The organism is Proteus alimentorum, assembly GCF_002607735.1.
In the GTDB taxonomy this organism is placed as follows: Bacteria; Pseudomonadota; Gammaproteobacteria; order Enterobacterales; family Enterobacteriaceae; genus Proteus; species Proteus alimentorum.
The window spans coordinates 1-57671 of sequence record NZ_NBVR01000036.1 but is presented as its reverse complement, the minus strand read 5'-3'; the positions used below and the strand labels follow the sequence as shown (position 1 = coordinate 57671).

At 38.7% G+C, this 57671-nt stretch carries 53 protein-coding genes (1 of these 53 running past the window's edge); 43 read left to right on the top strand and 10 right to left on the bottom strand.

The features are described 5' to 3' along the window. From miaB to lnt, 5 genes are all read left to right on the top strand, one after another. Positions 1–415 carry the 3' portion of a tRNA (N6-isopentenyl adenosine(37)-C2)-methylthiotransferase MiaB gene (miaB, locus tag B6258_RS14695; protein WP_075671599.1) on the top strand. Its footprint begins 1016 nt before the window's first position, so only the last 415 of its 1431 coding nucleotides appear in the window; its start codon lies beyond the left edge, outside the window; its stop codon occupies positions 413–415. A gap of 28 nt (positions 416–443) precedes the next feature. Beyond that, positions 444–1505, top strand: a complete 1062-nt coding sequence (locus B6258_RS14690; RefSeq protein ID WP_099075893.1) for a PhoH family protein — start codon at positions 444–446, stop codon at positions 1503–1505. Further along, positions 1498–1965 (top strand): rRNA maturation RNase YbeY, encoded by a 468-nt coding sequence (gene ybeY / locus B6258_RS14685; RefSeq protein WP_099075892.1) that lies wholly within the window; start codon positions 1498–1500, stop codon positions 1963–1965. Before B6258_RS14690 ends, ybeY begins: the two co-directional genes overlap by 8 nt. A gap of 71 nt (positions 1966–2036) precedes the next feature. Continuing rightward, positions 2037–2918 (top strand): CNNM family magnesium/cobalt transport protein CorC, encoded by an 882-nt coding sequence (gene corC, locus B6258_RS14680; protein ID WP_099075891.1) that lies wholly within the window; start codon positions 2037–2039, stop codon positions 2916–2918. A 7-nt stretch (positions 2919–2925) separates the two neighbouring features. Beyond that, entirely contained in the window at positions 2926–4452 is a 1527-nt protein-coding gene (lnt, locus tag B6258_RS14675; protein WP_099075890.1) for an apolipoprotein N-acyltransferase, read from the top strand. Between the two features lie 87 nt (positions 4453–4539). Here lnt and B6258_RS14670 read toward each other — a convergent pair whose 3' ends face one another. The 4 genes from B6258_RS14670 to B6258_RS14655 all read right to left on the bottom strand — a co-directional run bounded on the left by B6258_RS14670 (position 4540) and on the right by B6258_RS14655 (position 8287). Further along, on the bottom strand, positions 4540–5043 hold the full coding sequence (locus B6258_RS14670) for a protein disulfide oxidoreductase (protein WP_099075889.1): 504 nt from the start codon (positions 5041–5043) through the stop codon (positions 4540–4542). Continuing rightward, positions 5043–5774 (bottom strand): DsbA family protein, encoded by a 732-nt coding sequence (locus B6258_RS14665; RefSeq protein WP_099075888.1) that lies wholly within the window; start codon positions 5772–5774, stop codon positions 5043–5045. Before B6258_RS14665 ends, B6258_RS14670 begins: the two co-directional genes overlap by 1 nt. Continuing rightward, positions 5774–7813: a protein-disulfide reductase DsbD family protein gene (locus tag B6258_RS14660; RefSeq protein WP_099075887.1), complete on the bottom strand. Its 2040-nt coding sequence runs from the start codon at positions 7811–7813 to the stop codon at positions 5774–5776. The genes B6258_RS14665 and B6258_RS14660 overlap by 1 nt, the downstream gene beginning before the upstream one ends. 84 nt (positions 7814–7897) lie before the next feature. Next, complete coding sequence (locus B6258_RS14655; RefSeq protein ID WP_099075886.1) at positions 7898–8287, bottom strand: metal resistance protein; 390 nt, start codon at positions 8285–8287, stop codon at positions 7898–7900. A gap of 365 nt (positions 8288–8652) precedes the next feature. On the opposite strand from B6258_RS14655, the gene B6258_RS14650 reads away from it, so the two are divergent. The 8 genes from B6258_RS14650 (at position 8653) to nadD (ending at position 16967) form a co-directional block, all read left to right on the top strand. Next, the gene (locus B6258_RS14650) at positions 8653–9546 is read left to right on the top strand and encodes an amino acid ABC transporter substrate-binding protein (RefSeq protein WP_099075885.1); all 894 of its coding nucleotides are present in this window, start codon (positions 8653–8655) and stop codon (positions 9544–9546) included. Between the two features lie 115 nt (positions 9547–9661). Then, positions 9662–10402 (top strand): amino acid ABC transporter permease, encoded by a 741-nt coding sequence (locus B6258_RS14645; RefSeq protein WP_099075884.1) that lies wholly within the window; start codon positions 9662–9664, stop codon positions 10400–10402. Next, complete coding sequence (gene gltK / locus B6258_RS14640) at positions 10402–11076, top strand: glutamate/aspartate ABC transporter permease GltK (RefSeq protein WP_006537724.1); 675 nt, start codon at positions 10402–10404, stop codon at positions 11074–11076. Before B6258_RS14645 ends, gltK begins: the two co-directional genes overlap by 1 nt. Then, on the top strand, positions 11077–11802 hold the full coding sequence (locus B6258_RS14635; RefSeq protein ID WP_099075883.1) for an amino acid ABC transporter ATP-binding protein: 726 nt from the start codon (positions 11077–11079) through the stop codon (positions 11800–11802). It begins immediately after the preceding gene. Positions 11803–12128: 326 nt separating this feature from the next. Next, entirely contained in the window at positions 12129–14711 is a 2583-nt protein-coding gene (gene leuS / locus B6258_RS14630) for a leucine--tRNA ligase (protein ID WP_099075882.1), read from the top strand. Between the two features lie 12 nt (positions 14712–14723). Beyond that, entirely contained in the window at positions 14724–15272 is a 549-nt protein-coding gene (gene lptE / locus B6258_RS14625) for an LPS assembly lipoprotein LptE (RefSeq protein ID WP_099075881.1), read from the top strand. After that, on the top strand, positions 15269–16303 hold the full coding sequence (holA, locus tag B6258_RS14620) for a DNA polymerase III subunit delta (protein ID WP_099075880.1): 1035 nt from the start codon (positions 15269–15271) through the stop codon (positions 16301–16303). Before lptE ends, holA begins: the two co-directional genes overlap by 4 nt. Further along, positions 16296–16967, top strand: a complete 672-nt coding sequence (gene nadD / locus B6258_RS14615; protein WP_099075879.1) for a nicotinate-nucleotide adenylyltransferase — start codon at positions 16296–16298, stop codon at positions 16965–16967. Before holA ends, nadD begins: the two co-directional genes overlap by 8 nt. 10 nt (positions 16968–16977) lie before the next feature. Here nadD and B6258_RS14610 read toward each other — a convergent pair whose 3' ends face one another. Continuing rightward, positions 16978–17724: a YbgA family protein gene (locus B6258_RS14610; RefSeq protein ID WP_099075878.1), complete on the bottom strand. Its 747-nt coding sequence runs from the start codon at positions 17722–17724 to the stop codon at positions 16978–16980. Between the two features lie 515 nt (positions 17725–18239). Between B6258_RS14610 and rsfS the strand changes: the two genes are divergently transcribed. The 10 genes from rsfS (at position 18240) to crcB (ending at position 27161) form a co-directional block, all read left to right on the top strand. Continuing rightward, positions 18240–18566 (top strand): ribosome silencing factor, encoded by a 327-nt coding sequence (gene rsfS, locus B6258_RS14605; RefSeq protein WP_006537732.1) that lies wholly within the window; start codon positions 18240–18242, stop codon positions 18564–18566. 2 nt (positions 18567–18568) lie between these two features. Next, positions 18569–19039, top strand: coding sequence for a 23S rRNA (pseudouridine(1915)-N(3))-methyltransferase RlmH (rlmH, locus tag B6258_RS14600; RefSeq protein ID WP_004246050.1), 471 nt, complete (start codon positions 18569–18571; stop codon positions 19037–19039). A gap of 38 nt (positions 19040–19077) precedes the next feature. Further along, entirely contained in the window at positions 19078–20973 is a 1896-nt protein-coding gene (gene mrdA, locus B6258_RS14595) for a peptidoglycan DD-transpeptidase MrdA (RefSeq protein WP_099075877.1), read from the top strand. A 5-nt stretch (positions 20974–20978) separates the two neighbouring features. Next, the gene (gene mrdB, locus B6258_RS14590; protein ID WP_099075876.1) at positions 20979–22091 is read left to right on the top strand and encodes a peptidoglycan glycosyltransferase MrdB; all 1113 of its coding nucleotides are present in this window, start codon (positions 20979–20981) and stop codon (positions 22089–22091) included. A gap of 10 nt (positions 22092–22101) precedes the next feature. Then, positions 22102–23103: an endolytic peptidoglycan transglycosylase RlpA gene (rlpA, locus tag B6258_RS14585; protein WP_099075875.1), complete on the top strand. Its 1002-nt coding sequence runs from the start codon at positions 22102–22104 to the stop codon at positions 23101–23103. Positions 23104–23225: 122 nt separating this feature from the next. Further along, on the top strand, positions 23226–24437 hold the full coding sequence (gene dacA / locus B6258_RS14580) for a D-alanyl-D-alanine carboxypeptidase DacA (protein ID WP_099075874.1): 1212 nt from the start codon (positions 23226–23228) through the stop codon (positions 24435–24437). A 200-nt stretch (positions 24438–24637) separates the two neighbouring features. Beyond that, positions 24638–24901, top strand: coding sequence for a DUF493 family protein YbeD (gene ybeD / locus B6258_RS14575; protein ID WP_036912266.1), 264 nt, complete (start codon positions 24638–24640; stop codon positions 24899–24901). Between the two features lie 160 nt (positions 24902–25061). After that, the gene (gene lipB / locus B6258_RS14570) at positions 25062–25706 is read left to right on the top strand and encodes a lipoyl(octanoyl) transferase LipB (RefSeq protein ID WP_099075873.1); all 645 of its coding nucleotides are present in this window, start codon (positions 25062–25064) and stop codon (positions 25704–25706) included. Positions 25707–25807: 101 nt separating this feature from the next. Further along, complete coding sequence (gene lipA, locus B6258_RS14565) at positions 25808–26773, top strand: lipoyl synthase (RefSeq protein WP_099075872.1); 966 nt, start codon at positions 25808–25810, stop codon at positions 26771–26773. 13 nt (positions 26774–26786) lie between these two features. Next, on the top strand, positions 26787–27161 hold the full coding sequence (crcB, locus tag B6258_RS14560) for a fluoride efflux transporter CrcB (protein WP_023581134.1): 375 nt from the start codon (positions 26787–26789) through the stop codon (positions 27159–27161). A gap of 97 nt (positions 27162–27258) precedes the next feature. On the opposite strand, the gene cspE is transcribed toward crcB, so the two are convergent. Together cspE and B6258_RS14550 are read right to left on the bottom strand one after the other, a co-directional pair. Then, complete coding sequence (gene cspE, locus B6258_RS14555; protein WP_023581133.1) at positions 27259–27468, bottom strand: transcription antiterminator/RNA stability regulator CspE; 210 nt, start codon at positions 27466–27468, stop codon at positions 27259–27261. A 197-nt stretch (positions 27469–27665) separates the two neighbouring features. Beyond that, complete coding sequence (locus tag B6258_RS14550) at positions 27666–28139, bottom strand: methylated-DNA--[protein]-cysteine S-methyltransferase (protein ID WP_099075871.1); 474 nt, start codon at positions 28137–28139, stop codon at positions 27666–27668. A 283-nt stretch (positions 28140–28422) separates the two neighbouring features. Between B6258_RS14550 and nrdH the strand changes: the two genes are divergently transcribed. The 8 genes from nrdH to B6258_RS14510 all read left to right on the top strand — a co-directional run bounded on the left by nrdH (position 28423) and on the right by B6258_RS14510 (position 36981). Beyond that, complete coding sequence (gene nrdH / locus B6258_RS14545) at positions 28423–28647, top strand: glutaredoxin-like protein NrdH (protein ID WP_023581131.1); 225 nt, start codon at positions 28423–28425, stop codon at positions 28645–28647. An 11-nt stretch (positions 28648–28658) separates the two neighbouring features. Beyond that, the gene (nrdI, locus tag B6258_RS14540; RefSeq protein WP_099075870.1) at positions 28659–29078 is read left to right on the top strand and encodes a class Ib ribonucleoside-diphosphate reductase assembly flavoprotein NrdI; all 420 of its coding nucleotides are present in this window, start codon (positions 28659–28661) and stop codon (positions 29076–29078) included. 5 nt (positions 29079–29083) lie between these two features. Continuing rightward, complete coding sequence (gene nrdE, locus B6258_RS14535; protein ID WP_099075869.1) at positions 29084–31210, top strand: class 1b ribonucleoside-diphosphate reductase subunit alpha; 2127 nt, start codon at positions 29084–29086, stop codon at positions 31208–31210. Positions 31211–31234: 24 nt separating this feature from the next. Then, positions 31235–32203: a class 1b ribonucleoside-diphosphate reductase subunit beta gene (nrdF, locus tag B6258_RS14530; protein WP_099075868.1), complete on the top strand. Its 969-nt coding sequence runs from the start codon at positions 31235–31237 to the stop codon at positions 32201–32203. Between the two features lie 623 nt (positions 32204–32826). Beyond that, positions 32827–34026, top strand: a complete 1200-nt coding sequence (gene proV / locus B6258_RS14525; RefSeq protein WP_099075867.1) for a glycine betaine/L-proline ABC transporter ATP-binding protein ProV — start codon at positions 32827–32829, stop codon at positions 34024–34026. Then, a complete protein-coding gene (gene proW, locus B6258_RS14520) occupies positions 34019–35218 on the top strand; it encodes a glycine betaine/L-proline ABC transporter permease ProW (RefSeq protein WP_099075866.1) in 1200 nt (399 codons plus the stop codon). Before proV ends, proW begins: the two co-directional genes overlap by 8 nt. Positions 35219–35352: 134 nt before the next feature. Then, on the top strand, positions 35353–36348 hold the full coding sequence (gene proX, locus B6258_RS14515) for a glycine betaine/L-proline ABC transporter substrate-binding protein ProX (protein WP_099075865.1): 996 nt from the start codon (positions 35353–35355) through the stop codon (positions 36346–36348). 282 nt (positions 36349–36630) lie between these two features. Then, entirely contained in the window at positions 36631–36981 is a 351-nt protein-coding gene (locus tag B6258_RS14510; RefSeq protein ID WP_099075864.1) for a ribonuclease G, read from the top strand. A 93-nt stretch (positions 36982–37074) separates the two neighbouring features. On the opposite strand, the gene B6258_RS14505 is transcribed toward B6258_RS14510, so the two are convergent. Further along, positions 37075–39408: a TonB-dependent hemoglobin/transferrin/lactoferrin family receptor gene (locus tag B6258_RS14505; RefSeq protein ID WP_129586863.1), complete on the bottom strand. Its 2334-nt coding sequence runs from the start codon at positions 39406–39408 to the stop codon at positions 37075–37077. 552 nt (positions 39409–39960) lie between these two features. Here B6258_RS14505 and B6258_RS14500 point away from each other — a divergent pair. The 8 genes from B6258_RS14500 to emrB all read left to right on the top strand — a co-directional run bounded on the left by B6258_RS14500 (position 39961) and on the right by emrB (position 49513). Next, positions 39961–40596 carry a CDP-alcohol phosphatidyltransferase family protein gene (locus B6258_RS14500; protein WP_099075863.1) on the top strand — a complete coding sequence of 212 codons (636 nt, stop codon included), beginning with the start codon at positions 39961–39963 and terminating at the stop codon, positions 40594–40596. Further along, positions 40593–42362 (top strand): bifunctional alpha/beta hydrolase/class I SAM-dependent methyltransferase, encoded by a 1770-nt coding sequence (locus tag B6258_RS14495; RefSeq protein WP_099075862.1) that lies wholly within the window; start codon positions 40593–40595, stop codon positions 42360–42362. Before B6258_RS14500 ends, B6258_RS14495 begins: the two co-directional genes overlap by 4 nt. Before the next feature lie 104 nt (positions 42363–42466). Then, positions 42467–43798, top strand: coding sequence for a phosphatase PAP2/dual specificity phosphatase family protein (locus B6258_RS14490; protein WP_099075861.1), 1332 nt, complete (start codon positions 42467–42469; stop codon positions 43796–43798). 10 nt (positions 43799–43808) lie between these two features. Continuing rightward, entirely contained in the window at positions 43809–44216 is a 408-nt protein-coding gene (locus B6258_RS14485) for a hypothetical protein (protein ID WP_099075860.1), read from the top strand. A 166-nt stretch (positions 44217–44382) separates the two neighbouring features. After that, complete coding sequence (locus B6258_RS14480) at positions 44383–45591, top strand: MFS transporter (protein ID WP_099075859.1); 1209 nt, start codon at positions 44383–44385, stop codon at positions 45589–45591. 491 nt (positions 45592–46082) lie between these two features. Beyond that, complete coding sequence (mprA, locus tag B6258_RS14475; protein ID WP_099075858.1) at positions 46083–46610, top strand: transcriptional repressor MprA; 528 nt, start codon at positions 46083–46085, stop codon at positions 46608–46610. Positions 46611–46801: 191 nt separating this feature from the next. Continuing rightward, positions 46802–47980, top strand: a complete 1179-nt coding sequence (gene emrA, locus B6258_RS14470) for a multidrug efflux MFS transporter periplasmic adaptor subunit EmrA (RefSeq protein ID WP_099075857.1) — start codon at positions 46802–46804, stop codon at positions 47978–47980. Between the two features lie 15 nt (positions 47981–47995). Continuing rightward, on the top strand, positions 47996–49513 hold the full coding sequence (gene emrB / locus B6258_RS14465) for a multidrug efflux MFS transporter permease subunit EmrB (RefSeq protein ID WP_099075856.1): 1518 nt from the start codon (positions 47996–47998) through the stop codon (positions 49511–49513). 112 nt (positions 49514–49625) lie between these two features. Here the strand turns inward: emrB and B6258_RS14460 are convergent, their stop codons facing one another. Both B6258_RS14460 and B6258_RS14455 read right to left on the bottom strand, forming a co-directional pair. Next, positions 49626–50789, bottom strand: coding sequence for a tRNA/rRNA methyltransferase (locus B6258_RS14460; protein ID WP_099075855.1), 1164 nt, complete (start codon positions 50787–50789; stop codon positions 49626–49628). A 174-nt stretch (positions 50790–50963) separates the two neighbouring features. Next, complete coding sequence (locus B6258_RS14455; protein WP_240531601.1) at positions 50964–51821, bottom strand: C48 family peptidase; 858 nt, start codon at positions 51819–51821, stop codon at positions 50964–50966. A 352-nt stretch (positions 51822–52173) separates the two neighbouring features. Here B6258_RS14455 and B6258_RS14450 point away from each other — a divergent pair, with 352 nt between their 5' ends. From B6258_RS14450 to B6258_RS14435, 4 genes are all read left to right on the top strand, one after another. Further along, positions 52174–52875: a tRNA-uridine aminocarboxypropyltransferase gene (locus B6258_RS14450; RefSeq protein WP_099075938.1), complete on the top strand. Its 702-nt coding sequence runs from the start codon at positions 52174–52176 to the stop codon at positions 52873–52875. A 28-nt stretch (positions 52876–52903) separates the two neighbouring features. Then, positions 52904–55573, top strand: a complete 2670-nt coding sequence (locus B6258_RS14445; protein WP_099075854.1) for a bifunctional acetate--CoA ligase family protein/GNAT family N-acetyltransferase — start codon at positions 52904–52906, stop codon at positions 55571–55573. A gap of 178 nt (positions 55574–55751) precedes the next feature. Beyond that, positions 55752–57110: a CDP-diacylglycerol--serine O-phosphatidyltransferase gene (gene pssA / locus B6258_RS14440; RefSeq protein WP_099075853.1), complete on the top strand. Its 1359-nt coding sequence runs from the start codon at positions 55752–55754 to the stop codon at positions 57108–57110. Between the two features lie 124 nt (positions 57111–57234). Further along, positions 57235–57582, top strand: coding sequence for a YfiM family lipoprotein (locus B6258_RS14435; RefSeq protein WP_099075852.1), 348 nt, complete (start codon positions 57235–57237; stop codon positions 57580–57582). The last annotated feature ends 89 nt before the right edge of the window (positions 57583–57671 follow it).

Here is a 57671-nt window from a genome sequence, read left to right as displayed (position 1 = left end):
CTATTCAGCACGTCCGGGCACACCTGCTGCTGATTTACCTGATGATGTCAGTGAAGATGAAAAGAAACAGCGTTTATATCTGCTACAACAGCGCATCAATCAACAAGCAATGAACTTTAGCCGTGCAATGTTAAACACCGTACAGCGTATTCTAGTAGAAGGACCTTCACGTAAAAATGTGATGGAGCTTTCTGGTCGTACTGAAAATAACCGAGTGGTTAACTTTGAAGGTACACCAGATATGATTGGTAAGTTCGTTGATGTTGAGATTGTTGACGTTTATGCCAACTCACTACGTGGTAAAGTCGTTAGAACGGAAGATCAAATGGATTTACGTATTCATGAATCTCCAGAATCCGTCATTGCACGTACACGTAAAGAGGATGAATTAGGGGTGGGTGTTTACCAACCTTAATTGATCAGATTTAACAAAAGGATAATCAGTGACAGTAATAGCACATACACAGGTAGCGACCCAAGAAATCTTCTTAGAGCCAGCTGACAATGCCCGTTTAATGAGCCTATGTGGCCCATTTGACGATAATATTAAGCAACTTGAGCGCCGTTTAGGTATCGAGATTAATCATCGTGATAACCGTTTTAAACTCACGGGAAAATCATTGTGTGTCAATGCAGCTGCAGGAATTTTACGTCGCCTGTATGTGGAAACCTCGCCAATTAAAGGCGTGATCCCCGATATCGACCCTGAACAAATTCACCTTGCCATCAAAGAAAGCCGTGTGCTTGAGCAAAGTGATGAGCATGTTCCTGAATTTGGGAAATCAACCAATATTCGAACTAAACGAGGTGTGATAAAACCTCGTACACCGAATCAGGCACAATATATTGCCAACATTCAGACCCATGATATTACGTTTGGTATTGGACCTGCTGGTACAGGGAAAACTTATCTGGCTGTTGCTGCCGCTGTTGATGCGCTTGAACGCCAAGAAGTGCGTCGTATTTTATTAACGCGTCCTGCAGTTGAAGCCGGTGAAAAACTGGGTTTTTTACCCGGCGATTTAAGTCAAAAAGTCGATCCCTATTTACGACCACTTTATGATGCGTTATTTGAGATGTTAGGTTTTGAAAAAGTTGAGAAACTCATAGAGCGTAATGTCATTGAAGTCGCTCCTCTCGCCTATATGCGTGGACGCACATTAAATGACGCCTTTATCATTCTTGATGAAAGCCAAAACACCACTATCGAACAGATGAAAATGTTCTTAACGCGTATTGGCTTTAACTCTAAAGCAGTTATCACTGGGGATATTACCCAAATTGACCTGCCGAGAGGCAATAAATCAGGCTTACGTCATGCCATTGAAGTTTTATCTGATGTAAATGACTTAAGTTTTAATTTTTTCCACAGTGAAGACGTTGTTCGCCATCCGGTGGTTGCCAAAATTGTTATCGCCTATGAGGCTTGGGAAACGGAAGATCAAAAACGCCGCCAAGCTATCAAAGCAGAAAAAGAGAAGCTTCAGAGAGAAAATCATGAGTGAAGTTATCCTTGATTTACAAGTAGCAAGTGAAAATACGCAAGGGCTTCCTACTGAAGCCCAATTTATGACATGGTTAGAGGCGGTATTACCGCAATTTCAACCTGTAAGTGAAGTGACTATTCGTCTTGTTGATGAAGCAGAAAGTCACGAACTAAATCTCACTTATCGTGGAAAAGACAAGCCGACTAACGTGCTTTCTTTTCCCTTTGAGGCACCACCTGAAATTGAATTGCCATTATTAGGTGATTTGATTATTTGCCGCCAAGTGGTAGAAAAAGAGGCGGTTGAGCAGAGTAAGACTGTCGAAGAGCATTGGGCACACATGGTTATTCATGGGTGTCTCCATCTTTTAGGCTATGATCATATTGAAGATGATGAAGCCGAAGAAATGGAAAGTTTAGAGACAGAAATCTTACAAAATTTAGGTTATGCAGATCCCTATTTGATTGAAAAAGAGTAACAGTTCTCTTATTTTTATGATAAATACTATATCTAATTAACCATTCAATGAGGAAAAATAGTTAAAACGCCATGAGCGACGACCAATCTTCGAGTAACGATAACCCTGGTCCTAAGAAAGGGTTTCTCACACTGCTTAATCAGTGGTTCCACGGTGAACCTAAAAACCGTGATGATCTGATGGAGCTTATCCGCGATTCTGAACAGAAAGAATTAATTGATCCTGACACCCGCGACATGCTTGAAGGGGTAATGGATATTGCTGAACAACGCGTTCGGGACATAATGATCCCTCGCTCGCAAATTGTCACACTAAAACGCAATCAAACTCTTGATGAATGTTTAGATGTGATTATTGATTCAGCACATTCCCGTTTCCCAGTCATTAGCGAGGACAAAGATCATATTGAAGGCTTATTAATGGCAAAAGATCTACTGCCCTTTATGCGTACTGACGCAGAGCCATTTAGTATGGATAAAGTCTTACGCTCTGCTGTTGTTGTGCCTGAAAGCAAACGGGTTGATCGCCTATTAAAAGAGTTCCGCTCTCAACGCTATCATATGGCGATTGTGATCGATGAATTCGGAGGCGTATCTGGGCTCGTCACAATTGAGGATATTCTTGAACTTATCGTAGGCGAAATTGAAGATGAGTATGATGATGAGGATGATATTGATATTCGTCCGTTAAGTCTTCACGCTTACTCAGTTCGAGCTTTAACCCAGATAGAAGATTTCAATGAAGCGTTCGGTACACATTTCAGCGATGAAGAAGTTGATACTATTGGCGGTTTAGTTATGCAAGCCTTTGGTCACCTTCCTGCTCGTGGTGAAACTATTACCATTGATAATTACCAATTTAAAGTTGTTATGGCAGATAGCCGTAAAATCATTCAGGTTTATGTGCATATCCCCGACGATGCGCCCATTCCTGAACTCGGTAATGATGCATAGGATATCAATGAATAAGATCTCTTTCTTAAACCGCCAGTGGGTTCGCGCCCTTCTGGCGGTTTTTTTCGGTGCCATTGGCACATTGGCATTTTCGCCATTTGATTTTTGGCCTGCAGCGTTAATTTCACTACTTGGCTTATTACTGATAATCACTCACCGCACAACTCGTCAAGGCGCATTCCTTGGTTTTGCTTGGGGATTTGGGCTATTTGGTAGCGGTGTAAATTGGGTTTACGTCAGTATCGCTGATTTTGGTGGTATGCCGTTTGCGATAAATATCTTTTTAGTAATTTTATTAGCACTCTATTTATCACTCTACACACTGTTATTTGCAGGATTGCTGAATAAATTTTTTCCAAAACCAACCCTGTGGCGGTTTGTATTTGCAGCCCCTGCCCTATGGCAAATCACTGAATTTTTAAGAGGTTGGGTCTTATCCGGTTTTCCGTGGTTGCAGTTTGGTTATAGCCAGATTGATGGTCCATTAAAAGGTATTGCCCCTATTTTTGGTGTCACGATGATAACGCTGCTCTTAACCGTTATTAGTGGTTTAATTGCATTTACAATCTATCGTAAATCAATTTACAGCCTTGTGGTTGCACTGCTTTTATTAGTATTACCTATCAGCTTTAAGTCTTATCAATGGTATCAACCTTTACCAAATGAAACGCAAGAAATTGCATTAGTTCAAGGTAATATTGCACAATCTTTAAAATGGGAACCTGGTACATTAGAGAGCACATTAAAAACCTATCTCACCTTAAGTCGCCCGTTTATTGGTAATGCAAATCTTATTATTTGGCCTGAATCTGCAATTCCTGATGTTGAAATTCAACAACAAGGCTTTTTAGCAGAATTAGATAAGCAACTGAGAGAACAAGATACCCATTTAATGACGGGGATTATTGATGCCCGACCGACATTAGAAGGTTATCGTTTCTACAATAGTGTCATCACATTAGGTGAACACTATGCTTATCAATACCCAGCAACCGATCGCTATAACAAACATCACCTTGTTCCTTTCGGTGAATATGTGCCATTAGAATCACTATTACGCCCACTTGCGCCTTTCTTTAATTTACCGATGTCATCATTAAGCCAAGGCGAATATGTACAGCCTCAACTTACTGTCAATGATGCCAAAATAACCGCCGCTATTTGCTACGAAATTATTTTAGGTGAACAAGTCCGCGCTAATTTTAAACCTGATACACAGTTCTTATTAACGATTTCTAATGATGCGTGGTTTGGTAATTCAATTGGCCCTTGGCAACACTTCCAAATGGCGAGAATGCGTTCTCTTGAGTTAGGAAGACCATTATTACGCTCGACAAATAACGGTATTACCGCATTTATCGCTGCCAATGGTGATGTAATTTCTCAATTACCTCAGTTTGAAGAAGGTGCTTTAGCGGAAAAAATCACACCAACAACTGGGTTAACCCCTTATTACAAGTGGGGTAATACACCATTGTGGATAATCGTTGGATTATTTTTTATCATCGCCTTTATTAAACGCCGTATTGAATAAAGCAAAATAAAATAACGGAATTCAATATAATAATGAATTCCGTTATTTTTAATCTACTCAAGCTTAAAATAATCGTTGGTATACCGTTCAAAGACCAGCCCACCATAAACGTAGTTTTAATCCCCACGAAGATGACCAACCGCTCGTAAAGCCTACCATTTCTCCATTATAAACAATAACAAAAGAAGGTGTTGCACTAATTTCCCACTGCTGAGAAATATCCCCTTGGCTATCATTTATTACAGGAAACACAAGTCCTTTAGACTGAATACCGCGCTCTAACTTTGCGTTATCACCAGAACGGATTGCAACAGATGTCACGTTATAACCATCTTGCGCTAACGAATTTACTGCGGGAGTTGTTAGTTTACAAACCCCACACCAAGTTGCCCAAAAATAGATTAATAAGGGCTTTTCAGCACTCAATTCAACTAGAGAAACAATTTTATTATCAACAGTATAAAGCTCAGGTAAATTCGTAAAAGAGGGTGGCGTAGGTTGTCGCCACCAATCCATCGCAAAAGAAGCTACAACGAAAATGACAACCAGAACAATCAGTTCTTTACTCCACTTTCGTAAGCGACTACGCATTATTTTTTCACTTTAGCCAGTTGCTCTTTCACAATCACTTCTAGCTGAGCGTAATCAACGGCACCAGGAATAACCATATCGCCAACAACTGTTGCAGGCGTACCTTGGATACCTAATTTACGAGAAAGATCTAAGTTATTTTGTAACGCTTTTAAACTTTCATCCGTTAATTTCACTTTGCTTGTATTGGTTGTTTTCATTGCATCTTCAATACTTGCATTATCTAGCATTGTTTTCTTCTGCATTAAACGTTGGTGTAATGCTAAGAATGCTTTTGGATCTTCTTTCCAAACTGAAAGCACAGCTTGAGAGGCTTTTGCAGAACTTTCACCTTTAAATGGCAGTGGTTTAATCACCACGGCAACGTCAGGATAATCTTTTGTGATTTGTTCTAATAATGGGTCAAAGCGTTTGCAATAAGGGCAGTTATAATCAGTAAAAGAAACCAACACTAACTTAGCGTCTTTTGCACCAATACGAGGGCTTGCTGCATCGTTATATAATGCGTCATGCTCTGCTTTTAATGCGGTACGGAATTGAGCTTGTTGTTCATCTGCCTTTTGTGCTTGTAATGCCGTGATCGCTTCTTCCAAAATTTCTGGGTTTTTGATTAACGTATCACGAACCAGCGCGCGAACTTCTTTTTCCTGATCAGTACTTAACGCCGCAGCTTGCACATTTGCACCAAAAAGTAACGAAGAGATAACCAGTGCAGAAAGTGTTTTTTTCATTATTGGGCTCCTTTAGCCTCTGAAAGAACGGTCAATGTTGAATCTTTATTTAAAATAGGGGGTAAAACCACGCCATCTTTATGGCAAGGCCCATAAACTTGGTTAAAAGGTACTGCAACTTGACCACGTTGTTTTAAAAACTGAGTGATCTTATCAGAGGGTTTAGTCCAATCCCCTCTTAATGCGACAACATCTGGCGCTGAAAGTGCGGCTTGGATCTCTTCTCGCAATAATACATTGTATTTGTTTGCTTTGCAGGTTACACACCAATCTGCTGTTACATCAACAAATACCCGTTTATTATCGGCTAATGCTTGGTGTATTGCTTCTTCTGATAACGGCTGCCAATTTATCGTATCTTGACCTGCGAGTGTTTGGCTTGCTGGTTGCTCGACAAATAGATAGGTGCTTCCTCCTAAAAGGAAAGCTACCACTGTAGAAATCAATAATACTTTTTTGCCATAATGCTTTGCGATAGCAAACAATAACAACAGCCCAATAATAACAAAAATACCCGCAACTATTGGCATTCCCAAGTGAGGGATCAAGAGCGTTATTAGCCAAATACTAGACAACAACATCATAAAGCCTAAAACTACTCTGAGGCGATTCATCCATTTACCCGGTTTGGGTAGTGCTTTGGCGATAGATGGAAATATTGCCACTAAGATCCAAGGCAAACTCATTCCAATCCCTAAAGCAGTAAAAATAAGCCATAGTTCATTTAGAGGCGCTATAAGCGCATAAGCGACTGCGGTACCTAAAAAGGGTGCAGAACAAGGTGTCGCAAGTAAAGTTGCAAATGCACCTTCCCAAAAGTGTCGGCTATATCCTTGTCCACCTGCTGTTGCCATTTTAGTATTCATATTGCTACTTAAACGCAGCTCAAATAATCCAAATAGATTTGCAGTAAAAATAGCGGTAACTAATACCATAAAACCAATAAACCAAGGACTTTGGAATTGAATTCCCCAGCCTAGGGCTTCTTGGCTATAACGCAAGCCTGTCATAAACAGCGCTAGCGCCCAAAATGAGACTAAAATCCCTAAAACAGAAACAGAGAATTGCTTGCGAATAACCCTTTTATCACGATTTTCGAGATGTAAAATTGATCCCATTTTCATCGCAAGTACAGGTAATACACAAGGCATCAGATTCAGAATTAAGCCACCCAATAGTGCAAAAGCAAGAATACTCCAAAGCCCAATACCTGAATTAGAAGGTGGAGCAATCACCTCTTTTCCATGCCCTACTGTGTCATTGACTTGACGAGAAAAACCTTGGTCAGTAATAACAAAAGAAAGCACCTTACCTGAGATATCACCGGCAGCATCCCCCCAATCATCGGTCACATCAACCGTGACAAATAGGTTTTTATCTTGATGATTTAATTTTGGAATACCGTAAAGCATGCCTTCAGGGGGATCGAGATAAATATTAGGCTTAACCCAATCACCTTGCTCTTTCTGTAAAGAGATAGTGAGTTGGCTATTGTGATAACCCGAAGAAACTGATGATATTAATCCCGTTCCAACAGGAATTTTGGCCATTGCCTGATTGTATTGCCATTCAAAATCAGCAGGTACAGACTCGGTAAGATCTAAATCTAAAGTATAGTCAGTCAGAATACAGACATTACTGCATGTTGATAACGTTAAAACTCCTGTTAAACGATCAGCATGAACAGCGGATAATTCAATGGGGAAAACGACTTGTTTATCATAACCTTGGGTATGAATACCCGCGACATCAAAAGCTGAAGGCGAAGGCCAATGCCAAGCCATTACACTCACATCTGGCGACCAATGAATTTCAGGGGCAACGCCACCTTCTCCAGGAGAACGCCAATACGTTTTCCATCCAGACTCAAGCTGTACTTCAAGTAAAACTTTCACGTCACCTGCTGGAGACTTTTGCGCTGTCGCCCTAACTTGTGCATGAGAATTATCAGGCGTAGTTAACCAACCTGTATCTGCGGCTTGAGTAGTAGATAAAGTAAATAGCGTTAATATCAACGCTATAACAAAAGAACGAAACATAAAAACTCCCTAAAAATTCCTACAACGCTACACATAGAGCCACGCCAAAAATAGACGCACAATCTTTTAGCTAAAAGGAAATTTCTAATCCCTCAAAATACAATAATGAAGGTGAAGTCTGATTGGAGGAGGTGGATGATGGTGTTTTTTCTGATTACGCTGGCGCGACACATAAATGGCAGCCATGCTTAACAATAGTAATACAGCCCATGAATGAAAAAATGGCTCTATTGTTAATGGTGGAACAGATAATAATGATTTGGCGCTTAATTCACAGGTAGACAGTGAATAAGTGTGCTCTTTTGCGCTATTCTCATCAGTAATCGGTGTTGATAGTGGGTATTGTGTTTGAGCAACAGCCGTTGCTAAGCGCTCACTAATGATGTGGGCACCTAATGAACGCTGAACAATGCAACACAAGATCAGCAAAACTGTTATCACCACTAGCCAGCGACCTGACCGCCAATTACTCATAGATGTTCCTCATCAATATGACCCGCTATCTTAACGGTAATCCACAGACAAACAACTCCTTAAGACAAACTTTACAAATCCCTACTTATTTTATTTTTCGCATTATCTCAAATTTTTATCTTTAACCTTTATTTCCATAAGGTTTCTACTACAATAATTTTAAATATTGAAAACAACTTCCAAAAAAATAATCAACTATATTTGATTTCATTTTTTTATTGGGAGATACCTCTCGTATTTCACAAATTGCACTTCCCAACAGTATGTTATTTGTTCTATTTATTAACATTATCAAAACAAATTAAAACAAAAAAGCAACACTAAGCAAAACACCAATATCACTTATCACCACGACAGGAGTTATTATGCGCATGCGTAAACTAGCATTATCGTTAATGATCTTAGGGGCTGCAGGAGCTGTGCAGGCAGAAGAACTCACTGGAACCTTAAAGAAAATCAATGACAACGATATTATTATTGTTGGACACAGAGAATCCTCTGTTCCTTTCTCTTACTATGATAATCAACAGAAAGTCGTTGGCTATTCTCAAGACTATTCCAACCTAATTGTACAGGCTGTAAAAGATAAAATAGGCAAACCAAACTTACAAGTTCGCCTCATTCCTATTACTTCTCAGAATCGCATTCCATTATTACAAAATGGGACATTTGATTTTGAGTGTGGCTCAACAACCAACAATGAAGCTCGTCAGCAACAAGCCAACTTCTCTAATACTATTTTCATCGTAGGTACTCGTTTACTGGCGAAAAAAGACAGTGGAATTAAAGATTTTGCTGATTTGTCAGGTAAAAACGTTGTCGTAACATCTGGAACAACATCTGAAATGTTACTCAACAAATTAAATGATGAGAAAAAGATGAATATGCGCATTATCAGCGCAAAAGATCATGGAGACTCATTCCGTACACTTGAATCAGGCCGTGCTGTTGCCTTTATGATGGATGACGCATTACTGGCGGGTGAGCGCGCTAAAGCGAAAAAACCGGGTGAGTGGGAAATTGTAGGAACCCCACAATCTGAAGAAGCTTATGGTTGTATGTTGCGTAAAGATGACGCTCAATTCAAAGCGTTAATTGATGAAACTATCGCTAAAGCACAAAAATCGGGTGAAGCAGAAAAATCGTTCAATCGCTGGTTTAATGCACCAATCCCACCTAAAAATCTTAACTTAGAATTCACTATCTCTGATGAAATGAAAGCATTATTTGCATCACCAAATGATAAAGCGTTGAATTAAAAACACATAAGCAGTTGATGCAAAATAAATAATTATAAAGTATCTGTTGGACAGACAGATCAGTAAAGTTTGGGGCAGCCGTTCCCTGCCCCTCTTTTTCACCGGAGGTGAAATCATGTCGATTGATTGGGATTGGGGGATATTCTTCCAAGAGGCCCCATTCGGAAACACCACATACTTAGGATGGCTGATTTCTGGCTTTCAAGTCACCATAGCCTTATCTCTATGCGCTTGGATTATTGCCTTCCTTGTTGGTTCTTTATTTGGAATTTTACGCACAGTACCTAATCGCTGGCTTTCAAGCTTAGGCACTGTTTATGTTGAGTTATTCCGTAACGTACCACTTATTGTGCAATTCTTTACGTGGTATCTCGTCATTCCTGAACTATTGCCTCAATCTATTGGCGATTGGTTTAAAATGGACTTAGCGCCAAATGTGCAATTTTTTGTCTCATCAGCACTCTGCTTAGGTTTATTTACCGCCGCGCGTATGTGTGAACAAGTTAGAGCCGCAATAAACTCATTACCCCGTGGTCAAAAAGCCGCAGGATTAGCATTGGGCTTAACTTTACCCCAAACTTATCGTTATGTTTTATTACCCAATGCATACCGAGTCATTATTCCACCAATGACATCCGAAATGCTCAATCTCGTGAAAAACTCAGCGATTGCCTCTACTATCGGACTTATTGATATGGCAGCGCAAGCGAATAAACTCCTCGACTATTCAGCAAAAGCATATGAGTCATTCACAGCAATCACGCTGGCCTATGTATTTATCAATGTCATCATTATGCTAATAATGCATTGGCTTGAAAAACGCGTTCGCTTACCCGGCACAACAGGAGGTCAATAATGTACGAATTTGACTGGAGTTCTGTTGTTCCAAGCCTACCATTTCTCGTCGATGGAATGGCTATCACATTAAAAATCACTATCACCGCAATTGTGGTCGGTATTTTATGGGGAACGGTGCTTGCTGTTATGCGCCTATCTACCTTTAAGCCTATTAGCTGGTTTGCAGCTGCTTACGTTAATACCTTCCGTTCTATCCCATTAGTCATGGTATTACTGTGGTTTTATTTAATTGTGCCTAACATATTACAAAATGTTCTAGGACTTTCACCGAAAAGTGATATCCGTTTAATCTCAGCAATGATAGCGTTCTCTTTATTTGAAGCGGCCTATTACTCTGAAATTATAAGAGCAGGCATTCAAAGTGTTAGCAAAGGACAATTTTCAGCCTCACTCGCGCTAGGTATGACCAAATCACAAACCATGCGTTTAGTGATCCTACCTCAAGCCTTTAGAGCCATGATCCCGCTTTTACTGACTCAAGGAATTGTATTATTCCAAGATACATCCTTAGTTTACGTTTTAAGTCTTACTGACTTTTTCAGAACAGCGGCAAATATTGGAGAACGAGATGGAACACAAGTTGAGATGATCCTCTTTGCTGGTTTTGTTTATTTTGTCATTAGCTTCGCCGCTTCGATGTTAGTGAACTTTCTTAAAAAAAGGACTACCTAGATGATTTCCCTAAAAGACGTATCCAAATGGTATGGTCAGTTTCAAGTACTGACTGAATGTTCCACTGAAGTGAAAAAGGGGGAAGTTGTTGTTGTCTGTGGGCCTTCAGGATCAGGTAAATCAACACTGATCAAAACAGTGAATGGCTTAGAGCCTATACAACAAGGCGAGATCCTTGTTAATGAAATTAAAGTCAATGACAAGCATACTGATCTTGCTAAATTACGGGCAAAAGTGGGCATGGTATTCCAACATTTCGAACTCTTCCCTCATCTCTCTATTATTGAAAATCTTACACTGGCACAAGTTAAAGTGCTTAATAGAGAGAAAGGTGCCGCAAAAGAGAAAGGGTTAAAGTTATTAGAGCGAGTGGGATTAGCAAGCCATGCTAACAAATATCCAGCTCAGCTTTCTGGTGGTCAACAACAACGTGTCGCTATCGCTCGCGCATTATGCATGGATCCAATTGCAATGTTATTTGATGAACCTACATCAGCGCTTGATCCTGAAATGATTAATGAAGTCCTTGATGTCATGGTAGAGCTTGCAAATGAAGGTATGACGATGATGGTAGTGACCCATGAAATGGGTTTTGCTAAAAAAGTTGCTGACCGTATTATTTTTATGGATGAAGGTCGAATTGTAGAAGATAGACCTAAAAATGACTTTTTTGATAATCCAAAATCCGCGAGAGCAAAAGATTTCCTCGCTAAAATTCTGCATTAATCCCCACATCCCCTCTGCTGGCGTGCTTTTTTAGCACGTCAGCCCAAAATAATAATTTCGACTAACCTCGCAACTAAATATCAAATAATCTTCTTTTTTCGCAATATCACTATTGTTTTTTCAGAAAATACGCATTTATTGTCTTTTTGCTTTGACTCTTTCCAAGATATCTCTCAATTGTCTTGAAAAAGTTATGCAAACAGTGGTTTTCATTGAGATCAATAGTTGTGGCTATTAGACAAAATCAGCTATGCTATGCAAGTCTTAATTTCATAATAGCGGTTACCCTCCGGTAGCCATTAATTCACCATAGGATTATCGGTGCCATGCAAGAACAATATCGTCCCGAAGATATAGAGCAAACTATCCAGGAACACTGGGAAAAGAACAATACATTTAAAGTGACAGAAGATAATAACAAAGAAAAATATTACTGCCTGTCAATGCTACCTTATCCTTCTGGCCGACTACACATGGGACACGTCCGTAACTACACCATTGGTGACGTGATTTCCCGTTATCAACGTATGCTAGGTAAAAACGTCTTACAGCCTATTGGTTGGGACGCATTCGGCTTACCAGCAGAAGGTGCCGCAGTAAAAAATAAAACAGCCCCAGCACCATGGACTTACGCAAACATCGATTACATGAAAAACCAGTTAAAAAAACTGGGTTTTGGTTACGATTGGGATCGCGAAGTCACTACCTGTACACCAGAATATTATCGCTGGGAACAGTGGTTCTTTACTAAGTTATATGAAAAAGGCTTAGTGTATAAAAAGACCTCTGCTGTTAACTGGTGCCCACATGACTTAACCGTTTTAGCCAACGAACAAGTTATCGATGGCTGTTGTTGGCGTTGTGATACCCCTGTTGAGCGTAAAGAAATTCCACAGTGGTTTATCAAAATTACCGAGTATGCAGAAGAGCTGTTAAACGATTTAGATACGTTAGATGAGTGGCCTGAACAAGTTAAGACCATGCAACGTAACTGGATTGGTCGCTCAGAAGGTGTCGAAATTAAATTTGATGTAGCTGACAGTGACGACACAATGACCGTTTATACAACGCGTCCAGATACCTTTATGGGCGTCACTTATGTTGCAGTTGCAGCAGGTCATCCATTAGCACAAAAAGCTGCTCAAAATAATCCTGAAGTTCAACACTTCATTGATGAATGCCGTAACATGAAAATGGCAGAAGCCGATATGGCAACAATGGAGAAAAAAGGGATTGCAACAGGCCTTTATGCTATTCATCCATTAACTAAAGAGAAAGTTGCTATTTGGGTTGCTAACTTTGTATTAATGGAATACGGCACGGGTGCTGTAATGGCGGTTCCAGGTCATGATGAACGTGACTGGGAATTTGCAACTAAATACAATTTACCCATTAAAGCGGTTATTGCAGATGCTGAAGGTAATCAACCTGACTTATCTGAAGGTGCATTTACCGAGAAAAATAGCCTGATTAACTCTGGTGAATTCTCTGGTTTAGACAACCAAGCTGGCTTTAATGCAATTGCAGATAAACTGGCACAAATGGGTATTGGTGAGCGCAAAGTTAACTACCGTTTACGTGACTGGGGTGTTTCTCGTCAACGTTACTGGGGTGCGCCAATTCCAATGGCTACCTTAGAAGATGGTACTGTTGTTCCTATTCCTGAAGATCAACTGCCCGTTATTCTGCCAGAAGATGTAAAAATGGATGGGATCACCAGCCCAATCAAAGCAGATCCTGAGTGGGCAAAAACCACAATCAATGGTCAGCCAGCGCTGCGTGAAACGGATACTTTTGACACCTTTATGGAATCTTCTTGGTATTACGCTCGTTATACCTGCCCTGATTACGATAAAGGCATGTTAGATCCGAAAGCAGCTAACTATTGGTTACCTGTTGACTGGTATATTGGTGGTATTGAACACGCCATCATGCACTTAATGTATTTCCGCTTCTTCCATAAACTGATGCGTGATGCTGGTTTAGTGAACTCTGATGAGCCTGCAAAACGCTTACTGTGCCAAGGCATGGTATTAGCTGATGCGTTCTATCACACTGGTGAAGATGGTGCTCGTCATTGGGTATCTCCTGCTGAAGCTATTGTTGAACGTGATGAGAAAAACCGCATCATAAAAGCGACTGACAGTGAAGGTCATGAACTGACTTATGCTGGCATGAGCAAAATGTCTAAATCTAAAAATAATGGTATCGACCCGCAAACTATGGTTGAACGTTATGGTGCAGATACCGTTCGTTTATTTATGATGTTTGCTGCTCCACCAGAATTAACACTGGAATGGCAGGAATCTAGCGTTGAGGGTGCAAACCGTTTCTTACGTCGTTTATGGCGTTTAGTTCATGAGCACACTCAAAAAGGAGCGACACAATCTCTTGATCTTTCTGCACTGACAGAAGAACAAAAAGATTTACGTCGTGACTTACATAAAACGATTGCGAAAGTATCTGATGACGTAGGTCGCCGTTTAGCTTTTAATACCGCAATTGCTGCCATTATGGAGTTAATGAACAAATTAACTCGTGCAACACAAGAAACAGAACAAGATCGTGCTTTAATGCAAGAAGCCTTAGAAGCCATTGTTCGTATGCTTTCTCCAATCATTCCTCATGCTTGTTTTGTTATGTGGCAGGCATTAGGTGGAAAAGAGGACGTTGATGTTGCACCATGGCCTGTTGCTGATGAAGAAGCTATGGTTGATGACACCAAGCTGATCATCGTTCAAGTGAATGGTAAAGTGCGTGGTCGAGTCACTGTTCCGGCTAATTCAGAAAAAGAATATGTTCAGGAAATGGCGACAAAAGAGTACAGTGTTGCTAAATACTTGGAAGATGTGACTGTTCGTAAAGTCATCTATGTCCCAGGAAAATTACTGAACATCGTTGTTGGCTGATAAGGAGGCCTAGTGCGATATCTACTTTCGCTATTTTTCGGTTTAGCGGTGTTAATCACCGCTGGCTGTGGTTTTCACCTTCAAGGTAAAACTCAGGTTCCAGCAGAATTAAAAACGCTTTATCTTAGCTCTAGTGACCCTTATGGCCCATTATCTCGTATAATGCGTCAACAACTTAGACTTAGTGGTGTTCAGCTTGTTGAAAATCCAACAGCAAATATCCCTATTCTTAAAATTGTCGGTTCATCAGAAAGTAAAGAGACCGTTTCTGTGTATCAAGACGGTAAATCTGCAGAGCGTCAGTTAACATTTGTGCTTGATGCACAAGTGATTATGCCAGATGGTACGATTTACCCAATTTCATCACAGGTTTCACGTCCATTCTTCGATAATCCATTAGAAGCATTAGCGAAAGATGCTGAAAATGACATTATCAAGCAAGAGATGCGTGAACAAGCGACAGCAATATTAGTGCGTAAATTATTGGTTGTTCACAACGCTGAACGCCAAAAAGCTGCACAAGCTGAGCAGGCAAAACAGATAATCTCACCAGCCAAATGATCCGCTTATATCCAGAACAACTGAATGCGCAGCTCCAAGAGGGGCTGCGCCAAAGTTACCTACTCTGGGGTAATGAACCTCTGTTACTCCAAGAATCTCAAGATGCTATTCAATCCGCCGCTAAATCCCAAGGATTTATCGAACATTATCAATTTACCCTTGATAATAATACGGACTGGAATGAAATTTACTCACTTTGTCAATCACTAAGCCTTTTTTCTCAAAGACAATCTCTTTTACTGCATTTACCTGAAAATGGCCCCAATGCAGCAATGTCTGAGAAACTCACTCGCCTATCTCAAGAATTACATCAAGATTTATTGCTGATTTTACGTGGTAATAAACTCACAAAAGCACAAGAAAACAGTGAATGGTTTAAAACATTAAGCCAACATGGAACCTATGTTTCTTGTCTGACACCTGAGCTTGATAAATTACCTAATTGGGTTGCGCGTCGAGCAAAACAAAAAGGATTAGTGTTAGATGAACAAGGTAATCAATTACTTTGCTACTGTTATGAAGGGAATTTACTGGCACTAGCACAAGCCATCGAGCGCCTTTCTCTGTTGTATCCTGACGGTAAGCTAACGCTTCCAAGAGTAGAAGCAGCAGTCAATGACGCTTCACATTTTACTCCTTATCACTGGGTTGATGCATTACTTGCTGGAAAAACACAACGTGCATGGCATATCTTGCAACAACTCAAAAGAGAAGACACTGAACCTGTTATTTTGCTCAGAACCTTACAACGTGAGTTAATGCAGTTAATTACGCTACATCGCGAATCTAAAACAGCTTCATTAAAAACAATTTTTGATAAACATCGAATTTGGCAAAACCGACGTCCAATATTCACCGCAGCACTACAACGTTTGTCTGAACATCAATTGCTGACAGCAATACAATTACTTGCAACAATCGAAATTACTATTAAACAAGATTACGGCCAGACGGTTTGGCCCTCACTTAGTGCGCTGGGCTTATTACTTTGTGGAAAAGCATTACCAGAAGGATTTGTAAGTCATGCCTAAAACTAATCACTCAACACCTTTAATTAACCAAGCCATCGCTTTATATGGTGGTACATTTGATCCTATTCATTATGGGCATTTACGTCCTGTTGAAGCACTTTCAGGATTAATTGGTTTAAAAGAAGTGATTTGGTTACCCAACAATATTCCGCCTCATCGCCCTCAGCCAGAAGCATCTTCTCAACAACGTCTTGAGATGGTGCGTCTTGCACTCGAACCGTATTCTTCCTTTAAAGTCGATACTCGAGAACTTGAGAAGCCAACACCTTCTTATACGATTGAGACATTAAACGATTTCAGAAAAGAAATTGGTGATAAGCAACCTTTAGCTTTTATTATTGGCCAAGATTCATTGCTTTCAATAAATACGTGGCACAAATGGGAAAATTTATTAGACGTATGCCATTTATTAGTTTGCGCTCGTCCTGGCTATCAAACTCATTTTGAATCAGCACAAATGCAAGCATGGCTGAAAAAAAATCAAACCTATCAGCAAGAAGATATTCACTGTTTACCTGCAGGTAAAATATTTCTCGCTGACACCCCACTTTATAATATTTCAGCGACAGACATTCGTGCTCGCCACAAAGCGGGTTTAGATTGTCACGATTTGCTACCCAACTCTGTTGAAAACTATATTCGCCGACAACAACTTTATAAATAACGTATTCTTTTTAAAGTTGTTCTCTTAAATAATTAAAAGCAGATGGATAAGGCGAAAAATAGCGTTGGTTAATCAAATAGTCATCTGGATAAATGGTTAACCAATATTGGAGTAAATCATAAGGTTTAGAGAAAGGCACTACACCTTGACGATATAGCAAAATTATCTGTGACATTGCTTGTTTCTGTTGTGAACTCAGATCTCGCTTAAAGTACCCCGCCATATGCATTAATGCATTAGTTTGTCCTTCTCGACTTGGTGCAACACTTAATGCCTTCATTAGCTTTTGTTGATATTTAGATGCAATTTCATCAAGAGAAATTTTGTTAGAAAGATCAGCAATATAACGCCCTAATTCACGATAAGCCACTTGTGAATAAGCCATAATTAAATATTTATATCGACTATGAAATTTAATCAAAGCCCCTTTACTTAATGATTGATTAACCTGTTGTTGATAATCACATAGTGCAAAGAATTGAGTCAGAAAGTGATCGAGAACAATAGGCTGTAAAAGTTGTTCAATACTTAATTGAGGTAAAATAAAATTTGGTGGCGAAACAAGTCTGTCACCTTCTTTTCCGATATAACCATAAATCGGCAACAGATGATCTCTGTTTTGGCGATCTATCTGCATAATACCTATTTTTTCATCTTTAACGACATGACAAAGTAACGCTAACTTTTCTTGTAATTGGCGATCACTGTTACTCACAATTTCTGAAGATAGCCCGAGATAATTTTCTTTTCTTTCCATTCTTTTTCTCTCTAACTAAAAAGTATGAGTATTAGTCTGTATAATCTAAACATAGCAAAGTCAAAACACGCTAATTAGGTATTTAATCAGCATTGACAGACGAGGTTTAGCTGTTATTCTCACCCTCTGTTCCCTTAAGGGAACTGTAAGGTAAAACTGTCGTCTAAACGGAAAAGTTCTTATCTGCCTTCTTTTTGTTATTTATTATGACGCAGTTAATGGGCATATATGAATTTTTCTAAATCAAACGTCGAAAAACAAGAAAATGAGGTTTATGTTCTTGTTATTGCTAACTGGAATTAATCATTCAGTAAAATAGATTTATTGGTATAAATTCCTTTAAAATAGCCTTCATATTCTAAATAATTTGAGGCGCAGTTAGACAACAAGTGGAGTAAGCCACTAGGAACATACCAAAGTACGTGACTAGTGCGAATAAATGTCGTCAACAACGCTGCAACTTGAAGTATCACGAGTATGTTATTTTTCGATTGAATTAACTTATTAGATTAAAGGTGATCCTTTTGCAAGGTTCTGAATTACAGCAATTTATTATTGATAAACTTGAAGATTCTAAAGCTCAAGACATTATTGCATTAGATGTCCGCGGAAAATCCAGTGTAACTGATTACATGATTATTTGTACTGGCACATCAAGCAGACACCTTATGTCTGTTGCCGATAATCTCGTTGATGATTGCCGCGAAGCGGGATTACAACCTTTAGGTGTTGAAGGACAAGGTGTTTCTGACTGGATTGTCGTTGATCTTGGTGAAGCCATGGTACACGTCATGCAAGAAGATAGCCGCCGTATGTACGAACTTGAAAAACTCTGGAGCTGAGTTTGAAATTACAGCTCATTGCCGTTGGTACAAAAATGCCGGACTGGATACAGACCGGCTTTATGGATTATCTTAATCGATTCCCCAAAGACATGCCTTTAGAACTTATCGAGATCCCCGCAGGCAAGCGTGGGAAGAATGCGGATATTAAACGTATTCTCGAAAAAGAAGGTGAGCAAATGTTAGCCGCAGTAGGTAAGGGAAATCGTATCGTTACTCTCGATATTCCTGGCGCTCGCTGGGATACGCCAAAACTTGCAGAACAACTTGATCGATGGAAGCTTGATGGTAGAAATGTCAGCTTACTCATTGGTGGCCCTGAAGGATTAGCACCCGCTTGTAAAGCTGCGGCTGAACAAAGCTGGTCTTTATCTCCTTTAACAATGCCACATCCCCTTGTTCGTGTCGTGGTTGCAGAAAGTCTTTACCGAGCATGGAGCATTACCACAAACCATCCTTATCATCGTGAATAATCAATAAATTGGCGGGTTAGTAAGTGAAGTCAAATGGGATGAAAAGAAAAAAACGTACCCCGTTTCGAGATTATACTGCGGAATCAAAGCTATTTATCCGTCGTGTGATTGTCGCATTTTCAGTAATTATTATATTGAGTGGTGTTTTGGTTTTTAACCTCAATCACTTACAGATCGCTCGCCATGATGATTATCAAACACGTTCAAATGATAACCGAATTAAATTAGTACCAATTGCTCCCAGCAGAGGCATTATTTACGACCGCAAAGGTATCCCTCTTGCGCTCAATCGTACTATCTATCAATTAGAAATTGTGCCTGAAAAGGTAGCAAACTTACAAGAAACGCTTGAAAGTTTAAGGGATGTTGTTGACTTAACTGACGAAGATATTGCTGCCTTTGAAAAAGAGCGTAAGCGTTCACGTCGATTTAGCTCTATTGCCTTAAAAACAACATTAAGCCAAGTACAAGTCGCACGTTTCGCTATCAACCAATACCGCTATCCCGGCTTAGAAATTAAAGGTTATCAACGTCGTTATTATCCTTATGGTTCAGCACTCACGCATGTGATCGGTTATGTCGCAAAAATTAACGATAAAGATGTTGAACGCCTTGATAAAGAAGGTTTATCACCTAACTATGCCGCGACTCATGATATCGGTAAGTTAGGTATTGAACGTTATTATGAGTCTGTTTTACACGGTACAACCGGCTATGAAGAGGTTGAAGTTAATAGTCGTGGCCGTGTTATTCGCCAGTTACACGAACAACCTCCACAGGCAGGTAAAGATATCTATCTTACCATCGACCTTGAACTGCAAACCTATATTGAAACATTACTCACCACAAGCCGAGCTGCGGTTGTCGTCACCGATCCTCGCAATGGTGAAATTTTAGCGCTTGTCTCAAACCCGAGTTATGACCCTAATTTATTTGTCGGTGGGATTTCGAACACCGAATATCAAGGGTTACTAAACAACCCAGATAGACCGTTGATCAACCGTACAACCCAAGGTCTTTATCCACCTGCATCAACCGTAAAGCCGTTTATGTCTGTTGCTGCATTAAGTGAAGGTGTGATCACAGCCAATACAACAATTCATGATCCCGGCTGGTGGCAACTTCCTGGCTCTGAAAAACGTTATCGAGATTGGAAACGTTGGGGACATGGAAAACTTAATGTGACAAAATCTATCGTAGAATCTGCGGATACTTTCTTCTACCAAGTTGCTTATGATATGGGAATTGATCGTATATCAACTTGGATGGGACGCTTTGGTTATGGCGAATATACAGGTATTGATCTCTCCGAAGAGCGCAATGGCATCATGCCAACACGTGAATGGAAACAGCAACGTTATAAAAAACCTTGGTATCAAGGTGACACGATCCCCGTAGGGATTGGACAAGGTTATTGGACCGCAACACCTATTCAAATGGCGAAAGCTTTAATGACATTAATTAACGACGGCCAAGTTAAAACCCCTCACCTACTTTATGGTACAAAACTTGGCAATGAAATGTTGCCTTATGTTGATACCGAAACACGCCAAATTGGTGATATCAACTCAGGTTATTGGGAATTAGCAAAACACGGTATGTATGGTGTAGCTAACTTCCCTAATGGTACTGGTCGCCGAAGTTTTGCTGATGCGCCTTATAAAGCAGCAGCAAAATCGGGAACTGCACAGGTATTTAGTTACGAAACCTACAATGCGAACCAATTGGCTGAACATCTTCGTGACCACAAATTGATGATTGCCTTTGCGCCTTATGATAAGCCAACCGTAGCTATCTCTATTATCCTAGAAAACGGTGGAGCAGGCCCTTCTGTCGGCGATATTACAAGACAAATTCTTGACCACATTCTCCTTGGTGATAACAACACGGTATTGCCAGCTTCTCCACCAGCACCGCGTGGTTCAGAGGAATAATATTCATGACTGAAAATAATAAGAAAAAATCCTTCTGGACACGGATCCATATCGACCCTCTATTCTTACTTTGTATTATTGCTTTATTAGGATACAGCGCATTTATTATGTGGAGTGCCAGCGGGCAAGATCCAGAAATGATGCAACGTAAGTTAGGACAAATTGCAATGGGTTTTATGATCATGATAGTCATGGCGCAAATCCCACCGAGAGTCTATGAAAGCTGGGCTCCTCATCTCTATTTCTTCTGTGTTATTTTACTTATTCTTGTTGATGTCTTTGGTCAAATCAGTAAAGGGGCACAGCGTTGGCTGGATTTAGGTATTGTGCGTTTTCAGCCTTCAGAAATCGCTAAAATCGCAGTGCCTTTAATGGTGGCTCGATTTATGAATCGCGATGTGTGCCCACCTACTTTGCGTAATACGGCTATTGCTCTGGTACTTATTTTTGTGCCAACGTTGTTAGTCGCAGCACAGCCTGATTTAGGAACATCAATTCTTGTTGCTGCCTCCGGCTTATTCGTCCTTTTTCTGGCAGGCATGAGTTGGCGCCTTATCACTGTGGCGATTATTCTTGTTGCCGCTTTTATCCCCATACTTTGGTTTTTCCTCATGCATGATTACCAGCAAGCACGGGTAATGATGCTTCTTGATCCTGAATCAGACCCGCTTGGTGCAGGATATCATATCATCCAATCTAAAATTGCCATTGGTTCTGGTGGATTACATGGAAAAGGATGGTTACAAGGCACTCAATCTCAATTAGAATTCTTACCAGAGCGCCACACAGACTTTATTTTTGCTGTATTGGCTGAAGAACTCGGATTAATTGGTGTTTTGATACTACTGACTCTTTATATACTCTTAATCGCGCGGGGCCTTTACCTTGCAACGAAAGCACAAAATACATTTGGTAGAGTAATGATTGGCGGATTAATGCTAATTTTCTTTGTCTATGTCTTTGTCAATATAGGAATGGTGAGTGGCATCCTTCCTGTTGTGGGTGTTCCGTTACCGCTGATGAGTTATGGAGGCTCGGCCCTTATTGTGTTAATGGCAGGGTTTGGTATCGTGATGTCGATTCATACACACCGAAAACTACTATCGAAAAGTTTATAATGAGGTTTTTATGCGTCTGCAATGGGTTTTGATTGGTATCAGTGCATTGCTACTGTCAGGGTGTGTTATTGATAAGCCGAATACCAATAAACAGCCAGCACCATTACCCAATATGCCAGCTCAACGTGTTCTCGGTGCAGAGCCACGTTATGAGCCTTATCATCCTACGGCAAATCAAGATTACCGAAAGAATGGGGTGGTTTACCGTATTGTGACTGATCCTGCAAACTTCAGTGAGCGAGGAGAAGCGGTTGTCTATGATAGTTTAGCGATGAGTCGTTTAACTACCATTGGTGAGCGTGTTAACCCTTATGAGTTTGCCGTCGCGCATCCCACATTACCGATCCCAAGCTATGCGAAAATCACCAACTTGCTCAACGGGCGCACAATGGTTGTACGTATTAACGACCGTGGCCCTTATGTCAATGGAAAACAGGTCCAAGTCACGCCAGCGGTTTCTGATAGCTTACGTTTAATGCCGACAACCCCATTGCTTATTGAAGGAATTGTTGTTGACCCCAATGGCCATATGAGTGGTATTGGTACACATGGCGCGCAGATAGAGAAAAAAACAACGGCATTACCTGAGCGTCCTAATTTTAATGCTCAACCAGTAACGCCTGTGCCATTAACGACATCAACGCCGACCAACAACAATATGCCGGTTGAGCCACCGGCTCCAACTCCAGTGCCAGCAAAAACGCCAACTCCGGCGCCAGTTTCAATGCCTGCGCCAACTGAGATGGAAACAACAGCATCAAAACCCATCTTATCCTCACATTCCATAGCACAAGGCTTTTATGTTCAAGTCGGTGCTCTCAGTAATGAAAATAACGCACAACGTTGGCTAAATGATTTAGCATCATCAGTTAGCACCCAAGGTGTGATCAATAAAACAGATGGATTATATAAAGTGCAACTCGGCCCTTATTCATCTAAAGATCAAGCCGAAACGATAAAAAACAAGCTAAAACAAGTTAAAGATATCACTGGGTTTATTATTACCCAATAAAGAATAATTTTACGTAAAATCCTTTTTATGTCAGCAAATTCAAGCGTAGAATCGTCTGGATTTGCTGATATTTTATTTATCAGTCCCTATTTTTCCCTGAATTTTCGGATTAAACAAACAGAATGAAACAAATACTCCCAGCGAAATTACTAAGAACAAGCCTATTAAGCGCCTCTTTTGCTTTACTCACAGTAAGCCATCAAAGTATTGCGGAAGATTCCCTAAAAACAATGATACCTGCTGTTCCTAGTATCGAAGCCGAATCTTATATTCTTATTGATTATAATTCTGGGAAAGTACTAGCTGAAATGAATGCTGACGTTCGCCGTGATCCTGCAAGTTTAACCAAGATGATGACCAGCTATGTTATCGGTCAGTCTATTCGTGCTGGTAAAATCTCTAATAGCGATATCGTCCCTATTGGTGAAGAAGCATGGGCAACGGGTAATCCTGTTTTTCGTGGCTCTTCTTTAATGTTCTTAAAACCGGGTGATCAAGTTACAGTTGCACAGTTAACGCGTGGTATTAACTTACAATCAGGTAATGATGCTTGTGTCGCAATGGCCTCTTACGTTGCAGGAAGCCAAGATACATTTGTGACCATGATGAACGATTACGTTAAACGTCTAGGTTTACAAAATACACAATTCCAAACCGTTCATGGTCTTGATGCCCCGGGACAATACAGCTCAGCTCGCGATATGGCGTTAATTGGTGCTGCATTAATTCGTGATGTACCAGATGAATATGCCATCTATAAAGAAAAAGAGTACACCTACAACAATATCCGCCAAACTAACCGAAACGGTTTGTTGTGGGATACCAGTTTAAACGTTGATGGCATTAAAACAGGCCATACTGCATCTGCTGGCTATAACCTTGTCGCTTCTGCAACTGAAGGCGATATGCGTTTAATTTCTGCGGTTATGGGGGGTCACTCATCTAAAGGTCGTGATGCCGAAAGTAAAAAACTACTTACTTGGGGTTTTCGTTTCTTTGAAACCGTGAAACCATTGCAAGTGGGTAAAGAATTCGCGGCTGAGCCTATCTGGTATGGTGAAACAGATAAAGTACAATTAGGGGTAGATAAAGATGTTTATTTAACAATCCCTCGTGGTCGTTTAAAAGATTTAAAAGCAAGCTATATTCTTGATAATGTAGAATTACATGCACCAGTAGCTAAAAACCAAGTTGTGGGAACAATTAATTTCCAACTTGATGGTCAAGTAATTGAACAGCGCCCGCTTGTTGTGATGAATGAAGTAAAAGAAGGTGGTTTCTTTAGCCGTATTATCGACTATATCAAATTATTATTCTCACATTGGTTTGGCTAAGACTTGAAAAAAGTAAATGTGACCACATATAACTTTTATACAGATATTGGCAGAAACACATTTACTATCCCCATATTTACCCTAATAGTTAGTATCGCATTCCTTATTATGTAAGGAATGCGCTTTTTATTTGCTAAGATTAGGTGTAGAAATAAATTATTAAAACAACCGCACCTGTTGTCTTAAGGAATTACATTATGATGAAAACAAAATTAAACGAACTGTTAGAATTCCCATGTTCTTTCACTTATAAAGTGATGGGTCATGCAAAACCAGAATTAGTGGATCAAGTCGTTGAAGTCATTCAGCGCCATGCACCTGGCGATTACACGCCTTCAGTGAAACCAAGTAGCAAAGGTAATTACCACTCGGTTTCTATTACCATCAACGCAACTCATATCGATCAAGTAGAAACCTTATATAAAGAATTAGGTGAACTTGAACTGGTACGTATGGTTCTGTAATCTCTTCTTTTAATCGATAACTTTTTAAAAGCGCCTTTCATTAAGGCGCTTTTTCTTATTCTGCATTTCCTCATTTTTCGCCCTATCTCGGAAAAAAAACATCTCAATCTGGTAGTTCATTTACTGGAGCGTTATACTGCTCTTCACAATTACGCTACAAATGAAGATTTTCACGGTGCAAGACAAAACAATCATTATTCGCCAATTAGGTGTGGAACCCTATTTACCGGTTTCTGATTCTATGCATCAGTTTACGGAAAAACGGGAAAGTCACACACCTGATGAAATATGGCTCGTTCAACATGAACAGGTTTTTACCCAAGGCCAAGCAGGTAAAGCTGAACACTTATTAAATACGGGCACTATCCCCGTTATTCAATCAGATCGTGGTGGTCAAGTGACTTATCATGGCCCAGGTCAACAAGTGATGTATGTTTTAATTGATTTAAAACGCAATCATATAGGTGTTCGTCAATTAGTCACTGCGCTTGAAAACACGGTTATTGATACGCTGGCAGAGTTTAATGTAGAAGCTTATGCTCGCGCTGATGCACCCGGCGTTTACGTAAAGGGCGATAAAATTTGCTCTTTGGGATTACGCATTCGTAAAGGTTGCTCCTTTCATGGGCTAGCGCTCAATATCGATATGGATTTATCCCCTTTTGCACGAATAAATCCTTGTGGTTATTCTGATCTAAAAATGACACAGTTAATTGATTTTGCACCGAATACGACAACGACACAGGTAGCACCGTTATTAGTTAAGCATTTTTGTACACAACTAGGATTTCAACCACAGCAATAAAAATGCTATAATTTTTTTAACATTTGTCATATTTTTTTAAAACCCTGATTACCTCAGTCACATCGTGTTAATCACTCTAGATAACTGGAACTGGCACAATTATGAGTAAACCTATTCAGATGGAACGCGGAGTTAAATATCGCGACGCCGATAAAATGGCACTTATTCCTGTTAAAACAGTCGCTACAGAACGTGAACAACTGCTACGCAAACCTGATTGGATGAAAATAAAGCTACCCGCTGACTCAAGTAAAATTCAGGGTATCAAAGCAGCAATGCGTAAAAATGGTCTTCATTCCGTCTGTGAAGAAGCCTCTTGTCCTAACCTTGCTGAGTGCTTTAACCACGGAACAGCAACCTTTATGATCTTGGGCGCAATCTGTACACGCCGTTGCCCATTCTGCGATGTTGCTCATGGCCGCCCAAATGCTCCCGATCCACAAGAGCCAGAAAAACTCGCTCAAACGATTAAAGATATGGGGCTACGTTACGTCGTAATTACTTCTGTAGACCGCGATGATTTACGTGATGGCGGTGCTCAACATTTTGCTGATTGTATTGCTGCCATTCGTGAAAAAAATCCAACGATCCGTATTGAAACATTAGTTCCTGATTTCCGTGGTCGTATGGATAAAGCACTTGAGATCCTCACGGACACACCACCTGATGTCTTTAACCATAACTTAGAGAACGTTCCTCGTGTTTATCGTCAAGTACGTCCAGGTGCTAACTATCAATGGTCATTGACATTATTAGAGCGTTTTAAACAAGCTCACCCAAACATTCCTACTAAGTCGGGATTAATGGTCGGCCTTGGGGAAACTAACGAAGAAATTATTGACGTTATGCGTGATCTGCGTAAACATGGGGTAACGATGCTGACATTAGGCCAGTATTTACAGCCAAGTCGTCACCATCTTCCTGTTCAACGCTACGTCAGTCCTGACGAGTTTGAGTATATGAAAGAGCAAGCACTTGCAATGGGCTTTACCCATGCAGCTTGTGGGCCGTTTGTTCGCTCGTCTTATCATGCTGATCTTCAAGCTCAAGGGATTGAGGTTAAATAACAATTAATCTCTCATGCTTAATATTGCAATTGCTGTATTTATAGGTGGTGGTTTAGGTAGCGTATTACGCTGGCTGATTAGCTACCGCCTAAACTCTATCTTTCCTCATTTTGCTACTGGCACCTTTATTGCTAACTGTATTGGTGCTTTTATTATTGCCTTTGGTATTGCTTGGTTTAGCAAAGCGCCACATATTGATCCTATTTGGAAAATTATGCTAACTACGGGCTTTTGTGGCGGTCTGACAACATTTTCAACCTTCTCTGTTGAAGTTGTCGCACTCTTGACTGAGGGGAAGATAGGATGGGCATTAAGTACGATGGGCGCTAACTTGGCGGGTTCATTTTTAATGACCGCATTTGCGTTTTGGTTACTACGAGAAATGTAATGCTCGGAATGTAAAAACCCGTTAAAAACAGTTTTTGCTCTAGATACATAAAAACCCGTTAAAAAACGGGTTTTTACTGTCTCAAAGAAGTCGTTAATTAGATAGCGACAACGTTTGCAGCAGATGGCCCTTTCGCGCCGTCAGTAACTTCAAACTCTACTTTTTGACCTTCAGCAAGGGTTTTAAAGCCTTCTGATGTAATAGCGGAAAAGTGTACAAATACATCTTTGCTGCCATCTTCTGGAGTGATAAAACCAAAACCTTTAGTTTCGTTAAACCACTTAACGTTACCTTTTAATTTAGACATCAAGTTTACCTTTAAAATAGAAAATAAACGCAAGCGTTTTGCGTTGGCTATAGTAAAACAAAAATGATGATTCCCTGTCCACAGTCTAGATCACGAAACTCACATTTTTTTTCTGCCAAATGATTAATATTCAGACAAATCCCATGCCTTAACGCATAGTTCACTTAAGAAACAATACTTAATACTTACAATCTGAACTATTCATCAATTTCTACTTTTTCATAGTGAAGTAGCCAACGCTTAATATCTAATCCACCAGTATAGCCGACTAACTTACCGTTATGACCAATAACTCGGTGGCAAGGAATAATTAAAGAAATTGGATTGCGTGAATTTGCCATTCCTACCGCTCTGCAATAATTGATCGAACCTAATGTAAGCGCCAATTTTTTATAACTCCAAATTTCACCATAAGGGATTGTCTGTAATGTCTTCCAAACACGGCTTTGAAATTCAGTTCCTTTCGGCGCTAACGGTACTGAAAACGTCGTGCGTTTACCCACAAAATACTCTTTTAACTGTTGTATACATTGGTTAATCACGGGGCTTGAACTTACAGCAACCTCTTTGTCATTCACAAAATAGAGACTAGTGATCCCTTTTTCATTTGCAGTGATAGAGATATAGGGTTTTGGAAAGCCTTTAGGTGTATCCAGATAGTCTTGGTACATAATGTTTTCTCTGCTGATTTGTCTTTAGCAACAAGATTAAATCATGCTTGATTGATAAAGCAATCATCTAATTACTCGTATATCTAATAAAAATTGATCAATCGAGCGATCTAAAAATAAAATTAATGCACTAACTGTTTAATTTTAATGATAATCATTATCAAAAATAAAAATCACCATATATTGTGTGGTTGAAAATAAATAACTCTATATATAGTATTTAGGCACTTCTCATTATGGATGTGAAAACAGACGCATCCATATTTTTATAAGGGTTATTTTTATGTCTGTTATCCTCTATACCAAACCGAATTGCGTTCAATGCAGCGCCACAGAACGCGCCTTAAAACAGAAAAACATTCCGTTTGTTGCAGTTGATCTCACCAAAGATACGCAAGCCCTCGCACACATTGTTTCTATGGGATATCGCCAAGTACCTGTTGTGGTTCACGGTGAACAACATTGGTCGGGTTTTTGCCCTGATAAAATCAGACAGATCACGCTCTAAAGGAGCATCTCATGCAAACTGCACCTTTGATCTATTTTTCAAGCCGCTCTGAAAACTGCCATCGTTTTGTACAAAAGCTCAATTTAAAGGCAACCAGAATTTTTGAAGATGAAACATTGCTTGCAACGCAACCTTTTGTGTTGCTTTGCCCTACTTATGGCGGAGGTGGTGCTAAAGGTGCAGTGCCTAAAGCGGTTATTCAGTTTTTAAATATGCCTGAAAATCGTCAATTAATACGTGGGGTCATTGCTTCTGGAAATACTAACTTTGGCACAGCTTACGGATTAGCGGGCGATATTATCGCACAAAAATGCCAAATCCCTTTTTTATATCGATTTGAATTGTTAGGCACGCCAGAAGATGTCCATCGCGTAAAAACAGGTTTAAACACGTTTTGGTCAAGCCTTACAGATCAATGCGTCACGAGATAATTAACATGACACAATCAACAGAACAACGAGATTATCATGCATTGAATGCCATGCTAAATCTCTATGATGAGCAAGGTAATATTCAGTTTGATAAAGACAAATTAGCAACACATCATTTTTTTCGTCAGCATGTAAATCAAAATACGGTATTTTTTCATGATCTAAGAGAAAAATTAGAGTTCTTAGTCCAACAACACTATTACGAAGCCCAAGTGTTAGAACAGTATGAATTTGCCTTTATCAAACAGCTATTCAAACATGCTTATAGCAAAAAGTTTCGTTTTCAATCTTTCCTTGGCGCTTTTAAGTATTATACCAGTTACACCTTAAAAACGTTTGATGGAGAACGCTATCTTGAGCGCTACGAAGATCGCGTTTGTATGGTGGCGCTCACACTTGCACAAGGCGATACTGATCTTGCCATTCATCTTGTCGATGAAATCATTAGTGGTCGTTTTCAACCCGCAACACCGACTTTTTTAAACTGTGGAAAACAGCAACGCGGTGAATTGGTTTCCTGCTTTCTACTGCGTATAGAAGATAATATGGAGTCTATCGGTCGATCGGTAAATTCCGCATTACAACTCTCTAAACGTGGCGGTGGCGTTGCATTTTTGCTCACTAATTTACGTGAAGCGGGTGCCCCCATTAAACGTATAGAAAATCAATCTTCTGGCGTTGTTCCTGTTATGAAAATGCTTGAAGATGCGTTTTCCTATGCCAATCAGTTAGGTGCAAGACAAGGCGCTGGCGCTGTTTATCTTCATGCTCATCATCCGGATATTTACCATTTTCTTGATACAAAAAGAGAAAATGCGGATGAAAAAGTCCGAATAAAAACCCTTTCTTTAGGCGTTGTTATCCCTGATATCACATTTGAATTAGCGAAACGCAATGAAGATATGTATCTCTTCTCACCTTATGATGTAGAGCGTGTTTATGGGGTACCTATGTCAGAGCTCAGTATTAGTGAAAAATACAGCGAAATGGTGAATAACGCGCAAATTCGTAAGAAAAAAATTAAAGCGAGAGAATTTTTCCAAACACTTGCCGAAATTCAATTTGAATCTGGCTATCCTTATATCATGTTTGAAGATGCAGTAAATCGCGCCAATCCTATCGCTGGTAGAATTAACATGAGCAATCTTTGCTCTGAAATTTTACAAGTGAATAGCGCAAGTGAATATCACCCTGACTTAAGTTATCGCCATATCGGCCATGACATCAGTTGTAACTTAGGTTCTATGAATATTGCAATGGCAATGGACTCACCTAACTTTGCACATACGGTCAATACTGCAATTAGGGCATTAAGCAATGTCTCTGAAATGACGAAAATTGAGTCTGTTCCTTCTATCGAAAAAGGTAATCTCGCTTCTCATGCCATTGGTTTAGGGCAAATGAATTTACATGGCTACTTAGCGCGTGAAGGGATTTATTACGGCTCTGAAGAAGCGTTAGATTTTACTAACCTCTATTTTTATACCGTTACTTACTATGCGTTATTAGCTTCAAATCAATTGGCTATTGAGAAAAAACAGCATTTTAAAGGCTTTGAAAATTCAAAATATGCAACGGGTGAATATTTTAATAAATATCTATCACAACAATGGTTACCCAAAACTCAAAAAGTGAACCAGTTATTTAGTCAATCCAATGTTCATATTCCAACACAGGAAGATTGGCAGGCTCTCAAGCAATCGATTATGACGCATGGGATCTATAACCAAAACTTACAAGCGATACCCCCAACAGGATCTATTTCCTATATCAACCACTCTACATCGAGCATTCATCCTATTGCCGCGCCAATAGAAATTAGAAAAGAAGGTAAGATTGGGCGAGTTTATTACCCAGCCCCCTTTATGACCAATGAAAATCGTCAATATTATCAAGATGCATATGAAATTGGGGCTGAAAAAATTATCGATACCTATGCAGAGGCTTCTCAACATATCGATCAAGGCTTATCGCTCACATTATTCTTTTCTGATGAAGCAACAACCCGAGATATTAACAAAGCACAAATATACGCATGGCGTAAAGGTATTAAAACCTTGTATTACATTCGTATCCGGCAATCTGCATTAGCAGGTACTGAAATCAAAGGCTGTGTTTCGTGTGCACTTTAATAATAACAATAAGGAGAACATAGCATGTCATCACCTTTACTAAGCCACGTTAATGCGATTAATTGGAATCGTATTGAAGATGAAAAAGACTTAGAAGTTTGGAATCGTTTAACCATGAATTTTTGGTTACCTGAAAAAATTCCACTCTCTAATGACATTCCCTCATGGAACACGCTGACTCAAGCTGAAAAACAACTGACAATCCGTGTTTTCACGGGGCTAACTTTACTTGATACGATCCAAAATACCGTAGGCGCACCGACTTTAATGCCTGATGCACTCACGCCTCATGAAGAAGCGGTGTTATCTAATATCTGTTTTATGGAAGCGGTTCATGCTCGCTCTTACAGTTCAATATTTTCTACACTTTGCTTAACAACCGATGTTGATGAAGCATACCGTTGGAGTGAGGAAAATCCTTACTTACAAAAGAAAGCCGAAATTATTTTACGTTATTATCAAGATGAAGATCCTTTAAAGAAAAAAATCGCCAGCGTCTTTTTAGAATCCTTTCTATTTTATTCAGGATTCTATTTACCAATGTATTGGTCAAGCCGAGGAAAATTAACCAATACTGCCGATTTAATTCGCCTTATTATTAGGGATGAAGCTGTTCATGGTTATTATATTGGCTATAAATTTCAAAATCAGTTATTAAATAAATCAGAATTAGAGAAGCAAGATATTAAAGATTTTGCTTTCTCATTATTATTAGATTTATATGATAATGAAGTGAAATATACTGAAGATCTTTACGACACTGTAGGTTGGACAGAAGATGTCAAAAAATTCCTTCATTATAATGCAAATAAAGCATTAATGAATTTAGGGTATGAGGCTTTATTCCCTAATGAGATAACCAAGGTAAGTCCTGCAATTCTTTCTTCATTGTCACCAGATGCAAATGAAAATCACGATTTCTTCTCTGGTTCAGGTTCATCTTATGTTATTGGAAAAACCATTAATACTGAAGACGATGATTGGGATTTTTAAGATTTATTCGCCTAATTGAAGGTAAGAGAAACAACACAATACATTCAATTTAATTATGTATATCACATAAAATATAATACACTGAAAAATATAGATTATTTTTTGGTGTATTTTTATTTGTTTACTAAACAATCTAATTGATTGATTTTTGCCGTTCAATATTGTCAAAAAATCAATTTTTTTCGAATAATTTTAGCCTGTATCACGTAGATAAATCGTATCACAAGATATGAAATATTAATTTAACTAATGTATGTTGATTTTTTTTCATTTAATTTTCATCTCTTTTTCCTCTCTATTTTGATATCAAGCTTTCATTTTTATTGAGATCCTAATCAAATTAACAGTATCTCTAAAAATAAAGTTATTTCAGTAAGTTAGAGGAAAATACATCTTTTAATAAATTTTATTTATTTCACTTTATTTAATTATTAATCATATTAAAAACAAAGAAAATATAACCAAATTATTTAATTAATTATAATTAACATAGGGTTGTCAGACTCAATCATTGTGGTAGGGTATTTCCCTTACTAAAAATCTTATTTAGGAAAAACAACAACACACATTAATTAATATTTAATTTATTCCTTTCAATATTTAAATAGGAAACTATATATTGCATGGCAATTAAACTCGAAGTAAAAAATCTCTACAAGGTATTTGGCGAGCACCCTAAACGCGCTTTTGAATTATTAGATTCTGGTATGAATAAAGATCAGATTTTTGATAAAACAGGGCTTACAGTAGGCGTTCAAAATGCAAATCTGGCAATTGAAGAAGGCGAAATATTTGTCATTATGGGATTATCTGGTTCAGGTAAATCCACTCTAGTCCGCCTTCTCAATCGTCTGATCTCTCCGACAAAAGGAGAGGTGCTTATTGATGGTGAAAATATTGCCACCATGTCGGATAAAGAATTACGACAAGTTCGTCGTAAAAAAATCAGTATGGTGTTTCAGTCATTTGCATTGATGCCTCATATGAATGTGCTTGATAATACTGCATTTGGAATGGATCTCGCTGGGTTAAGCAAAGACGAGCGTTATAAAAAAGCAATGGATGCCTTAGAGCAAGTCAACTTGGGTAGTTACGCAAACTCTTGGCCTGATGAGCTTTCTGGTGGGATGCGTCAACGTATCGGTCTTGCGCGTGCGCTTGCCAATGACCCAGATATTTTGTTAATGGATGAAGCCTTTTCAGCACTTGATCCACTGATCCGCACAGAAATGCAAGATGAGTTATTAAGCTTACAAGGTGATAAACAGCGTACCATTGTGTTTATCTCTCATGATCTGGACGAAGCGATGCGTATTGGTGACCGAATTGCCATTATGCAAGGTGGCGTTGTTGTTCAAACGGGGACACCGGATGAAATACTCAACAACCCAGCAAATGATTATGTGCGTACGTTTTTCCGTGGTGTTGATATTAGCCATGTATTTAGTGCAAAAGATATTGCCAAACGTCGCCCAGAAACCTTACTGCATGTCGCGCCCGGCTTTGGCCCTCGCTCCGCCCTAAAAGTACTCGAAGATGAAGATAGAAATTTTGGCTATCTGATTGAACGGGGAAGAAAATTTGTTGGCATCGTTTCCGTTACATCTCTTGAAGACGCACTTAAAAATAAACAACCTATTGAGTCAGCTATTTTACCTGAGCCTTGTGCCATTAATGGTGATACGCCATTAAACGAGTTGATTTCAACTGTTGCGCAATCTCCCTGTGCAATTCCTGTAATTGATGAAAAAAACCGTTATATCGGCTTAATTTCTAAAGGAATGTTACTACAAGCACTGGATAAGGAGACACCAAATGAGTAATACAACAGATCAAGATACGGCCTTGGATACAAAGATCCAAGAAGCGACACCAAACGAGACAACACAAGAGACAACCAATAACGTAAATGATGATCCTTGGGCAACAGCAGATACTAACGCAACAGAAAGCGACCCTTGGAGTAGTGCTGACAGTTCATCAACCGATGCCGACCCATGGGGTGCGGGTAGTGGTACTGAAAATATCGATACCTCATCCACTGGCAGTGATTGGCTAGATGCCTCACCGACGGATGTTGCACCCGATTCATTCAATCTAATGGATCCGTTTCACCATACACTGATCCCTTTAGATTCATGGGTTACCGATGCTATTGACTGGATTGTGTTGCACTTTCGTCCGGTTTTCCAAGGTATTCGTGTACCCGTTGATTTGGTATTAAGTGGTTTTGAAAATTTCTTAACCTCCATGCCGGCACCTATCGCCATTATGCTGTTTTCTCTGATTGCATGGCAGCTTTCTGGCAAAGCCATGGGCGTCGCTTCTTTTATCTCATTAATATTAATTGGTGCGATTGGTGCTTGGTCTGAAGCCATGGTTACCCTTGCTTTGGTACTCACTTCATTACTGTTTTGTCTTATTATCGGGCTTCCATTAGGAATATGGCTAGCTAACAGTGATAGAGCATCCAAAATTGTTCGGCCTTTACTGGATGCGATGCAGACAACACCAGCGTTTGTCTACTTAGTTCCTATCGTCATGTTATTTGGTATTGGTAACGTACCCGGCGTTGTGGTCACCATTATTTTTGCCTTACCGCCAATTGTCAGATTGACCATTTTAGGGATCAAACAAGTTCCTGAAGATTTAATTGAAGCAGCACAATCCTTTGGTGCAAATCCTCGCCAAATGCTGTTTAAAGTACAATTACCGCTCGCCATGCCAACGATTATGGCAGGTGTAAACCAAACTCTGATGTTAGCGCTTTCAATGGTTGTTATTGCATCAATGATAGCCGTTGGTGGACTAGGACAAATGGTATTACGTGGTATAGGTCGTCTTGATATGGGACTTGCTGCCGTTGGGGGCGCAGGTATTGTTATTCTCGCCATTATCCTTGACCGATTAACACAGTCTTTAGGTCAAAACAGCCGTCATAAAGGCAATCGATGCTGGTATATGACAGGACCTATCGGCTTAATTTGCCAACTTTTTGGCAAAAAAGCATCGTAATAAATATTTTCAGTATTTATTAAAAATAAGTATTGGAAATTAATAAAGAACATCACGTTCAATCAATATAAGAAATAGAAGCGACAGTTCGCTGTCGCTATTTATCTCTTACCATCACAACAGAAGGAAAAACTATGCGTAATCCAGTTATCTGGGCAACAGTATTGTCCGCCACACTGATAAGCACTCAGTTATCCGCTGCTGATTTACCTGGAAAAGGGATTTCGGTTCAACCCGTGCAAAGTACGATTTCTGAAGAAACCTTTCAAACTTTAATCGTCAACAAAGCACTAGAACAATTAGGTTACACTGTTCAGCCAATTAAAGAAGTTGACTATAACGTGGCTTACTCCTCTATCGCCAATGGTGATGCTACCTTTATGGCCGTCAGTTGGGTTCCTCTTCATAATTCACAATATGCAGCGGCGGGAGGTGATAATACCTTTTATCGTAAAGGGGATTATGTCGTTAATGCCGCTCAAGGTTATTTGATTGATAAAAAAACGGCAGAGCAATATAACATTACGAATATTGAGCAATTAAAAGATCCTAAAATTGCCAAATTATTCGATGCCAATGGTGATGGCAAAGCGGATTTAACGGGTTGTAATCCGGGATGGGGTTGTGAAGAAGCCATCAACAATCACTTAAAAGCCTATGGATTAGAAAAATCTGTTACACATAACCAAGGCAATTACGCAGCAATGATGGCAGATACCATTACTCGCTATAAAGAAGGCAAACCCATTTTTTATTACACATGGACGCCTTACTGGATAAGTGATGTATTAAAACCGGGTAAAGATGTTGTTTGGTTACAAGTGCCCTTCTCTTCATTGCCGGGTGATGACAAAACCGATACCACATTAGCAAATGGGAAAAACTATGGCTTCCCGCCAAGTACCATGCATATTGCAGCAAATAAAAAATGGGCTGAAGAAAACCCTGCTGCGGCAAAACTCTTTGAAGTCATGAAAGTGTCTGTTGCCGATATTAATGCGCAAAACTTACGTATGCATAATGGTCAAAAATCACAGGCAGATATTGAACGTCATGCGAATGCTTGGATCAAAGCGCATCAAAAAACCTTTGATGGTTGGATTGAACAAGCCCAAGCTGCTGCAAAGTAATCAATAAATGGTCTTAATTTAAGATTATCACAAAGCAGGTCACACTATTGTGGCCTGTTTTTATTTATAAAAAACTAAAATGATATGTAATTAAACAAAACGAATTTATATAAAAATTAAAAGATCTTAATCTACTTTATTATTAAGATTATTCTTTTTATTTAAGGTAAAAATAGACCTGTCTTTCATTCCCTCATTTCTTCAATTATGATTATCCTTTTCTCCAGTTGCCATTTCGGCATTCTCATTTTTATATTTATTATTTTAGATAAGGAATAAACTGTGTCTTACACTAACAAACCAGTACCTGAAGAAATTAAACGTTGGAACTGGGGTGCTTTCATGTTTAATATTATTTGGGGTTTTGGTAATAAATCCTATCTTCCATTATTAGCACTTGTTCCTTTACTGAATCTAGTTTGGATTTTTGTCTGTGGTATAAAAGGAAATGAGTGGGCTTGGAAAAATGGTGATTACGATTCTGTTGAAACCTTTATGAAAGTGCAAGAAACATGGAACAGAGCGGGCTTTATTTACTTTATTATTAGTATCGTTATGGCTGTTCTTTTCTTTATTTTCTTCTTCACTACCATGATGGCAATGATTGCAACTTCTGCATCATACGGTTATTAATTCAATATATTGAGTATTGAACTCTTAATGACAATAAACCCCATAATATCTATGGGGTTTATTTGTTTAAACAACCAAAGATTTTCAGTAATATTAGAAACGTTTTACCACTGTAAATCGATAATCACGTCCTACACCTGAAACTGATTCACCTAAATATGGATAATAATCACGGTTGAATAAATTTGCGATCGTAAAGCGAACCTCAGTATTATCTATAAAAGAAGGTTCCCAATTCGCAAATAAACCGTGGATTGCATAACCTTTACTTTTTGGTAATGACCAATAGCCAGCATCAGGATCAGCATCCATTGGTGAACGGCGTTGAGCACCAATAAAATCGCCCGTCCATCCCATATTGACATTAATACTTGGTACTTTTATGCCAAGGGTCGCATGTAAAGCGTCAGGTTGGATCTCCGCAATCCATGTTTTTTGCCCAAACCACGGATCACGCGGTGATTGATCTCGTTTCCCTTTCATTGTTGAATACGCTAAACGACCGAATACATTAGGGCTATTATAAAAAGCTTCAATTTCCAATCCTTGAATATGATAACCCGGTAAATTACGGTAATTACCAATTGAAGGCGGACAATTTCCATTATGTCCATCTACCTTTTGGCTTTCACAATAGACACCGCGGCGACGGAAGATTTCGTCTTTACCACGAGTATCAAACAGTGTTGTTCTTAACTGCAGTTGGTCTTCTTGTTGAATAACACTTTCAAAGTCGGCAATTGCGCCAATTCGTGCCGCTCTTACTGTTTCTTTATCTAGATGGCGACTTGTTCCCGTTAACCTTGAAACACTTCCTTGAACTTCATACTGCTCATCAATCAATGGCGCTCGCCATGTATAAGTTAGATCACCAAAAAATCTGAAATTCTGGTTCATTTTCCATAATAAACCTAAATGGGGTGTTGCCCCGCGATAAGTCACATCAGAATAATCATGACCATAATAGGGATCAGGATCTTGATAAGCGATAGCTCGACTTCCTTTGCCTTGATTTTTAACAATATCGTAGCGAACGCCCGGTGTTATCGTCAGATTTCTATAACTTATCGAATCTTGAAGATAGAAACTGGTCGTCGTTTGCGTACCTTCTGGCATATAAGGTGGCGCATAATATCCATAGTTATAATTTGGATTTTTAGCTTTATCACGAGTAAACATTAAGACATCACGATCATTTCGATGCCAACGTGTTCCCACTAATACCTTATGCTCTAAAGCACCTTGCATAACCGTGCTTTCATTTTTAATTTCAATTTGATGATTTCGATAATCTACCCAACTTTGATTTCCCATGCTGCTACTAAAATAGGAGCTTGCTGTTTCAGGGCGACTATCGTTTTGCTTGGTTTTTGAATAACCGTAGGTGAGCGTTAAATTAATTAAATCAGAATCAGTTGGCTGAATATTCCATTTCACACTAAAGGTGTCATCTTTTTGATCACGATAAACTAATTTACGTTTCATCGCCGCATCAAAACCGTATTTATCCACTTCAGCTTGAGTCGGTTTAGCTAACTCATCACGTTTAGCTGCCCAAGGCGTCCAACCATCACTTTCTGATCGTGATGCTGATAACGTTAATGTTTGAGCTTCAGTTAAATAGATATTCGTTTTAATTAAAAAAGAATCTTGGTCTGATTGTGAATAACCAAATTTAGTGCCGTCAGGGCGTCGCAGATCATCACTTTCACGACGGTTAAAATAGAATAACCCATCGGCTTGCCCATCAAGTAATTTACCGTATACCGCACCGCTATAACGATTTTGTCTATCGTTGGTATGGTGACCATATTTTAAAAACATCCCAATATTCTGATCGGGTAATAATAAGTCATCGGGATCTTTGGTTTCTATTCTCACAGAACCACCAAACCCGCCATTCCCTTGAGTGATATTATGAGGCCCTTTATCAACATCAATACGACGTATTAATTCAGGATCAATAAAAATTGAGCCTTGACGATATTTCTCAAAGGTTTTAGGCGTACCATCGAGAGTGATTTTAATATCTTCAGGATTCCCCATCCCCCAGATATTTAATGTTTGACCACCGGGTCTTGGTGAGCCCGATGATGAAATTCCGGGTAATTTATCCACCAACTCGGCAATATTATTAGGCTGAATTCTGTCGATATCTTTTAATGTCAGAACAGTACTTCCCGCATCAACGCTCGAATTAAGCTCACCTGATACATAGATGGGTTCAATAATAATCTTTTCATGCAATTTGGGTTGTACTGGACTTTCTGACTTTGTCGATGTCGTTATTTCTGGTTTTACACTTTCAGTTGCATAGCTATTTAACGAAGTGAGTGAAGTCAATAATAATGCTATCGCTGATGACGAAAATGAAAATATCCCAATTCCCTGACGATAAGCATCATTTTTTGCTAAGAAATGGATCATAATAGTAGTATCTTTTTGTATGGTTATTAGTTTGATAGATAATTAGAGCTGTAACTAACAGCGACAATTATGATAATGATAATAATTATCATTATCTAGCTTTTTTGCATTTATCACTCAATACAGATAACTACACTATTGACACCCCATTATTAGATTTAAATTTCATATAAAACAATATTTTTAATAAATTAAACTAATTTCATTAGTTATTATAAGGTTTTTTAATATTCCTTATTTTCATTTCCCCCCATTTAATTCTCTAATTATAATTACCTACATATTACTAAAGAAAATTTAATCATTCTTAAAGTAAAAACAATAAAGCAGACACGGAACAGTCTGATAATTACAATTTTACGTATCTTACTTTGCCTTTATTTCGATCGCTAACTAATTATTAACTCAAGTAAATTTCAAATATCCATTTTATGTTTAAATCATAAATAAATTAAACCATTGAAATAAAGATATTCAATGAGATAAAAATCAGCTAATAATAAAATAATAATAATGAGGTAATATACGCACTTTTGAACACAAGGATGCGTCATGACAATTTATGACCTAAAACCCAAATTTCAATCTCTATTGCGCCCTTATGTAGAGCAGTTATTCGCAAAAGGGATCACAGCAAATCAGGTCACACTTTCTGCCTTACTGTTATCCATTGTCGTTGGTGGATTACTTTTGCTTTATCCCTACCCGCGTTTATTTTTATTACTCCCTTTTGTTCTCTTTTTTCGTATGGCGCTTAATGCCATAGATGGCATGCTTGCACGAGAACATAATCAAAAAAGCGCACTTGGCGCGATATTAAACGAAGCCAGCGATGTTATTTCAGACATTGCACTCTATCTACCTTTTGCTTTTATTTTTCCACAGGCCTACTGGTGGATTATGCTGGCACTTTTTTTAATGATAATGACTGAGTTTTTAGGCGTTCTTGCCCAAACTATTCATGCTTCTCGTCGTTATGATGGCCCGATGGGGAAAAGTGATAGAGCCTTTATTTTCGGTGCTATTGCATTTTTTATCGGATTATTCCCCTCACTGACATTATCAGAAAACACGCATTATCTTTTTATTATTATTAATTTATTACTTTTGTTGACTTGTTATCACCGAATTCATCGCGCACTAAAAGAAGCAACGATGACAGATAAAGATAAGGATACATCGTTATGAATCAACAACCGCAATATCAAACTCAAAGGAATATGATTGAGTCTGAATTTACCACCAGCGATAAAACACCATTGTATTATCGCCATTGGCCTGCTCAAATTACCACTGAGCCAAAAGCAATTATTTTATTTCACCGAGGTCATGAACACTCAGGTCGTGTTTCTCATCTCGTTGATGAGTTAGACCTACCTGATTTTTCAATGTTTGCTTGGGATGCCCGTGGACATGGTAAAAATGAAGGCGCTCGCGGTTATAGCCCATCAATGGGAACATCAATAAAAGATATCGACGAATTCGTTCATTACGTTTCTTCTAACTATGATATTCCAATGGAGAATATTCTGGTTGTTGGCCAAAGTGTAGGTGCCGTTTTAGTGACAGGTTGGGTACACGATTACGCGCCAAAAATCCGCGGTATGGTGCTAGCATCTCCTGCATTTAAAGTGAAATTATATGTTCCATTTGCACGCACTGGCCTTGCCTTAATGCAAAAAATTCGCGGCCTTTTTTACGTCAATTCGTATGTAAAAGCCAAGTACTTAACCCATGACCCAAGTCGTATCGACTCTTTTAATCAAGATGCACTGATCACTCGCCCTATTGCCGTCAATATTTTATTAGAGCTTTATAAAACGGCAGATCGTGTTGTTGAAGATGCAAGTGCGATTACGTTACCAACACAATTATTTATTTCAGGTAATGATCATGTGGTTCACGCCAAGCCGCAACATCTTTTCTATGAACGGTTAAATACATCTATCAAAGAAAAGCATGTCTTACCGGGCTTTTATCACGATACCTTAGGTGAGAAAGACAGAATTATCCCTATCAACAAAATGCGCAGTTTTATTGAAACCTTATTTGCACAACCACTTTATCAACATGATTACCAGCATGAAGATATTTGGAGCCACAGTGCGGATGTTTATCGCGCATTACAGACCCCTCTTCCTAAATATTGTCCAAAAAGACTTTATTATACAGTGCTTGGCCGTTCTATGAGTACGTTAGGCAAAGCGTCTGAAGGTGTTGCTTTGGGCTACGATAAAGGCTTTGATTCCGGCTCGACGCTGGATTATGTCTACCGTAATCAGCCCCAAGGGAAAGGATTATTTGGCCGTGTTGTTGATAGGCAGTATTTAAATAGTATTGGTTGGCAAGGTATTCGCCAACGTAAAATCAATATTGAAAATACGATCCGCTACGCAATTCGCCAATTAATACAAAATAATATGCCAGTGCATATTATGGATATTGCAGCAGGACAAGGGCGCTATATTTTTGATGCTGTTAATGATTATGGTAAGGTCGATTCAATTTTAATGCGTGATTATAGCGCCATTAATGTTGAACAAGGCAAAATTGCAATTAAAGAACGTCATTTAGAAGATAAAGTACGTTTTGAAGAAGGTAACGCTTTTGATGCTGAAAGCTTGAGTGCGGTTTCGCCTTCACCAACTTTAGGTATTGTCAGTGGACTCTATGAATTATTCCCTGAAAATCATCTGCTAAAAGAGTCTTTAAAAGGACTATCTCAGGCCATACCAAGTGGCGGCTTACTGATTTATACCTGTCAACCTTGGCACCCTCAGCTTGAAATGATTGCGCGTGTATTACCTAGTCACCAGAATGGGCAACCTTGGATCATGCGTTGCCGTAGCCAAGGTGAAATGGATGCTTTAGTTAATGAAGCTGGTTTTGAGAAGTTAGATCAACAGATTGATCATTGGGGTATTTTTAGTGTATCGATAGCAAAACGTCGCTAACGAATGCACCATCAATAACCAATCTATCGCTATATGGCAACATTTAGCGATAGTTTTAATTTATTGTAAAAAATAGAAACATAAACAAAGAAAGGAATTTTAGTATGGGTGGAACCCAACTCACTCAAATAACATCATCGAGAAAACGTATCTGGCTTGCAGGTATTGTATGGCTGTTGTTTCTTGCCCCATTTTTCTATTTAACTTATATGCAAGTTAACACTTATACTTCCACTTTATCTGATGTTCCTTCTTTTGTTTATTCGTGGGAAAAAGCGATCCCTTTTTTACCTTGGACAATCATTCCTTATTGGAGTGTGAATATTGCCTATGGTATTTCACTAATTATTTGCACAACGTTAAGAGAACAATTTATACATGGGTTACGCTTAATTACGGCCTCTCTTATTGCTTGTGCTGGTTTTTTATTATTCCCTTTAAAATTTAGTTTTCTTCGCCCAACAACAGAAGGATTTTCTGGTTGGTTATTCACCCAATTAGAAGGTTTCGATTTACCTTATAACCAAGCGCCTTCATTGCACATTATCTTATTGTGGATACTTTGGTTACGTTTTCGCGCACATACACCGAAATCATGGCTGTGGTTTTTAAATTTATGGTCATTGCTTATTGCTGTTTCTGTACTGACAACGTGGCAACACCACTTTATTGATATTATTACGGGCTTTGGCGTTGGCGTATTTATCTGTTATTTGTTACCCATAAACTCCCATTGGAAATGGCATTTTACAGGTAGCAAACGCAGTTTACGTATTGGTAAAAACTATGCGTTATCCGCAATAGTGTTTTATCTGTTATCTTTTGGCTTACAAGGTTTCTTTTGGATCTTTCTCTGGCCGGCAATCACATTAACTTTTGTAACTTTGGGCTATTTAGGGGCAGGAGCTTCTATTTTTCAAAAAAATGCACAAGGTGAAATCCCTCTTTCTGCACAGATAATCCTATTGCCTTATCGCTTTTTTGCTTGGTGTACTTATCGCTATTATTTAACTCGTTGCCAAACACCCAGTTTAGTGACTGAAGGTATTTTATTAGGTGGGCGCCCACTTTATAAATTAAAAGCAAACGCAGTCTTTGATTTAACCTGTGAATGGCCAAGAAACAAATTTAGCCAAAATCAGCTTTATTTAGCGCAACCTCAAATCGATTTATTACCATTATCTCCTGATGATATCAGCAAAGCCATGTTGTCCATGGAACAACTTAGCCAAGTAGGGACTGTTTATATTCATTGCAAATTAGGCTATTCGCGCAGTGCCACTATTGCGGTTGCATGGCTAGTTTACAATGGCACAGTAGATACTTTGGAAAATGCAATAAAACAGGTGTATCAAACACGCCCTCAAGTGATTTTAAATCCAGAAACACAAGAGGCATTACAAATTTGGTATTCACGTTTCCAACAAAATAGATAACGAGATAACTATGCTGACAACAAAAACGAGCGGTAAAGTGATGGTCTCTTTCACTCAAAGTTGGCGCTATTTACTGCTGTTATCACTGTTACCTTATATAAGCACATGGCCTGTGTTTAGCCTTCATTTTCACAATAAATTGGCTTTTTTTGTTGCTTCTCTTTTATTTTTATTTACGCAATATCACCTGTTTCGTTTATGGCTTGATAGCCATTTTTTTCAGGCTCTTTATCGCTATCAAGACGATGTTAGCTTCGATGAAAGCCTCTCTACGTTATTTCCTAAACGTCCCAAAAAACAGACGATGGAAGCCCGCTGGCTAGGAACTAAACGTCTGTTTTCTTTTGCTGTGATTGGTGTTTCAGTTCAGTGGATAGTGTGTTTGACGATGATCTTTTTTACACTTTTTAGTTATTAATAAGCTAAAGACAGTGTTTATTCATCTTATAAAACAATATGTTACAATAATAAACTCTAAGGGCTTATATCAAATTAATTGAACATCTCTATCACAGTAATTCTTTTCTCAAAAAAATGACTCATGTTACTATCATTTACCTTACAAATAATTTGTTATGAGTATTATGGAAAACACCGCACCACAAACATCACTAAGCAAAGGCCTTATTTTACTCATGGCGGTTGCCACAGGTATGGTTGTTGCCAGTAACTACTACGCACAACCTCTGCTTGATTCAATTGCAAACTATTTCCACATATCTGCTACTTTAGCTGGATTTATTGTCACCACTGCGCAATTAAGTTATGCCGTAGGATTAATGCTACTAGTACCTCTTGGCGATATTTTTGAACGTCGCTCACTTATTATTACCATGACATTAATTTCAGCGAGTGGCCTATTAATTACCGCTATGGCACCTAATATTTGGGTGATGTTAATAGGAACTGCGCTCTCAGGTATGTTCTCCGTTGTCGCTCAAATTCTTGTTCCTTTTGCTGCAACACTTGCCGCGCCACATCAACGAGGAAAGGCAGTAGGAACGATTATGAGTGGCCTTTTACTCGGGATCTTACTGGCAAGAACCGCATCTGGGTTAATGGCGTCATTTACTAATTGGCAGGGTATTTTCTGGGTAGCGAGTATTTTTCTTGCGATTTTAGCAATCACTTTATGGCGCTGTTTACCCACTTATAAAAGTAAAACAGACTTAAATTATTTCCAATTGCTAGGTTCTATTTTCAAATTATTTGCAACAACTCCCGTATTAAGAACTCGCTCATTAGTGGGTGCACTTATTTTTGCTCACTTTGGTTTATTGTGGACCTCAATGGCCTTTTTATTGGCATCCGCTCCTTTTAATTACTCGGATGCTGTGATTGGTTTATTTGGTCTTGTCGGTGCTGCAGGTGCATTAATGGCCGGTAAAGCAGGTGTATTAGTTGATAAAGGGAAAGGTAAGAAAACCACGACAGTCGGATTAATCCTCCTCTTTCTTTCTTGGGGATTTATTATTATTGCACCTTATTATCACTGGATTGGGCTCATTAGCTTTATTATTGGCGTTGTCCTGCTAGACTTAGCTGTTCAGGGTGTTCATGTCACCAATCAGAGCACCATATACCGTATTTTACCTGATGCAAGAAACCGCCTGACTGCCGCTTATATGACAAGCTATTTTATCGGTGGTGCATTAGGATCTTTACTATCAGGCTATGCTTATCATCAATATGGATGGACAGGCGTTTCTATCGCTGGATTAGTCATTGGTGTTATCGGTCTTATTGTTTGGTTTTTAGGTTATAAAAATGATCCAATAATCCACGCTGAATAATTTTTAGACCCAAGGATGGGTTATATTATTTTTTCAACCCCACGCCAATCAGAATAAAATATGAATGTTTTAACAGCGTGATTACTATTAATGTATATCATCATCTCATTCTTTATTAAGAAAATTATATCAATCTCCCCAATAAAGCACTATATAAATTATTTCACTACGATACTATAAACATAACAAGCATTGGCAGTAGTAATAAATTTATTACGTGTTTTATCGTAAAAAATGATCCCTTTTTTCGCAAATAGACTACTATTCATTGTCAGATAAGTGATAAATTGATTTTATTAACTTATTGCAAAGAGATAAGTACCTATCCTTTTTTTGTGTTATCATTCAGAAAATTTATGAATCAGGTAACATAATCAAAAAAACATAGTGACTATAAATAATTAAAATTGCTAAATTGTGTGTTTAATATACCATTTAACATGTTGATAACAGCATTATCCTAATTTTCGAAACTAACAAGGTGTCTAAAAATGGAAAGCTCATTTACGCCAACAGAAGAATTACTAAACACTCGCGCTACACAACAGAAATCGCTTAACAAAGATATTCCTTATCAAGAAATTTTGTTAACTCGCCTTTCTATGCATGTTCAAAGCAAACTTCTTGAAAGTCGTAATAATATGTTGAAGTCTCAGGGTATTAACGAGACATTATTTATGGCACTAATGATTTTAGATACGACAGAAAATCGTAGTATTCAACCATCAGAATTAAGTGCAGCTTTAGGCTCTTCAAGAACCAATGCAACGCGTATTGCTGATGAGCTTGAAAAGCAAGGTTGGATCGAACGCCGTGAAAGTCATAATGACCGCCGTTGTTTGCATCTCCATTTAACTGATGCAGGTGAAGAGTTTTTAAATAGCTTATTACCACCGCAACATCAGTGTCTAAAAAAAATCTGGTCGGTATTAGATCAATCTGAACAAAGACAGCTTGAAACACTAATGCGTAAGTTATTATTACAATTAGATACTTTGGCTGAAAAAGGTTGTGAATAAGTCGCATAATAAATAGTTTTATTGATCTAATCCTATTTACGCCATAAATCGGCAAACATACTTACCCATTAGCATTTATAATTTACCTTCACGCTAATAATTATTCTAAGATTGACTTTATAATTATGTTTCCAGTTTGAATACTGGAAACATATCTAATGATGTTTTTCTGGTTTATGGAGATCTTCTAAATGAGTGTTAATGAGGAAAATATCCCCCCTCAGGCTCCCATTCGCAATAAAAAACGAACTCGCCGAAATGTTCTACTGCTGCTAACTATCCTATTTATTGTTGCTGGTGCAGCTTACACAGCTTATTGGTTTATGGTGTTAAGACATCATGAAACAACCGATAATGCTTATGTGACTGGCAATCAAATCATGGTGATGCCACAGATTTCTGGTTCTGTTACTACCGTTTATGTGGATAACACCGATTTTGTAAAAGCGGGTGACCCCTTAGTTTTATTAGATTCAAGTGATGAAAAACTAGCATTAGAAAAAGCAAAAACAGCGTTAGCTAATAGTGTTCGCCAAATGCACCAGCAAATTATCAACGGTCGTCAACTAAAAGCAAACATCGTTTTACGTGAAACGGAACTGACTAAATTACAAAATGATCTTCGTCGCCGTGAAGTTTTAGGCGAACGTAATGTCATTGGTAAAGAAGAACTTCAACACGCCAGAGAAGCCGTTTCCACCGCAAGAGCGGCTTTAGAAGTTGCAAAAGAGCAATATAATGCTAATCAAGCAATTATTTTAAACACACCTATTGCAAAACAACCCTCTGTTTTACAAGCATCGACTGATGTTCGTAATGCATGGCTTACCTTAGAACGAACTAAAATTTTAAGCCCAACAGATGGCTATATTTCACGTCGTAGCGTTCAGGTTGGTGCACAAGTCTCGCCGGGTAAACCGTTAATGGCCGTTGTTCCTGTAACAGGTATGTGGATTGATGCCAATTTTAAAGAAACCCAGCTCGCCAATATGCGTATTGGTCAACCGGCAAAGATCACAACCGACTTTTACGGCAAAAAAGTCATTTATCACGGTACTGTATTAGGGTTAGATATGGGAACAGGGAGTGCTTTCTCATTATTGCCTGCGCAAAATGCCAGTGGTAACTGGATAAAAGTTGTTCAACGTTTACCCGTTCGTATTTCATTAGATGAAAAAGAATTAGCGGAAAAACCACTGCGTATTGGCCTTTCTTCTGAAGTGACTGTCGATACGATTAACCTTGATGGAAAAGTATTATCACACAGCGAACGCCAAACACCTGCTTACCATACTGATGTTTTAACAATTGATATGTCAGAGATTAATAAACTGATCAATGAAATTATTGAACAAAATGCAGGACAATAAAGGCGAGGTGTAAAGGTGATCAAAGAGCCATTACAAGGAGGAAAACTTGCCTTAATGACCATCGCCCTTGCGTTGGCAACCTTTATGCAAGTTCTCGATTCTACAATCGCTAACGTAGCCATTCCAACTATTGCAGGAAACTTAGGTGCCTCTAACTCACAGGGAACTTGGGTTATTACCTCTTTTGGTGTAGCGAATGCTATTTCTATCCCAATTACAGGTTGGTTAGCAAAACGTATTGGTGAAGTTCGACTCTTTATGTGGTCAACGGCACTTTTTGCGCTAACCTCTTGGCTTTGTGGTATTTCACAAAGCCTTGAAATGCTTATTTTCTTTCGTGTGCTTCAAGGTTTAGTTGCCGGACCGCTTATTCCTTTATCACAAAGTTTGTTATTGAATAACTATCCACCCGCAAAACGAAATATGGCACTTGCGCTATGGTCAGTGACCATTGTTGTTGCCCCCATTTTAGGGCCTATTTTAGGTGGCTACATCAGTGATAACTATCATTGGGGATGGATATTCTTTATTAACGTTCCATTTGGTGTGTTGATTATTATGTGTATATCAAACACCTTAGCGGGACGCGAAACAAAAACTGAAATTAAACCAATAGATACCATTGGCCTTGTTTTACTCATCGTGGGTATAGGTGCTTTACAAATCATGCTCGATCAGGGTAAAGAGCTCGATTGGTTTAATTCGACAGAAATTATCGTCCTCACCATAGTGGCGGTGGTTGCACTTAGCTTCTTAATTGTTTGGGAGTTAACAGACGATCATCCAGTGATAGACCTTTCACTCTTTAAGAGTCGAAACTTTACCATTGGTTGTGTCACGCTCAGCCTCGCCTATATGATCTATTTTGGTACCATTGTTTTACTGCCACTGCTTTTACAAGAAGTCTTTGGTTATACAGCAACATGGGCTGGATTAGCATCAGCATCGGTAGGTTTATTGCCTTTAATTATCACACCGATTATAGGTAAGTTTGGTGGTAAGGTGGATTTACGCTATATCATCAGCTTTAGCTTTATTATGTTTTCTGTGTGTTTTTATTGGCGAGCTTATACCTTCGAACCAGGAATGGACTTTGCCACTGTGGCATGGCCTCAATTCTGGCAAGGTTTAGCTGTTGCGTGTTTCTTTATGCCATTAACAACAATGACATTATCTGGATTACCACCAGAGAAAATGGCATCTGCGTCTAGCCTTTCAAACTTCTTAAGAACATTGGCGGGGGCAATTGGCGCATCGTTAACCACAACAATTTGGACACAAAGAGAATCACTTCACCATGAAACCTTTGTAGAAAAAATCAATCCACTCGATCCTGATTCGCAAATGGCGTACCAGCAAATGAATGATCTTGGCCTTTCAAATGAACAAGCATCAGCCTATTTAGCCAAAACCATTACAGAACAGGGATTAATTATCTCAGCCAACGAAATTTTCTGGTTAGCTGCAGGCATTTTCCTAGTGATGATGGTTGTTGTTTGGTTTGCCAAACCGCCTTTCTCGCCAGGTAAATAACTAAACACCAGTAAAAATAAAAATCCCGCTGATTGTTAAATTAACTGAAGTCAGTTCAGTTCAAACAATCCAAGCGGGATTTTTTATATTATTCTTTAAAGCAATAAAGCGATTAGCCTTGGTGCTGACGCCACCATTCTGCTAATAACACACCAGAAGCCACAGAGACATTTAAGCTTTCAACATGCCCAGTACCACCGATGTAAATGCTCATATCACCTTGATTTAAAGTACTTTCACTTAAGCCATCTTTCTCTTGACCTAAGATAAGCACCATTTTCGCTGGTAATTGTGCTTTTGATAATGGCACACTGCCTTTATGGCTTGATGTTGCCACCAGCGTATAACCTGCTTTTTTAAATTTATCTAACGTTTGAGCAAAGTTATCAGCATCAATACCTTGGATATATTCAGCACCACCTTCTGCGGTACGAACAGCAGCACCTGATTCTAATACAGCAGAATCAGGAGAGATAACCCCTTTCACACCAAAGTGCGCACAACTGCGCATAATTGCACCGACATTATGTGGATTCCCCACATCTTCAAGTGCTAATACGCAATCATGTTCAGGTGCATCTTTCAGATAGGTTTCTGCATCATGACCGACACGTTTTTTAATTAAGAAGCACACGCCACCATGGTGATCGGTACGAGCGGCTTTGACCATCTCTTCTTCTTCAACAACGTGATAGGCTTTACGGTTTGCAGCCATCCATTTTAGTGCATCACGAAAACGCGGTGTCACATCTTGTAAAAACCAAGCACGAACAATGGCATCAGGACGATTTTTAAACATTGCCTGACAGGCATTTTCACCATAAATGCGTGTTTCTTCTAAACGCTGACGACGCAACTGCTCAGGATCGATTTGGCTCTTGCCTGTAATGCCATCGTGCTCTTTAATTGCCTCTTCGCCAGCAGGACGAGAAATCGTTTTCCACGGAGAAAAGCTTCCGCCTTCGCTATCGCGAGAAGGTTTTGATTCATTACGTGATGCGCCACGCCCTGAAGGCTTACCTGCACCGCGGTCATCACGACGAGAAAATTTGTTATCACCACGTCTGTTATCGCGATTTTTATCGTCGCGGTTATCACCACGTCTATTATCACGATTTTTGTCGCCACGGTTATCACCGCGTTTGTTATCACGGCTATCACCACGACCATTTTCAGGACGGCGGGATGGTTTTTTAGGTTTATTATCGGCATTGTCCTCACTACGGACATACATCACTTTTACTTTGCCGTTTTTACCTTCATAAGAATCGTTCATTTGTCTCTCCAACTGCAATAGGGGCGCAGATTACATGATAGTTTAGCAACTGTCACCGAGAGAATCACGCAGAGTAAGAGATAAACTTATATCAAAAAATTCTCTCTTTAAAAATAAGATTAGATTTAACTTTTTATTAACAGAAAATAACTGGTATATCAATATGTAAGAGCGCTATTTATAACTAGATTCAACAAAACGGAAAAGTGTATCCATGATCAATTTTTTCCTAACATCATGATTAAATGTGGTTTGGTCTCCATCACTCTGGTTTAAAAAATTTTTTCCTGTATTTTGTAATACTGTTTCTATTGTGGATGTTAAATCAGCTTCTTTTTCATTATTTAATTTATTCAATTCATTTTGTAAACTATCAATATAATTAATCGCAAAAAGGCCACATCCATTAGGTACATTTTTTTGTAAATTATATTCTATATTGAAAGTATGAAATTCTTTTTCCTCTAGTCTAGTTAATAATTTATTGCGATCATCATTTTCTTTTTTGGTTGAGGGTAATGAGTCACATAAAAAACAGCTATCTTTATAAGTAAACAATGCAACCCAATGGTTATTGTTGACTAAAATTACGTGATTTTTTAATTCATCACTTTTTTTGCCACTTTCTATTTTTTTGAGTATTGTTTCATAGTGACCGATATCACATTGATAGGATTGAAATGAAGCCCAAGATTGTAATTCTGATGAAGAGATATAACGATTATTACTGCTTACACTTTCAGTACTATTGGCCAATACACTATCATTACATTTCACATTTAAATAGTTATCAATCGCTGAGATAAAAACATTATTCCCTTTCCCCTGTTGTCCAGCAATCGATTTTCCACAAGCCATCGCACTTAATAAAGGTCGTTCTTTGAAATATTCTTTATCGTCTCTTACTTTTATTTCATAGAGTGATTTAATTAACTCTTTAATATCTCCTCTTATCGAATTATTTAATTTTGAATAAATTAAGTAGAGTTGGTTAGTTGCATATAAACTTATTTTTATATCATCATGAAACATGATATTTACTAAATAATCTAAATCTTTTGAACTTCAATTCCTTACGGAATTAGCGAGTTCATTTATTTGATTTTTAGCAATATCAAGATTGAAGCTCAAACTATCATTATTAAAAAGCTGAATATCAAAGATATCAAATAGATTTTTAATTTCATTATCTTTAATACACTGTTCATTGGCAATAAAAGAAATTGGCGTTATGTTCATAAGTCACCACAAATTATTAAATAATAATAATCCTATTACCATCCCGTAAATTAGCTTTCATAAAAAAAACAACTGATAGTAGACCTTTGGGTATCATGATAATATTCGTTCCTTCCTTATATTTATGATTTTTGGTCTCTCTGTTATGCATGACAATGCAGTCTCTCGACTTCGTCAATATCGGCTTTCAATTTCAACTCGCCCTTTTAAAGCGCGAGGTTTTCGTACAAAACGTTGCACTTTTTGCTTATTACCTGAAAAACAGTGTCTTTGTGACACGATTGTCAATCAACCTGCAAAAAGCCAATTTTGTTTATTGATGTATGATACTGAAGTGATGAAGCCAAGTAATACAGGGAAATTAATTGCCGATGTATTACCAGACACGCAGGCTTTTTTATGGTCCCGAACCACTCCAGAACAAGCCTTACTTGATCTAATCAATACACCGGATAGACAAGCGTATGTAGTCTTCCCTGAAAGCTATGCATCAAGTGAACGTGTTGTATACAACCAACTCCCTGTAAATAGCAAACCACCTTTGTTTATCCTCCTTGATGGCACTTGGAGTGAAGCACGCAAAATGTTTCGCAAAAGCCCTTATCTCAATGAATTGCCTCTCTTTTCTTTAAATGAGACTAGTAAATGTGAGTACATACTTCGCCAAGCAGCAAGAGAAGATCAACATTGTACAGCCGAAGTTGCAGCTTCTATTTTAGAGAATGTCGGTGATATTCAAGCCTCACAACAACTTTTTTCTCATTTTAGTTACTTTCGTCAACAATATTTACTTGGAAAACCAGACCGGAGTCAGGCAAAAGAAGAGCAAATCAGCTACATTGAATAGCAGTTGATAATGAAACGCTGGAGTAAATATGAGCCAACGAGGTCTTGAAGCACTATTACGTCCTAAATCGATTGCAGTGATCGGTGCCTCTGAAAAATTAGGTCGAGCAGGAACCACCATGATGAAGAATTTGCTCAGTGGTGGATTTAACGGTCCAGTGTTTCCGATTAATCCCTCTCGTGGCTCTGTCTCTGGTGTTTTCACTTATCCTTCTATTGACAAGTTACCTCAAGTTCCTGATCTCGCAATTATTTGTACACATCATCGCCGCAACCTTGAGCTACTAAAGCAATTAGGTGGATCGGGTTGTAAAGCCGTGATTGTGCTTTCTGCACAACCGGAACAATTCCAACCAATAAAATTACTTTGTCAGCAATATCATATCCGTTTACTTGGCCCCAATAGTTTGGGGCTTTTAGCACCGTGGCAAGGGGTAAATGCCAGTTTTTCCCCTCTTCCAGTTAAAAAAGGGAAATTAGCTTTTATTTCGCAATCAGCAGCTGTCGCCAACACAATTTTAGATTGGGCTTATTATCGAAATATCGGCTTCTCCTATTTTATTGCGTTAGGTGATAACCAAGATATTCAAGTCGATGATTTATTGGATTTTCTGGCAAGAGACAGCAAAACCAGTGCTATTTTATTGCATCTCGAACATATAAAAGATGCACGACGTTTTATGTCGGCATCACGTAGTGCTTCGCGCAATAAACCGATCCTTGTGATAAAAAGTGGTCGTACTCAAAAAGCGCAACTGTTATTGGGCGATACACCTAGTTATGACGTGGCTTATGATGCGGCTTTTCAACGTGCGGGGTTATTACGAGTACAAGATACCCATGAAATGTTTTCTGCCGTTGAAACACTTAGCTATATGACGCCTTTAAAAGGCGAAAGATTAATGATTATGAGTAATGGCTCTGCACCTGCTGCGATGGCAGTTGATGAACTATTTTTGCATTCAGGAAAGCTTGCACAACTTACAGATGAAACAAAACAAAAACTACAAAATGTGATCCAAGAAGAAAATGGCATTCGTAATCCGCTAAATTTAGGTGATGATACAACGGTTGATCGTTATATTTTGGCATTGAATTGTTTGTTAGATAGTCATGATCATGATGCTTTACTCCTTATTCACACCCCGAGTGCCATTGCGCCGAGTATTGAAACTGCGCAACGAGTCATAGAAGCCATAAATAAACACCCTCGACGTAAATGGCTTACCGTTTTTACTAACTGGGGCGGAGAGTATTCCTCTCAGCAATCGCGTAAATTATTTAGTGAAGCAGGAATTCCAACCTATCGAACACCAGAAGGTGCCGTCACTGCATTTATGCATATGGTGGAATATCGTCGAAATCAGAAACAGTTAAAAGAAACACCCGCATTGCCTTTAGATGTCAAAATGAATACACAGCAAGCACATCGTTGCATTGAAGAAGCATTAAAAAATAAGCAATATCGATTAGACACACACCAAGTTCAACCCATTATGAAAGCTTATGGCTTTAATACACTTCCTACTTGGATTGCCCATAATGCTCAAGAAGCCGTCAATATTGCTGAAAAGATTGGTTATCCTGTTGCACTGAAATTGCGTTCTCCTGATATCCCTCATAAATCCGAAGTACAAGGTGTTATGCTTTACCTTCGAGACAGCACAGAAGTATCATCAGCAGCGCATGCCATTATAGAGCGTGTCACGGAGCTGTACCCTCAAGCGCAAATCCAAGGTTTATTGGTGCAAAGTATGGCGAATCGAGCTGGCTCTCAAGAACTACGTGTGGCGATAGAGCAAGATCCTATTTTTGGCCCATTAATTGTATTGGGTGAAGGGGGAGTTGAGTGGCAAATAGAAACTAAAGCCGCAGTTGCTTTGCCACCTCTTAATATGGCGCTTGCCCGTTATTTGGTTATTAATGCGATAAAAAGCGGAAAGATACAACCGAGAAGCGCTTTACAGCCTCTAAATATATTAAGTCTAAGCCATTTTTTAGTGCAAGTTTCTCATTTACTTTTAGATTGCCCACAAATTGTCAGATTAGATATTCATCCTCTATTAGCTTCAGGTAATGATTTTACATTACTCGATGTCGCAATGGAGTTAGCACCTCTACAAGGCGATCCTCATCAAAGACTCTCTATTCGCCCTTATCCCAATGAATTAGAAGAAACCTTCTTTCTAAGAGATAACAATCCTTGCTTTATCCGCCCTATTTTGCCGGAAGATGAACCGTTACTAAAAACCTTTATAAACCAAGTAACAAAAGAAGATCTTTATTATCGCTACTTTAGTGAGATCAGTGAGTTTACGCATGACGATCTCGCTAATATGACACAAATTGACTACGATCGAGAAATGGCTTTTGTTGCAATCCGAAATCCAGAAGATCAGCCTGAAATTATTGGTGTTGCCCGTGCAATGGCAGATCCTGATAATCAGCATGCAGAATTTGCTATTCTTGTGCGTTCTGATTTAAAAGGAAATACTTTAGGTCATCAACTTATGACTAAACTTATCAACTATACTAGAGAACATGGCATTAAACGTTTAACCGCAATAACAATGCCTGAAAATCGCAACATGATAAGTTTAGCGAAAAAACTGGGATTTTCTGTTGAAGTACAATTTGATGAAGGAATAGTCAATCTTGACTTACAGCTTGGATCATCAAAAGATAGTCCAATGCTATAATCATAAAAGAAAATTTCTTTATGTGATTGTTCACGCATCCTTTGATAAATTAGCTATATATGATGATTTTATGCGTACATCCCATATAACTAATGTTATGATCAGAAGATCGGTTAAAGAAAATCCACATGGACGATGGCTCCATCTGCCATCATAAACAAGAGAATTAAGCACTGTGATGTTGTCTAAACTAAAACTTGCTAAGCATCAACAACACCTTGCACAACTGCCTAAATTAGCTCAGTCAGTTGCTGATGTTGAAACGCTTTATCAGACGTCCGCGTTTCGCAGCACCTTATTGAAATACATTGCTCAAGCAAAGAAAGAGATCTTTATTACAGCTCTTTACCTAGAGCATGATGAGGCTGGTGAAGAGATCCTTGATGCACTTTACACCGCAAAACAACAACGTCCTGAATTATCCATTACCGTTATTGTTGATTGGCACCGTGCTCAACGTGGGCGTATTGGTGTCTCTGCTGATGCAACGAATGCAGATTGGTATTACCATGTTGCACAACAACACCCTGATGTCGAGATCCCTATTTACGGCATTCCCGTTAATACTCGTGAAGCATTAGGTGTATTACACCTTAAAGGCTTTATTTTTGATGATACGATTATCTATAGTGGCGCAAGTATTAATAATGTTTACTTGCACAAGCTGGATAAATATCGTTATGACAGATATCACGTCATCCAAAATAGCGAATTAGCCTCTACAATGAAGCAATTTATTGTGACTGATCTTTTACAATCAGATGCAATTCAACGATTGGATATCAAAAATAGAGTTCGTTGTGCCGAAATTAAAAACTGTATTCGCCAATTTCGTTTCAATTTACGCACTCGTGATGGCTATGATATTAAAGCCGATGCTTCTAACAACGAGCTGGCAGTAACACCTTTAATGGGTTTAGGTAAGAAAAATATCTTAAATAAGACAATTTCTCACCTTATGGCTTCTACTGAAGAAAAGCTTGTTATTTGTACACCTTATTTTAATTTACCTGCGATCCTTGTACGTCAAATCAGTCATTTATTAAGAAATGGCAAGCAAGTCGAAATTATTATTGGTGATAAAACCGCAAATGACTTCTATATTCCACCGGAAGAGCCATTTAAAATTATTGGTGCTCTACCTTATCTCTATGAGATCAATCTGCGTAAATTTACTCAACGTTTCCAACGATTTATTGATAATGACCAATTAACAGTAAGACTTTGGAAAGATAACGATAATACATATCACTTAAAGGGTATGTGGGTAGATGATAGCTGGCAATTAATTACTGGTAATAATCTTAATCCGCGCGCATGGGGATTAGATTTAGAAAATGCCATATTAATTCATGATCCTAAACATGAATTACATGAGCAACGACACAATGAGTTAGCGTGTATTCGCCAACATACTATTGTCGTGAAACATTACCAAGATCTAGAAAGTATTAAACTTTATCCTCTAAAAGTGAAGAAATTAATCAAACGATTACGGCGTATTCGTGTTGATAGATTAATCAGTCGCATACTTTAATCGACGCTTCATTTGATAAGCCTTGCTAAATTACAGCAAGGCTTTTTTGTATCAACAATCCTCTTCTATACTCTATATATCTGATTTAAGAATATTAACTTTCAGTGAGAAGGCTTTTATTTTTATGAAACTAAAGCTTAAAGATGGCTTTCCAATTATTGTATTCTCAATAATGATTTTAACAGGGTGCCACTCTTTTCATTTTGCCAATGATAATTGGCAAGGCAAAGATAAAGCTCAGCATTTCTTATTTTCGATGGCAGCCTCCGCAGGCGCAAATGCGTATGCAGATCATCAAAATTATGGTTACAAAGAGGGATTATTAATTGGACTCTCGTTTTCGATTAGCCTAGGTGCAGCGAAGGAGATTTATGATAGTCGCCCAGAAGGTACTGGCTGGAGTTGGCATGATTTTGCTTACGATGTTGCTGGTGCGGTAGCGGGATCATTACTTTATCAGCAATTAAAATAGTGTTTTATCCCCAAACGCAAAAAAGCCAACCCATTGGGTTGGCTTTCTCGTCTTATTTAATGCCTGGCAGTTCCCTACTCTCACATGGG

What these genes read in the sequence shown, in the direction of transcription:
- ybeY (WP_099075892.1), top strand. Translation starts at nt 1,498, where the DNA reads ATGAGTGAAGTTATCCTTGATTTACAAGTAGCAAGTGAAAATACGCAA.
- corC (WP_099075891.1), top strand. Translation starts at nt 2,037, where the DNA reads ATGAGCGACGACCAATCTTCGAGTAACGATAACCCTGGTCCTAAGAAA.
- lnt (WP_099075890.1), top strand. Translation starts at nt 2,926, where the DNA reads ATGAATAAGATCTCTTTCTTAAACCGCCAGTGGGTTCGCGCCCTTCTG.
- B6258_RS14670 (WP_099075889.1), bottom strand. Translation starts at nt 5,043, where the DNA reads ATGCGTAGTCGCTTACGAAAGTGGAGTAAAGAACTGATTGTTCTGGTT.
- B6258_RS14665 (WP_099075888.1), bottom strand. Translation starts at nt 5,774, where the DNA reads ATGAAAAAAACACTTTCTGCACTGGTTATCTCTTCGTTACTTTTTGGT.
- B6258_RS14660 (WP_099075887.1), bottom strand. Translation starts at nt 7,813, where the DNA reads ATGTTTCGTTCTTTTGTTATAGCGTTGATATTAACGCTATTTACTTTA.
- B6258_RS14655 (WP_099075886.1), bottom strand. Translation starts at nt 8,287, where the DNA reads ATGAGTAATTGGCGGTCAGGTCGCTGGCTAGTGGTGATAACAGTTTTG.
- B6258_RS14650 (WP_099075885.1), top strand. Translation starts at nt 8,653, where the DNA reads ATGCGCATGCGTAAACTAGCATTATCGTTAATGATCTTAGGGGCTGCA.
- B6258_RS14645 (WP_099075884.1), top strand. Translation starts at nt 9,662, where the DNA reads ATGTCGATTGATTGGGATTGGGGGATATTCTTCCAAGAGGCCCCATTC.
- gltK (WP_006537724.1), top strand. Translation starts at nt 10,402, where the DNA reads ATGTACGAATTTGACTGGAGTTCTGTTGTTCCAAGCCTACCATTTCTC.
- B6258_RS14635 (WP_099075883.1), top strand. Translation starts at nt 11,077, where the DNA reads ATGATTTCCCTAAAAGACGTATCCAAATGGTATGGTCAGTTTCAAGTA.
- leuS (WP_099075882.1), top strand. Translation starts at nt 12,129, where the DNA reads ATGCAAGAACAATATCGTCCCGAAGATATAGAGCAAACTATCCAGGAA.
- holA (WP_099075880.1), top strand. Translation starts at nt 15,269, where the DNA reads ATGATCCGCTTATATCCAGAACAACTGAATGCGCAGCTCCAAGAGGGG.
- nadD (WP_099075879.1), top strand. Translation starts at nt 16,296, where the DNA reads ATGCCTAAAACTAATCACTCAACACCTTTAATTAACCAAGCCATCGCT.
- B6258_RS14610 (WP_099075878.1), bottom strand. Translation starts at nt 17,724, where the DNA reads ATGGAAAGAAAAGAAAATTATCTCGGGCTATCTTCAGAAATTGTGAGT.
- mrdA (WP_099075877.1), top strand. Translation starts at nt 19,078, where the DNA reads ATGAAAAGAAAAAAACGTACCCCGTTTCGAGATTATACTGCGGAATCA.
- mrdB (WP_099075876.1), top strand. Translation starts at nt 20,979, where the DNA reads ATGACTGAAAATAATAAGAAAAAATCCTTCTGGACACGGATCCATATC.
- rlpA (WP_099075875.1), top strand. Translation starts at nt 22,102, where the DNA reads ATGCGTCTGCAATGGGTTTTGATTGGTATCAGTGCATTGCTACTGTCA.
- dacA (WP_099075874.1), top strand. Translation starts at nt 23,226, where the DNA reads ATGAAACAAATACTCCCAGCGAAATTACTAAGAACAAGCCTATTAAGC.
- ybeD (WP_036912266.1), top strand. Translation starts at nt 24,638, where the DNA reads ATGAAAACAAAATTAAACGAACTGTTAGAATTCCCATGTTCTTTCACT.
- lipB (WP_099075873.1), top strand. Translation starts at nt 25,062, where the DNA reads ATGAAGATTTTCACGGTGCAAGACAAAACAATCATTATTCGCCAATTA.
- lipA (WP_099075872.1), top strand. Translation starts at nt 25,808, where the DNA reads ATGAGTAAACCTATTCAGATGGAACGCGGAGTTAAATATCGCGACGCC.
- crcB (WP_023581134.1), top strand. Translation starts at nt 26,787, where the DNA reads ATGCTTAATATTGCAATTGCTGTATTTATAGGTGGTGGTTTAGGTAGC.
- cspE (WP_023581133.1), bottom strand. Translation starts at nt 27,468, where the DNA reads ATGTCTAAATTAAAAGGTAACGTTAAGTGGTTTAACGAAACTAAAGGT.
- B6258_RS14550 (WP_099075871.1), bottom strand. Translation starts at nt 28,139, where the DNA reads ATGTACCAAGACTATCTGGATACACCTAAAGGCTTTCCAAAACCCTAT.
- nrdH (WP_023581131.1), top strand. Translation starts at nt 28,423, where the DNA reads ATGTCTGTTATCCTCTATACCAAACCGAATTGCGTTCAATGCAGCGCC.
- nrdI (WP_099075870.1), top strand. Translation starts at nt 28,659, where the DNA reads ATGCAAACTGCACCTTTGATCTATTTTTCAAGCCGCTCTGAAAACTGC.
- nrdE (WP_099075869.1), top strand. Translation starts at nt 29,084, where the DNA reads ATGACACAATCAACAGAACAACGAGATTATCATGCATTGAATGCCATG.
- nrdF (WP_099075868.1), top strand. Translation starts at nt 31,235, where the DNA reads ATGTCATCACCTTTACTAAGCCACGTTAATGCGATTAATTGGAATCGT.
- proV (WP_099075867.1), top strand. Translation starts at nt 32,827, where the DNA reads ATGGCAATTAAACTCGAAGTAAAAAATCTCTACAAGGTATTTGGCGAG.
- proW (WP_099075866.1), top strand. Translation starts at nt 34,019, where the DNA reads ATGAGTAATACAACAGATCAAGATACGGCCTTGGATACAAAGATCCAA.
- proX (WP_099075865.1), top strand. Translation starts at nt 35,353, where the DNA reads ATGCGTAATCCAGTTATCTGGGCAACAGTATTGTCCGCCACACTGATA.
- B6258_RS14505 (WP_129586863.1), bottom strand. Translation starts at nt 39,408, where the DNA reads ATGATCCATTTCTTAGCAAAAAATGATGCTTATCGTCAGGGAATTGGG.
- B6258_RS14500 (WP_099075863.1), top strand. Translation starts at nt 39,961, where the DNA reads ATGACAATTTATGACCTAAAACCCAAATTTCAATCTCTATTGCGCCCT.
- B6258_RS14495 (WP_099075862.1), top strand. Translation starts at nt 40,593, where the DNA reads ATGAATCAACAACCGCAATATCAAACTCAAAGGAATATGATTGAGTCT.
- B6258_RS14490 (WP_099075861.1), top strand. Translation starts at nt 42,467, where the DNA reads ATGGGTGGAACCCAACTCACTCAAATAACATCATCGAGAAAACGTATC.
- B6258_RS14485 (WP_099075860.1), top strand. Translation starts at nt 43,809, where the DNA reads ATGCTGACAACAAAAACGAGCGGTAAAGTGATGGTCTCTTTCACTCAA.
- B6258_RS14480 (WP_099075859.1), top strand. Translation starts at nt 44,383, where the DNA reads ATGGAAAACACCGCACCACAAACATCACTAAGCAAAGGCCTTATTTTA.
- mprA (WP_099075858.1), top strand. Translation starts at nt 46,083, where the DNA reads ATGGAAAGCTCATTTACGCCAACAGAAGAATTACTAAACACTCGCGCT.
- emrA (WP_099075857.1), top strand. Translation starts at nt 46,802, where the DNA reads ATGAGTGTTAATGAGGAAAATATCCCCCCTCAGGCTCCCATTCGCAAT.
- B6258_RS14460 (WP_099075855.1), bottom strand. Translation starts at nt 50,789, where the DNA reads ATGAACGATTCTTATGAAGGTAAAAACGGCAAAGTAAAAGTGATGTAT.
- B6258_RS14455 (WP_240531601.1), bottom strand. Translation starts at nt 51,821, where the DNA reads ATGTTTCATGATGATATAAAAATAAGTTTATATGCAACTAACCAACTC.
- B6258_RS14450 (WP_099075938.1), top strand. Translation starts at nt 52,174, where the DNA reads ATGCATGACAATGCAGTCTCTCGACTTCGTCAATATCGGCTTTCAATT.
- B6258_RS14445 (WP_099075854.1), top strand. Translation starts at nt 52,904, where the DNA reads ATGAGCCAACGAGGTCTTGAAGCACTATTACGTCCTAAATCGATTGCA.
- pssA (WP_099075853.1), top strand. Translation starts at nt 55,752, where the DNA reads ATGTTGTCTAAACTAAAACTTGCTAAGCATCAACAACACCTTGCACAA.
- B6258_RS14435 (WP_099075852.1), top strand. Translation starts at nt 57,235, where the DNA reads ATGAAACTAAAGCTTAAAGATGGCTTTCCAATTATTGTATTCTCAATA.